This is a genomic window from Pasteurella oralis (assembly GCF_042681465.1).
Taxonomy (GTDB): Bacteria; Pseudomonadota; Gammaproteobacteria; order Enterobacterales; family Pasteurellaceae; genus Pasteurella; species Pasteurella oralis.
On record NZ_JBHUFP010000007.1, the window covers coordinates 31490 to 89160 of the forward strand.

General features: G+C 36.9%; 49 protein-coding genes, 1 tRNA gene and 1 riboswitch (1 of these 51 cut by a window edge). Of the genes, 24 read left to right on the forward strand and 26 right to left on the reverse strand.

Features of this window, described 5'->3' with window-relative positions:
• Window positions 1–1369 (forward strand): site-specific DNA-methyltransferase (locus ACFSAV_RS06230; protein ID WP_379097492.1); only part of this gene is annotated, 1369 nt, incomplete at its 5' end.
• The gene (locus ACFSAV_RS06235; protein WP_379097495.1) at window positions 1370–3613 is read left to right on the forward strand and encodes a DEAD/DEAH box helicase family protein; all 2244 of its coding nucleotides are present in this window, start codon (window positions 1370–1372) and stop codon (window positions 3611–3613) included. It abuts the gene before it with no gap.
• Window positions 3614–3755: 142 nt separating this feature from the next.
• Here ACFSAV_RS06235 and thiH read toward each other — a convergent pair whose 3' ends face one another.
• The 5 genes from thiH to thiC all read right to left on the reverse strand — a co-directional run bounded on the left by thiH (window position 3756) and on the right by thiC (window position 8727).
• On the reverse strand, window positions 3756–4886 hold the full coding sequence (gene thiH, locus ACFSAV_RS06240) for a 2-iminoacetate synthase ThiH (protein ID WP_379097497.1): 1131 nt from the start codon (window positions 4884–4886) through the stop codon (window positions 3756–3758).
• Between the two features lies 1 nt (window position 4887).
• Window positions 4888–5682: a thiazole synthase gene (locus tag ACFSAV_RS06245; protein ID WP_379097500.1), complete on the reverse strand. Its 795-nt coding sequence runs from the start codon at window positions 5680–5682 to the stop codon at window positions 4888–4890.
• A 16-nt stretch (window positions 5683–5698) separates the two neighbouring features.
• On the reverse strand, window positions 5699–5899 hold the full coding sequence (gene thiS / locus ACFSAV_RS06250; RefSeq protein WP_379097502.1) for a sulfur carrier protein ThiS: 201 nt from the start codon (window positions 5897–5899) through the stop codon (window positions 5699–5701).
• A gap of 24 nt (window positions 5900–5923) precedes the next feature.
• Window positions 5924–6676, reverse strand: coding sequence for a HesA/MoeB/ThiF family protein (locus ACFSAV_RS06255; protein WP_379097505.1), 753 nt, complete (start codon window positions 6674–6676; stop codon window positions 5924–5926).
• 122 nt (window positions 6677–6798) lie between these two features.
• Window positions 6799–8727 carry a phosphomethylpyrimidine synthase ThiC gene (gene thiC, locus ACFSAV_RS06260; protein ID WP_465263147.1) on the reverse strand — a complete coding sequence of 643 codons (1929 nt, stop codon included), beginning with the start codon at window positions 8725–8727 and terminating at the stop codon, window positions 6799–6801.
• 119 nt (window positions 8728–8846) lie between these two features.
• Window positions 8847–8941: riboswitch (TPP riboswitch) on the reverse strand.
• A gap of 211 nt (window positions 8942–9152) precedes the next feature.
• On the opposite strand from thiC, the gene pgi reads away from it, so the two are divergent.
• Window positions 9153–10802: a glucose-6-phosphate isomerase gene (gene pgi, locus ACFSAV_RS06265; RefSeq protein ID WP_379097508.1), complete on the forward strand. Its 1650-nt coding sequence runs from the start codon at window positions 9153–9155 to the stop codon at window positions 10800–10802.
• 309 nt (window positions 10803–11111) lie between these two features.
• Here the strand turns inward: pgi and ACFSAV_RS06270 are convergent, their stop codons facing one another.
• Window positions 11112–11780, reverse strand: coding sequence for a helix-turn-helix domain-containing protein (locus ACFSAV_RS06270; protein ID WP_379097511.1), 669 nt, complete (start codon window positions 11778–11780; stop codon window positions 11112–11114).
• A 235-nt stretch (window positions 11781–12015) separates the two neighbouring features.
• Between ACFSAV_RS06270 and ACFSAV_RS06275 the strand changes: the two genes are divergently transcribed.
• Complete coding sequence (locus tag ACFSAV_RS06275) at window positions 12016–12225, forward strand: helix-turn-helix domain-containing protein (RefSeq protein WP_101775847.1); 210 nt, start codon at window positions 12016–12018, stop codon at window positions 12223–12225.
• A gap of 181 nt (window positions 12226–12406) precedes the next feature.
• On the forward strand, window positions 12407–15439 hold the full coding sequence (locus tag ACFSAV_RS06280; RefSeq protein ID WP_379097515.1) for a YadA-like family protein: 3033 nt from the start codon (window positions 12407–12409) through the stop codon (window positions 15437–15439).
• 137 nt (window positions 15440–15576) lie between these two features.
• On the opposite strand, the gene ACFSAV_RS06285 is transcribed toward ACFSAV_RS06280, so the two are convergent.
• Together ACFSAV_RS06285 and metE are read right to left on the reverse strand one after the other, a co-directional pair.
• Entirely contained in the window at window positions 15577–16614 is a 1038-nt protein-coding gene (locus tag ACFSAV_RS06285; RefSeq protein WP_379097518.1) for a metal-dependent hydrolase, read from the reverse strand.
• Window positions 16615–16762: 148 nt separating this feature from the next.
• On the reverse strand, window positions 16763–19036 hold the full coding sequence (gene metE, locus ACFSAV_RS06290) for a 5-methyltetrahydropteroyltriglutamate--homocysteine S-methyltransferase (RefSeq protein ID WP_379097521.1): 2274 nt from the start codon (window positions 19034–19036) through the stop codon (window positions 16763–16765).
• A gap of 817 nt (window positions 19037–19853) precedes the next feature.
• On the opposite strand from metE, the gene ACFSAV_RS06295 reads away from it, so the two are divergent.
• From ACFSAV_RS06295 to ACFSAV_RS06310, 4 genes are all read left to right on the forward strand, one after another.
• Window positions 19854–20780: a LysR family transcriptional regulator gene (locus ACFSAV_RS06295; RefSeq protein WP_379097524.1), complete on the forward strand. Its 927-nt coding sequence runs from the start codon at window positions 19854–19856 to the stop codon at window positions 20778–20780.
• Between the two features lie 5 nt (window positions 20781–20785).
• Window positions 20786–21508, forward strand: a complete 723-nt coding sequence (azlC, locus tag ACFSAV_RS06300) for an azaleucine resistance protein AzlC (protein ID WP_379097527.1) — start codon at window positions 20786–20788, stop codon at window positions 21506–21508.
• A gap of 2 nt (window positions 21509–21510) precedes the next feature.
• On the forward strand, window positions 21511–21840 hold the full coding sequence (locus ACFSAV_RS06305; protein ID WP_379097529.1) for a branched-chain amino acid transporter permease: 330 nt from the start codon (window positions 21511–21513) through the stop codon (window positions 21838–21840).
• 159 nt (window positions 21841–21999) lie between these two features.
• On the forward strand, window positions 22000–22224 hold the full coding sequence (locus ACFSAV_RS06310; protein ID WP_101775854.1) for a YgjV family protein: 225 nt from the start codon (window positions 22000–22002) through the stop codon (window positions 22222–22224).
• 51 nt (window positions 22225–22275) lie between these two features.
• On the opposite strand, the gene ettA is transcribed toward ACFSAV_RS06310, so the two are convergent.
• Complete coding sequence (gene ettA / locus ACFSAV_RS06315) at window positions 22276–23946, reverse strand: energy-dependent translational throttle protein EttA (protein WP_379097533.1); 1671 nt, start codon at window positions 23944–23946, stop codon at window positions 22276–22278.
• Between the two features lie 380 nt (window positions 23947–24326).
• Between ettA and zevA the strand changes: the two genes are divergently transcribed.
• A complete protein-coding gene (gene zevA / locus ACFSAV_RS06320) occupies window positions 24327–24968 on the forward strand; it encodes a zinc transporter binding subunit ZevA (protein ID WP_101775856.1) in 642 nt (213 codons plus the stop codon).
• Entirely contained in the window at window positions 24959–25969 is a 1011-nt protein-coding gene (gene zevB, locus ACFSAV_RS06325; protein WP_379097537.1) for a zinc transporter permease subunit ZevB, read from the forward strand. Before zevA ends, zevB begins: the two co-directional genes overlap by 10 nt.
• Before the next feature lie 135 nt (window positions 25970–26104).
• Here the strand turns inward: zevB and ACFSAV_RS06330 are convergent, their stop codons facing one another.
• Both ACFSAV_RS06330 and ACFSAV_RS06335 read right to left on the reverse strand, forming a co-directional pair.
• Window positions 26105–27070, reverse strand: coding sequence for a calcium/sodium antiporter (locus ACFSAV_RS06330; RefSeq protein ID WP_379097540.1), 966 nt, complete (start codon window positions 27068–27070; stop codon window positions 26105–26107).
• 183 nt (window positions 27071–27253) lie between these two features.
• Window positions 27254–27329 (reverse strand) — tRNA-Asn (locus ACFSAV_RS06335).
• A gap of 397 nt (window positions 27330–27726) precedes the next feature.
• Between ACFSAV_RS06335 and uvrB the strand changes: the two genes are divergently transcribed.
• From uvrB to ACFSAV_RS06350, 3 genes are all read left to right on the forward strand, one after another.
• Window positions 27727–29760 (forward strand): excinuclease ABC subunit UvrB, encoded by a 2034-nt coding sequence (gene uvrB, locus ACFSAV_RS06340; protein ID WP_101775859.1) that lies wholly within the window; start codon window positions 27727–27729, stop codon window positions 29758–29760.
• A gap of 15 nt (window positions 29761–29775) precedes the next feature.
• Window positions 29776–30555, forward strand: a complete 780-nt coding sequence (locus ACFSAV_RS06345) for a hypothetical protein (protein ID WP_379097544.1) — start codon at window positions 29776–29778, stop codon at window positions 30553–30555.
• Between the two features lie 719 nt (window positions 30556–31274).
• Window positions 31275–33020, forward strand: coding sequence for a TadE/TadG family type IV pilus assembly protein (locus tag ACFSAV_RS06350; RefSeq protein WP_379097547.1), 1746 nt, complete (start codon window positions 31275–31277; stop codon window positions 33018–33020).
• Window positions 33021–33270: 250 nt separating this feature from the next.
• On the opposite strand, the gene ACFSAV_RS06355 is transcribed toward ACFSAV_RS06350, so the two are convergent.
• Together ACFSAV_RS06355 and ACFSAV_RS06360 are read right to left on the reverse strand one after the other, a co-directional pair.
• Complete coding sequence (locus ACFSAV_RS06355; RefSeq protein WP_379097550.1) at window positions 33271–34092, reverse strand: betaine/proline/choline family ABC transporter ATP-binding protein; 822 nt, start codon at window positions 34090–34092, stop codon at window positions 33271–33273.
• Between the two features lie 18 nt (window positions 34093–34110).
• Window positions 34111–35949 carry a glycine betaine ABC transporter substrate-binding protein gene (locus ACFSAV_RS06360; protein ID WP_379097552.1) on the reverse strand — a complete coding sequence of 613 codons (1839 nt, stop codon included), beginning with the start codon at window positions 35947–35949 and terminating at the stop codon, window positions 34111–34113.
• Window positions 35950–36364: 415 nt separating this feature from the next.
• On the opposite strand from ACFSAV_RS06360, the gene rlmE reads away from it, so the two are divergent.
• The 6 genes from rlmE (at window position 36365) to ACFSAV_RS06390 (ending at window position 42877) form a co-directional block, all read left to right on the forward strand.
• Window positions 36365–36994, forward strand: a complete 630-nt coding sequence (rlmE, locus tag ACFSAV_RS06365) for a 23S rRNA (uridine(2552)-2'-O)-methyltransferase RlmE (RefSeq protein WP_101775864.1) — start codon at window positions 36365–36367, stop codon at window positions 36992–36994.
• A 134-nt stretch (window positions 36995–37128) separates the two neighbouring features.
• Window positions 37129–39039, forward strand: a complete 1911-nt coding sequence (ftsH, locus tag ACFSAV_RS06370; RefSeq protein WP_101775865.1) for an ATP-dependent zinc metalloprotease FtsH — start codon at window positions 37129–37131, stop codon at window positions 39037–39039.
• A 139-nt stretch (window positions 39040–39178) separates the two neighbouring features.
• A complete protein-coding gene (gene folP / locus ACFSAV_RS06375) occupies window positions 39179–40006 on the forward strand; it encodes a dihydropteroate synthase (RefSeq protein ID WP_101775866.1) in 828 nt (275 codons plus the stop codon).
• Window positions 40007–40023: 17 nt separating this feature from the next.
• On the forward strand, window positions 40024–41358 hold the full coding sequence (gene glmM / locus ACFSAV_RS06380) for a phosphoglucosamine mutase (RefSeq protein WP_101775867.1): 1335 nt from the start codon (window positions 40024–40026) through the stop codon (window positions 41356–41358).
• Window positions 41359–41425: 67 nt separating this feature from the next.
• A complete protein-coding gene (gene sixA, locus ACFSAV_RS06385; protein WP_379097558.1) occupies window positions 41426–41884 on the forward strand; it encodes a phosphohistidine phosphatase SixA in 459 nt (152 codons plus the stop codon).
• Between the two features lie 306 nt (window positions 41885–42190).
• Entirely contained in the window at window positions 42191–42877 is a 687-nt protein-coding gene (locus ACFSAV_RS06390; protein ID WP_379097561.1) for a hypothetical protein, read from the forward strand.
• 54 nt (window positions 42878–42931) lie between these two features.
• Here ACFSAV_RS06390 and minC read toward each other — a convergent pair whose 3' ends face one another.
• Window positions 42932–43600, reverse strand: a complete 669-nt coding sequence (gene minC, locus ACFSAV_RS06395) for a septum site-determining protein MinC (RefSeq protein WP_379097564.1) — start codon at window positions 43598–43600, stop codon at window positions 42932–42934.
• A gap of 92 nt (window positions 43601–43692) precedes the next feature.
• On the opposite strand from minC, the gene ACFSAV_RS06400 reads away from it, so the two are divergent.
• The gene (locus ACFSAV_RS06400; RefSeq protein ID WP_379097567.1) at window positions 43693–43944 is read left to right on the forward strand and encodes a YcgL domain-containing protein; all 252 of its coding nucleotides are present in this window, start codon (window positions 43693–43695) and stop codon (window positions 43942–43944) included.
• On the opposite strand, the gene ACFSAV_RS06405 is transcribed toward ACFSAV_RS06400, so the two are convergent.
• From ACFSAV_RS06405 to ACFSAV_RS06445, 9 genes are all read right to left on the reverse strand, one after another.
• Complete coding sequence (locus ACFSAV_RS06405) at window positions 43934–44323, reverse strand: pyrimidine dimer DNA glycosylase/endonuclease V (protein ID WP_379097570.1); 390 nt, start codon at window positions 44321–44323, stop codon at window positions 43934–43936. The genes ACFSAV_RS06400 and ACFSAV_RS06405 overlap by 11 nt on opposite strands.
• A 60-nt stretch (window positions 44324–44383) precedes the next feature.
• Window positions 44384–44686, reverse strand: coding sequence for a c-type cytochrome (locus tag ACFSAV_RS06410; RefSeq protein ID WP_101775873.1), 303 nt, complete (start codon window positions 44684–44686; stop codon window positions 44384–44386).
• 3 nt (window positions 44687–44689) lie between these two features.
• Complete coding sequence (locus ACFSAV_RS06415) at window positions 44690–45190, reverse strand: TlpA family protein disulfide reductase (RefSeq protein WP_379097573.1); 501 nt, start codon at window positions 45188–45190, stop codon at window positions 44690–44692.
• Window positions 45180–45851 (reverse strand): ABC transporter ATP-binding protein, encoded by a 672-nt coding sequence (locus ACFSAV_RS06420; RefSeq protein ID WP_101775875.1) that lies wholly within the window; start codon window positions 45849–45851, stop codon window positions 45180–45182. Before ACFSAV_RS06420 ends, ACFSAV_RS06415 begins: the two co-directional genes overlap by 11 nt.
• A gap of 93 nt (window positions 45852–45944) precedes the next feature.
• Entirely contained in the window at window positions 45945–47084 is a 1140-nt protein-coding gene (locus ACFSAV_RS06425) for an ABC transporter permease (RefSeq protein ID WP_379097576.1), read from the reverse strand.
• Window positions 47071–48393, reverse strand: coding sequence for an ABC transporter permease (locus tag ACFSAV_RS06430; protein WP_379097579.1), 1323 nt, complete (start codon window positions 48391–48393; stop codon window positions 47071–47073). The genes ACFSAV_RS06425 and ACFSAV_RS06430 overlap by 14 nt, the downstream gene beginning before the upstream one ends.
• Window positions 48393–49790: a Fe-S-containing protein gene (locus ACFSAV_RS06435; RefSeq protein ID WP_379097582.1), complete on the reverse strand. Its 1398-nt coding sequence runs from the start codon at window positions 49788–49790 to the stop codon at window positions 48393–48395. Before ACFSAV_RS06435 ends, ACFSAV_RS06430 begins: the two co-directional genes overlap by 1 nt.
• A gap of 152 nt (window positions 49791–49942) precedes the next feature.
• Complete coding sequence (locus tag ACFSAV_RS06440) at window positions 49943–50464, reverse strand: iron transporter (protein WP_101775879.1); 522 nt, start codon at window positions 50462–50464, stop codon at window positions 49943–49945.
• A gap of 40 nt (window positions 50465–50504) precedes the next feature.
• Window positions 50505–52394 carry an FTR1 family iron permease gene (locus ACFSAV_RS06445; RefSeq protein ID WP_379097607.1) on the reverse strand — a complete coding sequence of 630 codons (1890 nt, stop codon included), beginning with the start codon at window positions 52392–52394 and terminating at the stop codon, window positions 50505–50507.
• Window positions 52395–52686: 292 nt separating this feature from the next.
• Between ACFSAV_RS06445 and pepE the strand changes: the two genes are divergently transcribed.
• Together pepE and ACFSAV_RS06455 are read left to right on the forward strand one after the other, a co-directional pair.
• Window positions 52687–53391 (forward strand): dipeptidase PepE, encoded by a 705-nt coding sequence (pepE, locus tag ACFSAV_RS06450; protein ID WP_379097586.1) that lies wholly within the window; start codon window positions 52687–52689, stop codon window positions 53389–53391.
• A gap of 98 nt (window positions 53392–53489) precedes the next feature.
• Window positions 53490–54380, forward strand: a complete 891-nt coding sequence (locus ACFSAV_RS06455) for a Dyp-type peroxidase (RefSeq protein ID WP_379097589.1) — start codon at window positions 53490–53492, stop codon at window positions 54378–54380.
• Between the two features lie 61 nt (window positions 54381–54441).
• Here ACFSAV_RS06455 and mrcB read toward each other — a convergent pair whose 3' ends face one another.
• The 3 genes from mrcB to erpA are packed head-to-tail and all read right to left on the reverse strand — an operon-like array spanning window position 54442 to window position 57499.
• Window positions 54442–56772, reverse strand: coding sequence for a penicillin-binding protein 1B (mrcB, locus tag ACFSAV_RS06460; protein ID WP_379097592.1), 2331 nt, complete (start codon window positions 56770–56772; stop codon window positions 54442–54444).
• Between the two features lie 27 nt (window positions 56773–56799).
• Window positions 56800–57156: a YacL family protein gene (locus ACFSAV_RS06465; RefSeq protein ID WP_379097610.1), complete on the reverse strand. Its 357-nt coding sequence runs from the start codon at window positions 57154–57156 to the stop codon at window positions 56800–56802.
• A gap of 1 nt (window position 57157) precedes the next feature.
• Window positions 57158–57499: an iron-sulfur cluster insertion protein ErpA gene (gene erpA / locus ACFSAV_RS06470; protein ID WP_101775885.1), complete on the reverse strand. Its 342-nt coding sequence runs from the start codon at window positions 57497–57499 to the stop codon at window positions 57158–57160.
• Between the two features lie 140 nt (window positions 57500–57639).
• Between erpA and map the strand changes: the two genes are divergently transcribed.
• Window positions 57640–57671, forward strand: the beginning of a protein-coding gene (gene map, locus ACFSAV_RS06475; RefSeq protein WP_379097613.1) for a type I methionyl aminopeptidase. It continues 772 nt past the right edge of the window; 32 of the gene's 804 nt are visible here — the first part of the coding sequence; its start codon is at window positions 57640–57642; its stop codon lies beyond the right edge, outside the window.

Below are 57671 nucleotides of genomic sequence, written 5' to 3' on the forward strand. Positions count from 1 at the left end.
TTTTTTAATCGAAGGCGATAATCTCCATTCTCTTAAACTTCTCGAAAAAACACACCGTAGCCAGATCGATCTGATCTATATTGATCCACCTTATAATACAGGTAATAAAGACTTTATTTACGATGATCATATTGTAGATAAAACCGACGGTTATTCCCACTCTAAATGGCTCTCTTTTATGAACAAGCGGTTAGCCGTAGCAAAAAATTTATTAAGCCCACAGGGCGTGATTTTTATTTCTATTGATGATAATGAGCAGGCTCAATTGAAGTTATTATGTGATGAGATTTTTGGTGAGCAAAATTTTCTTGCTCAAATTGTATGGGAAAGAGCATATTCACCAGTTAACTTAAAGAAACATTTTTCTGAAAGCCATGATTTCATTTTAGTTTATGCAAAAAATAAAGAATTAACGATAAGTAATAAATTAAAACGTTCAGAGGAAGCTAATAATCGTTATAAAAATCCAGATAATGATCCTAGAGGAGTTTGGAAAACAAGTGATTTATCTGTTGGACCAGCTGTTGAAAGTAATATTTACCCTATTACAACACCCACAGGAAAAATTGTGTATCCACCGCAAGGTAGAAGCTGGGTTTATTCTCAAGAAAGGTTTTATGAAATGTTAGAGGATAAAAGAATTTGGTTTGGTTCAAAAAATAACAGTATTCCTCAAACAAAGCGTTTTTTATCAGAAGTAAATCAATCGGTTGTGCCAATGACAATTTGGAAATACAGTGAAGTTGATCATTCTCAAACAGCAACAAAAGAATTAAAAGAGATTTTTGGTGGTCAGGCTTTATTTACTTATCCAAAACCAGTGAAATTAATTAAACAGTGTATTTCACTTTATTCACAATCTAATTCTATCATCCTCGACTTCTTCGCTGGTTCTGGTACTACTGGTCACGCTGTAGCTCAACTGAATAAAGAAGATGGTGGTAATCGTACTTATATTCTGTGTACCAATAATGAAAATAATATTTGCGAAGAAGTGACTTATCAGCGCCTTAAAAATATTCAAATGGATTTGCCACATAATTTGAAGTATTTAAAAACCGATTTTATTCAAAAATTTGCTGAAAACGACCGCACTTTACGTAATCAATTACTGCCTTATATTCGTCCCTTAATTGAATTAGATTTTGGTTGTGAAATTGATCATCAAACAGTGTTTTTACTTGAGAGTGAAGAACAATTAGCTGAAATCTTAACAGAAAACATCACGGAAAAATCCACACTATTTATTACGTCAGATATCTTATTTTCAAGGCGCCAAAATGCGTTGGTAGCTGCAAAAAAAATTCGTGTGATTGAAATTCCAGAATATTATTTTCGCCAAGAATTAGTTGAAATGGGGGAACTATAAATGATCGGTTTAAAATTAAAAGATTTTCAACAACAAGCAGTGGATTTTTTAATGAGTTCTTCCAATAAAAAAGCACAAATTGTGATGAAAAGTCCGACTGGCAGTGGTAAAACTATTATTTTAATTCGATTTATTGAAACCTTTTGGATGGATTATCCCAATGCAATTTTTTGCTGGTTTACGGTAGGCAAAGGTGATTTAGAACAGCAATCAAAAGAGAGAATGGAACGTTTTTCACCAACTTCAAGAACAGCAACTTTATCGGATATTCTCAATGGCGGTTTTGAGCAAGGCACGAGTTATTTTATCAACTGGGAAACTATCACTAAAAAAGGTAATATCGCATTGAAAGAGAGTGAGCGAAAAAATCTCAAGCAACATATTGCGGATGCTCATCGTGCTAATAAAAAGTTTATTGTGATTATTGATGAAGAACACCAAAACGATACAGCGAAAGCAAGAGATATTATTGATACACTCAATGCAGATATGGAAATTCGTGTGTCAGCTACGCCACAGCCTAATCCACAGGCGACTTTTTACGAAATCAAGGAAGTGGATGTGATCAACGAAGGTTTGATTACCAGAGCAATGTATATCAATAAGGATCTTAATACTGAGCAAATGGAAAACATTCAAAATGAAACCGCTCTTTTGCTGCAAAAAGCCGATAGCATCCGCCAACAAATTGCTGCGGCTTATTTGCAAGAGAATGAAGTAATTCGACCACTTGTGTTGGTACAATTCCCAAACATGAATGATGAGCTGATTGAGTTTGTGGAAACGAAATTAGCGGAAATGGGGTACTCTTATGAAAATAAAATGGTGGCGAAGTGGTTAAGTCCAGAAAACAGTCAAGATAAGAAATCACACAAGATTGGCAAAATTAATATTGGTGAAATCGACCAGCCTGACAGCATTACACATCATAATGCGGAGCCAGTTTTTTTACTGTTTAAGCAAGCATTGGCGACAGGTTGGGATTGCCCAAGAGCTAAGGTATTAGTGAAACTACGGGAAAATATGTCCGAAAGTTTTGAAATTCAAACACTTGGACGACTTCGCCGAATGCCAATGGCAAGACATTATGGTAAAGATATTTTGGACTGTTCCTATCTTTATACTTTTGATGAGAAATATAAAGAGGCAGCAAGAAAGAGTGGCGGTAATGAGTATTTACGCCTCTTTTTAAAAGATGAACCGAAGCGCGTCGAGTTGAAAAAGGAACTGCGCAATAAGGATGCAGATTTTGAAAATGATGTAGAAGTGCGGTCGAGATTGTACGAGTTTTTCAAGACAGAATTTAAACTCACTTCCAATGTAGTAGAAAATCAACGTTGTTTAGAAAATGCGGGTTTTGTGTTTGGCGAACATTTATATCGTCAATATTTGACAGGGCGTTATCGAACATTGCACCAAATTAAGGAAGAACCAAATCAATATCATGCTCTACATTATCTGGTGAATACACACGAACATGGCATTGATTTACGTCAGCATATTGATAGTCTGAAAAAACATTTGGGGTTGAGCTATGAACGTACGCGCCAGATGTTACAGTTTCTATTTTTGGCAGATTTTGGTTTGTCGAAATACAAATTGCTTAAATTAAATTTGAAGGGCTTTTATGCTTTTGTGATCAATAATATCGATAAATTTAACATATTGTTTATACAATTTGCTTCAGCGAAGCAACAGCATTCACTGGATTTTGGCACAAATCCACTAAGAGAAGATGTGTTTAAGATACCTTTACAGGCGCTTTATCCCTACGATCCAACCAGTGTAGCAACTATTTTTGAACGCAATGCATATAAAAATTACTCAAGTCAAATTACTGCTGGTACCTACCGTTCTATTTGTGAACGTTTGTTTGAGAAATATTGTGAATGTAACCCTAATGTGGCGTTTGTGTATAAAAATGGTGATACAGGGCAGGATTATCTTTCTATCGTGTATTACACAGGCGTGGATAAGCAGCGGTTATTCTATCCTGACTACATTGTGAAGACTACCAGTGGTGAGATTTGGTTAATCGAAACCAAAGGAGGCGAAGATGCAACAGGGCGAGATAAAAACATTGATCCTTTTGCAGCATTAAAATTTAATGCATTAAAAGCTTTCGCAAAAAAACATGGTTATCAATTTGGTTTTGTGCGAGATAAAGATTTAGATCTTTACCTAAATAATCAGGAGTATGTGGATGACATGGCTCATCCAAACTGGGTACAACTCACATTGTAGATTTTTTAGCTGTGAGATAGGCACTGACTTCTTGCTTCTGGAAGGCTCTATGATATTTAGTCATAAAAAATCTGCTCTTTAATCTGGGGGATTGTGCCCCTCCTTTTTACTGACTAGATTGTTTTTGTTATATTTTTTGTTATTAACGCCCTAAATAGTCATCCCAATCTTTCCAAACTGGTTGTAATCCACGTTGGATTAGGGCTTGCGCTACTTCAGATACTGAACGCTCATCATAAGGTGAAAATTGATCTAATTCAGTATTGCGATTAGCATAACCACCAGGCTGTGTTTTAGAGCCAGCACTTATCGTATTAATTGCAATGGGAACAACATTATCACGGAAATAAGGTGACTCTCTGGTTGATAGGGAAAGTTCTATCTCTGGCGCAAACAAGCGGAATGCACAGATAGCTTGGAGTAATTGCTTGTCACTTATTTCTACAGTAGGTTGCATGCCGCCTGCACAAGGGCGTAATCGTGGAAATGAAATGGAATAACGGCTTTTCCAATAACGTTGTTGTAGATAATTTAAATGCTCAGCAACAAAATATAAATCAGTACGCCAATCATCTGATAAGCCAATTAATGCTCCTAAGCCAATTTTATCAATACCAGCCTGAGCAAGACGATCTTGTGTATCTAAACGGTACAAAAAATCTTGTTTTTTACCCCATAAATGATGTTTAGCATACTGTAGGGCATGGTATGTTTCTTGGTAGACTAATACACCATCTAAGCCAAGCTGTTTTAATTGGGCATATTCTTGTTGTTCTAAAGGCTGTACTTCCATCAGCAAAGCACTAAAGTGCGGTCGGATTTTAGGTAAAACTTGTTTGAAATAATGCATTCCTACTTTGTTTTGATGTTCTCCTGTAACCAACAAAATATGCTCATAACCGAGTTGTTTAATAGCGTGGCATTCTGCTTCAATCTCTGCTAGGTCAAGGATTTTTCGTTTAATTTTATTACTCATAGAGAAACCACAATAAGTGCAATCATTTGAGCATAAATTAGATAAATAAAGTGGTAGATAAAAAGAAACGACATTGCCAAAACGCTGTCTGGTTAGACGTTGTGCTTTTTGTGCTATTTGCTCTAAATAAGGCTCAGCAGCAGGCGAAAGTAATGCCATCAATTGTGATAAATTTAAATGCGGGGAAGCTAATGCGATTTCTACATCTTGTGCTGTTTGGCTACGCAAAGAAAGCGCAAGATTATCCCAATCTAAAGTTGCCCAATAATCGGTAAAGCGAGAGAGCTGTAGCATCATTTTATTTATCCAAAAATTGAGTAAGAGGGCTGCTGGCTTGTGCAGTATGGCAGATTTTACCTAAACCAGCTAAATAACCTAAGCGCCCTGCTTCAACAGCAAATTTAAATGCGTTTGCCATCATAACCGGATCACCAGCTACTGCCATTGCAGTATTCACTAACACCGCATCAGCGCCTAACTCCATGGCTTCTGCTGCATGGCTTGGTGCACCAATACCTGCATCAATTACTACAGGTACTTGACTTTGTTCAATAATGATTTGTAAAAATTCCCGAGTTTTTAAGCCGTTATTTGAACCAATTGGTGAGCCAAGAGGCATTACTGCGGCGCAGCCAACTTCCTCTAAATGTTTACATAAAACGGGATCTGCTCCGCAATAAGGCAGGACAACAAAACCTTGTTTGACTAATATTGTTGCCGCCTTTAGTGTTTCGATTGGATCAGGTAACAAATAACGAACATCAGGATGAATTTCTAATTTTATCCAGTGAGTTTGTAGTGCTTCTCGTGCTAGATTCGCGGCAAATACAGCTTCTTCTGCATTTTTAGCCCCCGACGTGTTGGGCAATAATTTCACTCCAATGTCTAATAATGGCGATAAAATATCATCATTTTGTTGTTGCAAATTTATGCGTTTCATCGCCATCGTAGCCAGCTGTGAACCTGATGCTATAATACTTTGCTGCATTAATTGGGGATGTGAGAATTTACCCGTACCAGTAAATAAACGAGATTTAAATTGGTGACCAGCGATGACTAAAGCATCTTGTGTAATAGAATTTATGGTTTGCATATAATATCCTTGATGATTAACCGCCAGCAATTGCACGAAAAACTGTTAAACGATCATTGGCTTGTAATTGATAGGTGCTCCACTCTGAGCGAGGTAAAACCTGTTGATTCACTGCAATAGCTAAACCTTGTTGATTTAGTTTTTGCAGTTCAATCAGTTGTTGTATTGATAAGTTTTGCTCTAGATTGAGCTTTGCGTCATTTAAATAAATTTCCATAATTATCCTGCTGAAAAAAGAGATTTAACTATGGCAATGACAAATTTGACATTGCTTGTTGGGCTGTAAGTAGAGGGTTTGCCATGTGAGTTTTTTGGCATCAAATAATGTTAATTTGCCTGCACTAGAAACGTTTAAGCCCAATAGATATTTCAGAGCTTCAAGCGCTTGTAAACAGCCAATTGTACCGACTACAGGAGCGAGAATACCTGCTGTTTTACAGTTTAAGTGTGCTAGTTCTTGATCAGGATATAAACAAGCGTAACAACCTTGCGTATGATAATCTGTTAGGCTAATCAGTTGCCCTGATAAACCGATAGCTGCACCCGAAATGAGGGGTTTATTCAGCCCAACACAAGCTTGATTAATATGATGGCGTGTAGGCATGTTGTCTGTACAATCTAAGACTAAATTGACTTTTTTTGCCCAATAATTTAGCTGAGTCAAACCCAGTTGACCAGTAATGGTGACTAATTCGACTTGTGGATTAATCGCTGTTAAACGGGTTTTAGCTGCTTGTACTTTCGCAAGATTAATGTCTTTTGTACTGTATAAAATTTGGCGAGGAAGATTACTAATATCAACTGTATCAAAATCGGCAAGATAGACTTTTCCTACACCAGAACCGACTAAATACTGTGCTACAACAGAACCTAATCCACCTAAGCCAACAATCAGTATGCTACTTTTTTCTAAACGTATTTGCCCTTCAAGCCCACATTCTTCAAGTAATAGCTGGCGGCTATAGCGTAAAAATGTTTGATCGGATAATGGCATTTTGTATTCTCTGATTTAGTGATATAAAACTTGGCGAAAAGTGACCGCACTTTTGCATAAGAGAGGACGCATCATTTAGCGTCTTCTTTTTATTAAGCTCAATATTTAAATAATTTACAAAGTTATTGTGTTAAATGTTGGCTTTGATGATAAATTTCACTGCCTTTTTCACGGAATTTTTCTGCCATTTCACGCAAACCTTTAGTTTGGGATTCGTCTATATTAGTAACATCTATTTGTTGTAACTCTTTTGCGTAATCACGCACTTCTTGTGAAATTTTCATCGAGCAGAATTTCGGACCACACATAGAACAGAAATGAGCTATTTTGCCCGATTCTTGTGGTAAGGTTTCATCGTGATAGGTTCGTGCAGTTTCTGGATCAAGGGAAAGATTAAATTGATCTTCCCAACGGAATTCAAAGCGGGCTTTTGACATCGCATTATCGCGAATTTGAGCAGCAGGATGGCCTTTAGCTAAATCTGCTGCATGAGCGGCTATTTTATAAGTAATTAACCCTTGTTTAACATCGTGTTTGTCAGGCAATCCTAAATGCTCTTTTGGTGTCACATAACACAACATCGCACAACCAAACCAGCCAATCATGGCAGCTCCGATGCCAGAAGTGAAATGATCATAACCTGGGGCAATATCAGTGGTAAGAGGGCCTAACGTATAGAATGGCGCTTCGTGACAATGAGAGAGTTCTTCAGTAACATTACGTTGAATCATGTGCATTGGAATGTGTCCAGGACCTTCTATCATCACTTGGACATCATATTCCCAAGCAATTTTAGTGAGCTCACCTAGTGTATACAGCTCTGAAAACTGGGCTTCATCATTGGCATCTTGAATTGATCCTGGACGTAAACCATCACCTAAAGATAACGATACATCATAGCGCGCACAAATCTCACAAATTTCACGGAAATGAGTATATAAGAAATTTTCGCAATGGTGAGCTAGGCACCATTTTGCCATAATTGAACCACCGCGAGAAACAATGCCAGTTAAGCGTTTTGCTGTCATTGGGATGTAACGTAATAAGGTGCCAGCATGAATTGTAAAATAATCTACTCCTTGTTCGGCTTGTTCGATAATCGTGTCTTTAAAGATTGCCCAAGTAAGATTTTCAGCGACACCGCTGACTTTTTCTAATGCTTGATAGAGTGGGACAGTACCAATTGGCACAGGGCTATTACGAATAATCCATTCGCGTGTTTCGTGAATATGACGTCCAGTAGACAGATCCATTACTGTATCTGCTCCCCAACGAATAGCCCATACTAATTTTTCTACTTCTTCCTCTATTGATGAGGTCACAGCAGAGTTACCAATATTAGCATTGACTTTGACTAAAAAATTACGTCCAATAATCATTGGTTCTAATTCAGGGTGATTGATGTTACAAGGAATAATGGCACGACCAGCGGCGACTTCTTGGCGTACGAATTCAGGTGTAATATGGGGAGGAATTTGAGCACCAAAATTCTGTCCTTGATGTTGTTGTAATAGTATTCCGCTTTTAATTCTGTCTCGTCCCATATTTTCACGAAGCGCGATAAATTCCATTTCTGGCGTAATAATGCCTTGACGTGCATAGTGTAATTGCGTTACTCGTTTTCCTATTTTGCCTTGTTTGACTTGACGTTTAAGCTGAAAACGCAATTCATCTAATGTGTTATCTTGCAAGCGTTGATTAGCATATTCTGAGCTTAATCCTGTGAGGTATTCAGTGTCACTACGTTCTAAGATCCAAGCATCACGATAAGCAGGGATACCTTTAGTAACATCAATGTGTTGATTTTCATCGCCATAAATGCCTGACGTGTCATAAATAGGAATGGACTCATTAGCTTCATATTGCGGGTTATCTTTATCACCACCAACTAATGTCGGACTTAAATGAATTTCACGCATAGGTACTTGGATATCAGCTCGTGAGCCTTGCAGGTAAATGCGCGAAGAGCTGGGATGCTGATAACCTTTTAATGTTTGAATGAAACTTTGGGCTGAAGCACGTTTTTCACGGCGAGTTGTAAGTTTTGACATAAGCAAATATACCTTTTTAATGTGTAATAAAGTAAATTGCTTGTTGAAGTGAGGGAGGGGTGAACTCATCGCTTTAGTTAAATAAGGTTTCCCTTATCACTAAAGAGCGGTCTAATTTTGATGAATTTTAACTTGTTCCCTACGCAAGTATTAACCTAACAGGTTCGACGGATCCCAATATGGTCTCAGCTCGAAAGCACTCCGACAAGTGGGCAAGAGTATAAAAGTAAAGAAACAAAAAAAACAAGAAAGAAACTGAGAAATGTGAGCTATATCACAAAATAGTTGTGACTTTGGAGAGAAATAAGACAATTAATTGATTTATAAAACTTAACTTTGCTTTTACTCAACCTTTGCCTCTTAACCAAAAAACTAATTTAGTATATTATTTCATTCATTTGATATGACATAAAAAAGGAAAAGCTATGAAAAACATTAACCCAACATCTACTGCTGCATGGAAAGCCTTAGAACAGCATAACCAACAACAAAGTGCGGTGACAATTCAGCAACTTTTTGCTCAAGAAAAAGATCGTTTTGCAGATTATTCATTGATGTTTAATAACGAGATTTTGGTGGATTTTTCGAAAAATAATGTGACTAAAGAAACATTAGCGTTGTTACGTCAATTAGCAAATGAATGTGCATTATCTGATGCTATTGAAGCAATGTTTACAGGTGAAAAAATCAATAGAACCGAAGATCGTGCTGTCTTACATACGGCATTACGTAATCGAGCAAATACAGCAGTGTTAGTTGATGGGCAGGATGTGATGCCAGAGGTAAATGCGGTATTAGCAAAAATGAAAGCGTTTTGTCAACGTGTCATTTCAGGTGAATGGAAAGGTTATACAGGTAAAGCAATTACTGATGTGATTAATATTGGTATTGGTGGTTCAGACTTAGGGCCTTATATGGTTACTGAAGCACTACGTCCTTATAAAAATCATTTGAATTTACATTTTGTATCGAATGTTGATGGAACACATGTCGCGGAAGTGTTGAAGAAAGTGAATCCAGAAACGACCCTGTTTTTGGTGGCTTCGAAAACTTTTACCACTCAAGAAACTATGACAAATGCGATTTCTGCGCGTGATTGGTTCTTAGCAAGTGCTAAAGAACAGCAGCATGTAGCGAAACACTTTGCTGCCCTTTCAACCAATGCTAAAGCTGTAGCTGAATTTGGTATTGATACTCATAATATGTTTGAATTCTGGGATTGGGTTGGTGGTCGTTATTCATTATGGTCAGCGATTGGATTATCTATTGCATTATCAATTGGTTTTGAGCATTTTGAAGCTCTTTTAGCAGGGGCGCACGCGATGGATCAACATTTCCGTACCGCGCCAATCGAACAAAATATTCCAACTACTTTAGCGCTCGTTGGCTTATGGAATACGAATTTTTTAGGGGCGCAAACAGAAGCTATCTTACCTTATGATCAATACTTACATCGTTTTGCGGCGTATTTCCAACAAGGTAATATGGAATCAAATGGAAAATACATTGATCGTGATGGGAAGGAGATTAATAATTATCAAACGGGACCAATCATTTGGGGGGAACCTGGTACTAATGGTCAGCATGCTTTCTATCAACTTATCCATCAAGGCACGACTCTAATCCCTTGTGACTTTATTGCGCCAGCGCAAACACACAATCCACTTGCTGATCATCATGAGAAATTATTATCAAATTTCTTTGCGCAAACTGAAGCTCTGGCTTTTGGTAAAAGTAAGCAAGAGGTTGAAGCTGAATTTATCAATGCAGGTAAGTCACTAGATGAAGTGAAAGACATTGTGCCATTCAAAGTCTTTACGGGTAATAAACCAACTAACTCTATTTTAGTACAAAAAATGACACCATTTAGCTTAGGCGCATTAATTGCAATGTATGAGCATAAAATTTTTGTACAAGGTGTGATTTTTAATATTTATAGCTTCGATCAATGGGGAGTTGAATTAGGCAAACAATTGGCAAATCGCATTTTGCCAGAATTAGCTAGTGATGGCAAAATTGAAAGCCATGATAGTTCGACTAATGGGTTGATCAATCAATATAAATCTTGGCGTTAAGTTAAATAACGATAAGATTTAATAGCAGATCTGCACTTTAAGATGGGATTGATTATCCAATTGAAGTGCAGATTTTTTTATTACTGAAGGGTTTTATAGATTAAAATAAATACAAATTGGTATTTATTATAATACTATCATTAAAAATAAATTAAGGGAGTGATCATTTTTAATTAACCCGATTTTATTCGTAGATAAATAATAAAAAACATTTTAATAATAGCTTATTTTTATATGGCTGAATAAAATTTAAACTAAGTAATAAATGAAATATAAAAATTAAACTAATATCAATTATTTTTTGAGCGATTAAATTAAATGATGACCTATAAACACAACTCGACCAATAATTTCAACATTTTTATCTTCTCCCATATCTAATTCAATCGGTGGATAAATAAGCTGATTATCACTAATTAATCGAATACCATTTGGTAGCCCTTGAATTCGTTTTATCCATAGCTGTTTGCCGAAACGCATAAGATAAATTTCACCATCTTTAGGTGTTATTACCGCGCGATTAATTAGCAGAAGATCACCGCTGTGAATCGTCGGCTGCATACTATCTCCAGAAGCAACAATAAAAGCAAGTTTATTAGGAACTATTCCTCTTAAACTTAACCATTGGGTACTTAATCCAATGTAATCATCAGGTGGTATGTTAAAATGATTGAGGGTAATATCTTGATAAACGGGAATTTGTACCTGATCTTCGCTATTTCCTGCTTTACTGACTTGTAGTTGCGTTGAATAATGATGGGTTCGTTCATCGATATCTTTACTAAAAGAAGAGTTACTCACAGGATTATTTTCGTCATATAATCCAAGTTGTTTTTGTACAGCAACTGGAAATGAAGAGTAATGATATTCAAATGTTCTTCCTTTAACCCCTTCTCTTTGGCGCTTTATCCATCCCTCACGAGCTGCTTTTTTCACAATACCTTTATCTGATGAAGGTAAATACAATCCCTTTCCCATAAGCTCTTTAATTGAAAACCACTCTTGATAGTTCTGCATAAAAACCTTGTTAGGAACTCTACTGATGTTGACTTTGTGAGAATTTAACCTATTGATCTGTTTGAAATTAAATCAAGAAGATAAATTTTTTGAAAAAGAACTATTGAGTTCCTTTGAAAATGGTTGTATAGTTCTTATCAGTTACTCACATGTGTGCTGAAGCATGTATTAATTTAAGTCATAAGGATATCACATAATGAAAAAGAGTAAAAAGAATATGCATCGCGCATATATTATTGCTGCAATTAAGGAAAAAGGCAGTTCGCTTGCTCAACTTTCTGTTCAAGCTGGTTTACATCCCAGAACGCTTAATAATGCATTAGATCGAAAATACCCTAAAGGTGAAAAAATAATCGCTGATTTTATTGGTATTCCAGTACAAGAAATATGGCCAGAACGTTATTAGATTATAATTATAACAAGTTTTGTATGTAAATTCGTCTTTTGAATATTTTTTAAATTAAATGCTATATTTAATTTTGGACATTATATTGATCGGTAAGTAGAATAGCCGCCCCGTATTTGGGGAAAGTACGGAGTTAATTAAATTTTTAAGCCGTAATTTATTTTTATATAAAAGGAATTTTATGAATCGCATCTATAAAGTCATTTGGAATATAATGACTCAATCTTTAGTGGTTGTTTCTGAATTAGCAAAAGGCCGTAGTAAATTATCTTCTACTTTACATAAACATCTCCATTCAACTGAAACACAGTTTAATTTTAAATTAACAATATTGTCTTCATTATTCTTTATCACGTTACCCTCCCAAGCTTATATTGATATTCAACAAACTGTAAATGGTACTATCGTTAATGGCAGGGCTGACAATAATGTAGTTGATCAAAATTACAATGATAAAGATGGTTCTCGACCTTACAATTATTGGAATCCTGGTAATAAATCTTATACAAATAAAGAGCAAAAAAATATAGATCCACAAGGACTAAGTGAAAATCAATCTGCGGAGAATTATTTTGATCCTAAAACAGCACAAGGGATCAAGTTAGGTCGTGAAACTGATATTAAATCTACAGCAGATAAAGCTAATCCACAGTATGATGGTATTGCAATTGGTGATTATTCCAAAGCAACAGGTGGTGTTGCAGTAGCACTTGGTGCATTTGCTCAAGCTGAAAAAATAGGTTCTGTCGCAGTAGGGACTGCGGCTCGTGCTCATGGTTTTAATTCATTATCTATGATGCGTCAGTCTGCTGCAATTGGTGATTATTCTACTGCTATTGGTTCTGTCGCTTGGGCAAAAGGAGAGGCAAGTTTTGCGTTAGGTGCTTCTGCGACGGCATTAGGTGATCAATCTATCGCAATTGGGAGTGTTTCACCAAAAACACTGAATGGGGAAAATCAGCATAATGCGAAAAAAACCAAATATGATGGCATGAATCGTACGCAAACCAATGGCGATTATGCTATTGCGATAGGTTCTGGTGCTAGAGCTAATGGACATAATTCTTTTGCTTTTGGAGCTAATGCTGAAACGGGTCAATTTAAAATGGAAGATGATTCTTACTTAAATGAAAAAGTGTTGAGTGCCGATAAAGATAACAGAGCAATAGCTGCAATTGCATTTGGTGTAAATTCAAAAGCAAAAAAAGAGAAAACAATTGCGTTTGGGTATCAAGCAGAAGCACATGGTAAAAAAGCAGTTGCGATTGGTACTGGAGCAAAAGCAACTCAAGATCGAGCTACTGTGTTAGGGACAAGTGCACAAAGTAAAGCCAAAAATGCTACCGCATTGGGCTTTGCTGCGCAAGCGAAGCATAAAAATAGTGTGGCGTTAGGGGCAAGTTCAGTAACAACAGAGAAAGTAGCTACAGAAAAAACAACGATTAATGGTAATGAGCATAAATTTGCAGGTGAAAAACCGATTGGCACAGTGAGTATTGGTTCAACAAATCAAGAGCGGACATTGACTAATCTAGCTGCTGGACGTATTTCAGATAAATCAACTGATGCGATAAATGGAAGTCAACTATATGCTTTACAGCAAGAAGTTGAGAAAGGTTGGATGCTTAAAGTTGAGGAAGCTGGTGGCAAAGTCGTTAATGCAAATGGAGCGAGTAAAGTTAAACTAGGTGATACCGTAACTATTAAAGCAGGAAAAAATATTAAGATTAAGCAAGATGGTGCCAATGTGACTATCGCAACGCGAGATAATTTAACTGTGAATAAATTGATCGCAGGCGGAAAAAACGGTCAAAAAAGCGTAGATGGTGTGGTTAGTGCTAAAGGAAAAGACGGTAAATCGGGTGTCACTTTAAAGGGAAAAGAAGGGGCAATTGAAATTGCTAGTCCAAATAATACAAATGGTTCAATAACTAAAGTCACAGTCAGTGTGGCAAAAGGCAGCAAGGGATTGAAAGGACAAGAAGGCGCACACAAAGCGCGTCTTGTTTATACACGACCTAATGATCAACAAGAAGAAGTTGCGACATTAAATGATGGTTTAATGTTTGTAGGTAATGATGGCAATGACAATAATAAAGTGGTAAAGCGTAAGCTTAATCAAAAGTTAGGTATTCTAGGTGGCATTGCGGATTCATCCAAGTTGTCTGATTCAACATTTGTCACATCGGCTAATTTAGGTGTGCGTTATAAAGATGATCACTCATTAGAAATTGTCATGAAAAGACGTCCTAAATTTGCTGGTATTGTTTTGAACGGCAAAGATGGAAAAGACGCTGAAATTAAATTTAAGAATAAGGATGGTCAAGAAGGTATGTCTATTGTAGGCAAACCGGGAAGTAATGGAGAGCAAAATTTAGTATTGCGTGGACCTGATGATAAGGACGGTGTGACATTTAATCAAGATGGCAGAATTACAAATCTCATGGATGGTAAGGACAGTAAGGACGCTGTCAATTTAGGGCAGTTAGAAAAAGCGAAAGAAGAATTGACTGAAAAAGGATTTGCGATTCAAGCTGAGGATGGTAATGCTGTCAAAAAACGACTTGGTGAAAAAGTCGATATTGTCGGCGCAGATAGTAATATCAAGACGAAAGTAGAAGATGGTAAAGTGAAAATTGCGCTTGCTAAACAAATTGATTTAAGTGAAGAAGGTAGCCTCAAGATAGGCTCTACAAAAGTGAGTAATGATGGTGTGAAAGTTGGAGATACTGTTGAATTAAACCAACAAGGCTTGCGAGCGGGGGATATTCATGTGACATCACAAGGAATTAATGCAGGTCATAAGCAAATTAGTCATGTTGCGAGTGGTTTAGTGGATAATCATGGGCAACCTGTTGATGTCAGACAAGCTTCTGGCAATACTTTGTATAATGCAGTTAATGTAGGCGACTTAAAACATGTGACTAATGCGCTTCATCATAAAATTGACAAGGTAAATAGTCGTGTCAACCGCTTAGATAAACAAGTTCGAGGTGTTGGTGCGAACTCTGCGGCGGCAGCTTCATTACCTCAAGTGTATCGTGCTGGTAAGTCGATGTTGTCTGCAGCAGCTGGTGGTTATAGCGGCGCCTCAGCGCTTGCAGTAGGCTATTCTCGGGCGAGTGATAATGGCAAGTTGATCTTGAAACTAACGGGAACAGCAAATAGCGTAGGTCAGTATTCTGGCGGTGTTGGTTTGGGTTATCAGTGGTAACTGATTTAAAGCCTCATCAAGTAATATAAAAAAGTAGAAAGACACCTTTCTACTTTTTTACTTTAGAAAAGTGCGGTCAAAATTTTAAAAATTTTGACCGCACTTGATTGTTTTGTCGGAGTTGCTTTTGTTGAAAGTTATAACCTTGCCCATTCCTCTAAAGGGAGAGGTTTATCATCTGACCAAATCCGTTGCCAGAATTTCGCCAGTATTGCTTTGTTTAGATTATGAGTGGCAGTTGGATATTCTGTTGGTAGAATAGCTTTCCATTCTTGATTATGTTTTTCCGCGACAACAAAACGGAAGTTAAATTGACCTGCTAAACCCATTCGAGTATCACTTGCCACAAGCTGATTACTAATTTGTTCGTAATGAATCCAATGATCAGTAAACCATTCGAAGCGTTGTAATTGGGGTGAATCAGCAATAATTTTTGCTTTTAATTCAAGATTAAGTGGAATTTTAATAAATTCGGGCGAGCCATTATCTAACCAGCCACTCATCGCATCATATAGATTACCTTGCTTATCAATCGCAAGTACACGCCAAAGTATAGTATTAAATGGGGTCGGTGTTGCTAACACTTTGTCTACTTCAATTCCTTTTTGAGTCAGCATATTTTCAATGCGTTGTTCATGGTAACTGCGTCCAACGAAACCGATGACGAAATACATACAACCAAATATGAGTGCAATAGACATAGCACGTACAGAACGGCTATCCATTTTTTTCCAATATGCCCAAATACAAGTAAAGACTAGTGGCAACGTATAAATCGGATCGATTACAAAAACTGTTGAAAAAGTGATGGGTTCAAATGGCAGGGGCCAAAAAAGTTGGGTACCATAAACCGTCATTGCATCAATAATTGGGTGCGTCACAAGGGCTAGTGTCAGAGTCAAAAACAGCCTTCGAAATGTAAAAGGTAAATGGCTTTTTCGTTTAAATGTTACCCATGTTATCAAGAAAGCAAGTGCGGTTAGTAAAAAAATAGAATGGCTAAAACCGCGATGATAAGTCATTGATGAAATTGGATCAGCATAACGAATAAAAACATCTAGATCAGGCAGCGTACCTAGCAATCCACCGTAAAGGAGTGCTTTGCGACCTTGATATTTGCCCATTCCAACGCCTTGTATGGCCGAACCTAAAACAAATTGTGTAAGCGAATCCATTATTACACCTTACTCCGTGGACGATAAATAATGTGATATTTTGAGTAGGAATATCCACTTCGTCAATCTTTTTGACTCAATCAAGGTATAAAAAAGCTCCCAATACTTGAAACTATTAGGAGCAATTAATTAGAAAAAATTGTTAAATTTAGGCAAGTTCAGCACGTAATTTCTTAGTGACTTCAACCATGACTTTTAATGCCGCAATAGTTTCTGGCCAAGCACGTGTTTTTAAGCCACAATCTGGATTGACCCATAAACGTTCTGCTGGAATCACATTGAGCGCTTTACGTAATAGGTGTTCAATTTCGTTTGCTTCGGGTACTCGTGGACTATGAATATCGTACACGCCTGGACCGATATCATTTGGATATTTGAAATCGCCAAATGCAGTTAATAGTTCCATGTCCGAACGTGACGTTTCGATCGTAATCACATCAGCATCTAAACTGGCGATCGCAGGTAAAATATCATTAAATTCGGAGTAACACATATGTGTATGAATTTGGGTATCATCTTGACATCCCATTGCACTTAAACGGAATGCTTCACTTGCCCATTGTAAGTAAGCCTCCCAATCTGCGCGTTTTAACGGTAAACCTTCTCGGATAGCGGGTTCATCAATTTGAATCACTTTAATACCTGCTGCTTCTAAATCTAATACTTCATCAGAAAGCGCGACAGCAATTTGTTTACACACTGTAGAACGTGGAATATCGTTACGTACAAATGACCATTGTAGAATCGTCACTGGTCCAGTTAACATGCCTTTCATGACGCGGTTTGTCAGACTTTGTGCATATTTAGACCAGCGTACTGTCATAGGTTGTGGGCGTACAACATCGCCATAAATGACAGGTGGTTTGACACAACGTGAGCCATAACTTTGTACCCAGCCAAATTTTGTAAATGCAAACCCATCCAATAATTCACCAAAATATTCCACCATGTCGTTACGCTCTGCTTCACCATGCACTAATACATCAAGATCAAGTTCTTCTTGGCGACGTACAACAAACTCAATTTCTTTTTTCATTGCCATTTCATAATCTGCTAGACTGAGCTCACCTTTTTTGAATTTGGCACGCGCTTGACGAATTTCAACAGTTTGTGGGAATGAGCCAATGTTAGTTGTTGGGAGTTTGGGTAAATTTAACCACGCATTTTGCTTTACAATACGTTGTGCAAATGGTGATTGACGTTGATCCGCATTGGCAGGTAAGTTGGCTAAACGTTCAGCTACTTCGGTACAGTGAATTTCGGTACTATGTGCACGAGCATTTGCTGCTGCTTGGCTTGCATCAAGTTCAGTTTGAACGACATGACGACCCTGTTCAAGTGCGATCTTAATAATACGTAATTCTTGCACTTTTTGTAACGTAAAAGCTAGCCAATTGTAAAGTTCGGGTTTATTTGCTTTTAGTTGTGTTTCGACTTCAAGATCATAAGGCGTATGAAGTAATGAGCAACTTGGTGCAATCCAAAGGTTTTCACCTAATTTTGTTTTTAATGGTTCAAGGATATCTAAGACTTGATTTAAGTTGGCTCGCCAAATATTACGTCCATCAATCACACCGACAGAAAGCACTTTATTGTAGTTTTGAAATGCGACGAGTTGTTCTGGCGCTCGTACTAAATCAATATGCAGTCCAGCGACAGGCAATGTTTTGAGCAATTCTGCATGTTCGGCAACTGAATCGAAGTAAGTCGCGAGGAGTAGCTTCGCCTTGACTTGTTCACTTAGTGTTGTGTATACCGCTTTGTAGGCATCAAGCCATTCTACGGGTAAATCCACTGCTAAGGCAGGTTCATCAATTTGAATCCACTCAGCACCTTCAGCGACTAGCGCATTCAGAATATCTACATAAACAGGAACAAGTTTTGCTAATAGTTCAAAACGATTGAATGTTTCGCCTTTTTCTTTACCGAGCCATAGAAATGTAAGTGGTCCAACAATAGTTGGTTTGGATTTCAAACCTAACGCTTTTGCTTCACGGATTTGTTGCACATAATGTGTTGGGTTTGCTTTAAATTCAGTGTATTTATTAAATTCAGGCACTAAATAATGATAGTTGGTATCAAACCATTTTGTCATTTCAATCGCAAATTGGGTTTTATTACCACGTGCAAGTTGAAAATATTCATTTAAACTTAAATTTTGGTTGTCAAAACCAAAACGTGCAGGAATTGCACCAGTGGCAACTTGTAAGTCTAAAATATGATCATAGAATGTGAAATCAGCAACAGCAACATAATCGGCATTGGCATCGGCTTGATGTTGCCAGTTAATTGCACGTAATTTTTGTGCAATTTCTAATAAATCTTGTTCTGCGATTTCACCACGCCAATAACGTTCTTGGGCAAATTTTAGTTCACGTTTGGCACCGACACGTGGAAAGCCTGCTAGATGGAATATAGTCATAGTATTACCTCACTCAAAATTAGTATTGTTTCGGACGTCTAAACGTCTTGATGGATGTAGAATGAAGTATTTTTTTGTATTATGCAATATAATAATTTTCACAAAGTTTATGAAAAATTTTAATAATAAAGTTAGGGGAAGGCTGGAGAAGTACGGTTAGTTTTGACAGAATTAGGTTATGTAAAAAGGCGCTATTGAGCCTTTTCGTTATTACTCTTAATGAGTTTAAAACGTAACAATGGTTATTGTTTCATTGGCGATTCTTTTGTTTTTGTTCTTTTTCTTACTCTTGTAATAGATTTTTAGCAAAGAGGAAAAAAACGAATGAAAATATAGCAAGGATTAATAAGCCGATTGTGATATTAGGCATTTGTTTTTTTCCATAAATGTCATTTTTCATTGTTGCTTTATAACGTCGAAGGAAACGACTTCCTCCAAGTGCGGTATAACTAACGAAGAATAACAGAGTAATATTAACTATTTTAAAAATAAGGGGATATTCGCCATAAAGTATAACTGGACAAGCCAGAATAGCAACTTTAGCAATATCTAGTGCGATTTTTGCCTAGTCATCTAAAGTTTCAGTTTCAATAGGTTGTTTAAAGATATTCCACACAACTAGTAAGTTGATTTGTTCTATGTAAGTAAGGCATGAAGATAAAAGATGAGCTTTGCCTGTAAAGATAAGTCATAGGATTTTTCGATCTAGATCGTAAAAGGTAAAATTTGTTAAAAACTGACCGCTCTTGATCCCATTTTGTTAATTTTGATATATGATAGAAATCGTTCTGTGTCTTCTTTTTTATGAATTATTTTAATGAAACCGATATTTTTAGAATTACGCCATCTTAAAACGTTACTTGCACTTAAAGAAACTGGTAGTGTATCTTTAGCCGCTAAACGTGTGTATTTAACCCAATCTGCACTTTCACATCAATTAAAATTACTTGAAGAACAATATGGTTTACCACTGTTTGAACGCAAAACACAACCTTTACGTTTTACTCCAGCAGGTGAGCGTTTAATTCAGCTTGCTAATGAAATTTTACCTAAAGTGATAGAAGCAGAACGTGATCTTTCTCGTGTTAAACAAGGCGAAGCTGGAGAGTTGCGTATTGCTGTGGAATGTCATACTTGTTTTGATTGGTTGATGCCTGCAATGGACTCGTTTCGTCAAAATTGGCCGTTAGTTGAATTAGATATTGTGTCAGGTTTTCATACTGACGCAATTGGCTTGTTATTAACTCATCGTGCAGACTGGGCAGTGGTTTCTGAAATTGAAGAAACAGCAGGCGTTGTACATAAGCCGTTATTTTCTTACGAAATGGTTGGACTGTGCGCAAAGGATCACCCTTTAGCTCATAAAGCAGTATGGCAAGCAGAAGATTTTATAGATCAAACTTTGATCACTTACCCTGTACCAGATGATATGTTAGATTTATTACGTAAAGTATTACATCCTAAGGGGATTAATCCTATTCGTCGTACAAGTGAACTCACTATTGCAATTATCCAATTAGTTGCGAGTAAACGAGGGATTGCTGCATTACCATTTTGGGTAGCAAAACCTTATTTAGATCGAGGTTATTTAGTCGCACGTAAAATTACAGAAGCGGGCTTGTATAGTAACTTGTATGCAGCTATTCGCGAGCTTGATGCAAAAATTGCATTTGTTGATGATTTTTATGAAACCGTAAAAGCACAAAGTTTTTCTACTTTACTTGGTCTGTCTGTGTTGGAATAAGTTGTATGTTAGATGTAAATAAACGCCCAATTTTAGCGGCTGCTAAGGCGGCATTTCCTTATAGTTTACCTATTTTATCTGGTTTTCTATTTTTAGGCATTGCTTATGGTGTCTATATGAAGGCTCTGGGTTTTGAAGCCATCTACCCAATTTTAATGGCATTACTTATTTATGCAGGCTCTGTTGAATTTATTGTTGCAGGTTTACTCGTTGCGCCATTTGCACCACTTAATGTGTTATTGATCACTTTAATGGTCAGTGGACGTCAAATTTTCTATGGCATTTCCATGTTAGAAAAATATGGAGCTTATTTAGGAAAGAAACGTTGGTATTTGATTAGCACATTAGTTGATGAAGCTTTTTCATTGAATTATATGGCAAAAGTGCCAACAAATATTGATCGTGGTTGGTATTTTTTCTTCATTAGCTTATATCTGCAACTATATTGGGTGGTAGGGACCGCGATAGGCGCATTATTTGGTTCAATCTTACCTTTTGATTTAACTGGCATTGAATTTGCTATGACTGCGCTTTTTTTAGTTATTTTTGCAGAGCAATGGAGTAAAGAAAGTTCACATGAAAGTTCTCTATTGGGATTAGGTATTGCATTTACTGCATTATTAATCGTTGGGGAAGCGCATTTTTTACTACCAACACTGATTGGGATTTGGCTTGCATTAACTTTCCGTCGTGTGAAATTAACAGCGAAATTAAATAGTGTGGAGTAGGTATGACGTTAATTGAACAAATTATTACTATTGTAATGGGGATATTCGGTGTGCAGTTTTTTCGCTGGCTACCTTTTTGGATATTTCCTGCTAATCGACCTATTCCAGCTTATATTCAATATTTAGGCAAAGTATTACCTGCAGCGATGTTTGGTATGCTGGTCGTTTATTGTTATAAAAATGTGGATGTATTCAGTGGTAATCATGGTATCCCTGATTTTATTGCTGGGGCTGTAGTATTAGGGCTACATTTTTGGCAGAAAAACATGTTTCTTTCTATTGCCGCAGGAACAGGATTATATATGTTTTTAGTTCAATTTGTGTTTGTTTAAATAGCAAAAAGGCATTTAGATTTATTTTGAGAAAAAAATAAATACATTTCTTTTCTAGCAACCGTTTGCTTAATTATTGCACTCTTTAAGTGAATAAAAAAATAATTTATTATTGCGCTATCAATGAGATAGGTAATTTATTTATTTTAAAGAGGCAATATGGAATTTAATGTAAATGAGCTATTAGGCTATGCTGCTGGATTGTTGGTAGCGATTTCTTTTTTATTTAAAAATATCGTTTTTATACGTGTGATAAATGGGATTGGTGCAATTTTATTTGTAATTTACGCGCTGCGTATTCAAGCTTATCCCGTCGCTGGATTAAACGCATTCTTAGTCCTTATTCATATTTATCAATTGTGGCGTTTAAAACGAGCAAAATAATGTCGCAAAATTTTACAAAAACAAACCGCACTTCAAGTGCGGTTTTTTAGTTTATTTAGCGATACGTTTATATTTAATACGATGTGGTTGGATCGCATCAGCCCCAAAGGTTTTCTTCTTCCATTCTTCATAGTCAGAGAAGTTACCTTCATAGAACGTGACTTTACCTTCATCACCATAATCTAAGATATGTGTTGCTATACGGTCTAAGAACCAACGGTCATGGGAGATTACCATCGCACAACCTGGGAATTCTAAGATTGCATTTTCCAATGCACGTAAGGTTTCAACATCAAGATCGTTGGTTGGTTCATCTAATAGAAGAACGTTACCACCCGCTTGTAATAGTTTAGCAAGATGTAAACGACCACGTTCACCGCCTGATAACTCGCCAACACGTTTTTGCTGATCTACGCCTTTAAAATTAAAGCGACCCACATAAGCTCGACTTGGAATTTCAAAGTTACCGATACGTAAAATATCTTGTCCATTAGACACTTCTTCCCACACTGTTTTTTTATCATCCATTGCATCACGGAATTGATCAACAGAAGCCAGTACCACCGTTTCACCTAAAGTGACAGTGCCGGCATCAGGTTGCTCTTGTCCTGAAAGTATGCGGAATAAAGTAGATTTACCTGCACCATTAGGACCGATAATACCGACAATTGCACCTTTTGGAATACTGAATGAAAGATTATCAATTAAGGTACGATCACCATAAGATTTTGTTAATCCCTGTACTTCGATAACTTTATCACCTAAACGGGGACCAGGTGGAATAAAGAGCTCGTTAGTTTCATTACGTTTCTGATATTCACCACTATTCAGCTCTTCAAAGCGTGCCATACGTGCTTTACTTTTAGCTTGGCGACCTTTTGGATTTTGGCGAACCCATTCTAATTCTTTTTCGATTGATTTTTGGCGTGCAGATTCGGCGGCTTGCTCTTGAGCTAAACGTTTTTCTTTTTGTTCTAACCAAGAAGAATAGTTACCTTCCCAAGGAATACCTTCACCGCGGTCAAGCTCTAAGATCCAACCTGCAACATTATCTAAGAAGTAACGGTCGTGGGTAATTGCGACAACTGTACCTTCATAATCATGTAAGAAACGCTCTAACCAAGCGACAGATTCTGCATCTAAATGGTTGGTTGGTTCATCGAGTAATAGCATGTCTGGTTTTTCAAGTAAAAGACGGCAAAGCGCTACGCGACGACGCTCACCACCTGATAAATGTTCGATTTTAGCATCCCAGTCTGGTAGACGTAATGCATCAGCAGCACGTTCTAATTGATTATCAAGATTGTGCCCATCATGCGCTTGAATAATGGCTTCTAACTCAGCTTGTTCTGCGGCAAGCTTATCGAAATCGGCATCGGGATCAGCATAAAGTGCATAGACCTCATCCAAACGAGTTAATGCTTGTTTTACTTCACCAACCGCTTCCTCAATAGCGTCACGTACAGTTTGTTGAGGGTCAAGTTTAGGTTCTTGTGGTAGATAGCCGATTTTAATGCCTGGTTGTGGGCGCGCTTCCCCTTCTATTTCGGTATCAATACCTGCCATAATACGTAGTAATGTTGATTTACCCGCACCATTTAAGCCCAATACTCCGATTTTAGCGCTAGGGAAGAAACTGAGTGAGATATCTTTTAAAATGTGGCGCTTCGGTGGCACTATCTTGCCGACGCGATGCATTGTATAAACAAATTGTGATGACATAATTTCTCTCGTTATGCATGTTAATAAAATAGAAAAAAGTGCGGCTATTTTACTTGAAATTTGCTAGATTAGCCAATTGCAGATAAAAAAAACCCTCCGAGTAGGAGGGTAGGAAAGTAGTTTAGCTATTTATGATTATTTTATTTAGGAACTTTATGAATATCAAGCAATCACTTGACGAGTTTTATTTTACATAAATTTACAGTCTTGTGAAACAATTTTTACATTATTTTTGAAGTTTGTCACAAAAATACCTATAAATTGGTATTTTTTTCTCATTTTCTTAATTCGTAATATTGCTTTTTTATAACCAAAAGGAATTATTTTGTTAATATTTATAGCTATTTGTTAAATAAATTTACATTTCGGGGTGAAATAAAATGAAAGCGTTTTCTATTAGTATTTTGTTATTTTTTATGAGTTTATTTTCATTCAATCTTTATGCACATCCACATGCATTTATTGAAATGAAAACTAAAGTATTAGCTAGTGAGCAGAAATTGATCGGATTTTCGATGGAATGGATATTGGATGAAGCCAGTTCTGCGACAATGTTATATGACATCCGGCAAACGCGCGGTGATAAAAAAGCATTACAGAAATTAATTGATGAAGTCATGGGAAATATTATAAATGAACACTATTTCAGCTATTTATTTGATAAGCAAGGAAATAAAGTGAAATATAGTGCGAAGCCACAAAATTACGGCATGAGATCAAATAATAATCAAGTGATGTATTATTTTGATTTTTTGTTATCTAAACCTCGGGAATTAGCTAATAATCAATTCACTTTACTGACATATGATCCTACTTATTATGTGTCGATGTATTATGATCAAACCAAGCAAAGTGCGGTTGATTTTTCGCAAATTTCAATGCATTGCCATGGGGAAGTTGTTGAACCACAAGTCGATGCGAAAATTAAGCAATATGCGAATTCATTAGATCAAACTCAGCGTGATGAAGATGATTCTTTAGGTGTACTGTTTGCGCAAAAAGTGATGTTAATATGCGAATAAATTTTCCAATTAAGTATAGTATTATTTTGCTATTGTTAGGCTTAGCTGCTTATTTTTTATTTCCTTATCTATTTTTTAAAGTGGCTATTTGGCAGCGTGATTTTAATCAGTTAATGTCAGGTTATTTACATCAAATTAATGAAGATAAAACCTATGCTGGTGGCTGGTTAATTGTTATTAGTTTTCTTTATGGTGTGTTTCATGCTTTGGGACCTGGTCATGGTAAATTTATTATTGCGACTTATTTGTCTACTCATCAAACTCAACTGAAGACTAGTATGAAATTAACCTTACTGTCTTCTTTAATGCAGGGAGCTGTTGCTGTTGCAGCCACTTCTATTGTCGTCGTGTTACTCAATCTTTCTTCTCGCTATTTTAAATTAACTCAACTTTGGTTAGAGCGTACGGCTTTTCTATTGCTACTTCTGCTGGGATTAAGTTGGTGTTATCAATATGGGAAAAAGTATTATTTAGCTTATGCAAAGGCGAAGACAAAACCATTACCTCAAATTTTATCACTTAAAGCACAGTCACAAAGTGCAATGAAAGTTGGACAGCAGCTGGCATCATCACATAGTCATCACCTATGTTGTGGTTGTGGTCATCAACATGTCCCTAATCAAACGCAATTAGCTATGGTAATGGATTGGAAATCACAGCTTTTAGTGATTTGTAGCATTGGTATGCGACCATGTTCAGGTGCAATTTTTATTTTGTTTTTAGCTTATATGCTTGATCTTTATTGGTGGGGAATTGTTGCGACATTTGCTATGGCAATTGGTACTGGATTAACTTTATCTTGTTTTGCTTTAATAGTGCTATATGCAAGACATACTGCATTAAAAATTGGCAAATGGTACCTATTTTCGCCAATCTTGCAACGCAATAGTGAGAGTTTGCTTAAATTGTTTGCGGGGATTTTACTGATTTTTTTCGCAACCAGTTTGTTGTATGGCACAACATTGTCTACTACTGGTGGAGCGGCTTTATTCACTCGTTAACGTTAAAACAGATAAACTAGGCGCAAAATAAGGATTAGAGGAGGCAGTAGAGTGGTAAATTTCATTTTGTTGCATATCCAGAAGGAGAAAAAAAGCAGATCACAAGATCTGCTTTTTTGTATGCTGTAAAATAGGTTAAAGTGCGGTTCGAACTAAGAAAATTGTATAACCAACATAGCTAGCGAAAAAGAACAAACCGTTGAAACGACCTAGAGTATGCTGTTTTTTGTAGGCAATCAAACCAAAAATAAATAATGTCATTGTCAATGCAGACATCATTAACATATCGCGAGAGAGCACTTTGCTTTCTGCTTCAATTGGCATAATCGCCCCTGCTAAACCGACAACAGCTAAAGTATTATATAAATTTGAACCAATAATATTGCCTACCGCAAGATCGACTTCGCCTTTACGTGCAGCCACAATAGATGCAGCGACTTCAGGTAATGAAGTGCCAATTGCAACAACAGTGAGCCCAATGACAAGATCACTTACACCTAAATAATTAGCGACTTTTATTGCCCCCCAAACAAGTAATTGAGAGCTAAGCATCAGTAATATAAGACCTGCTATCAGCCAAAAGGCAGAGGCGTTGAATGAAATTTGCTGTTTTGTGTCTTCTTCATAAGCAGCTTGAACAGAGGGACGTTGCTTTTTACTTGACCAAATCGTCCAGAAGACATAGGCAATAAAAATAACAAGTAGGCTATAAGCTTCAAGAGTTGAGATTTTCATATCCAATAAAAAATAAGCAGAGAGAAAAGTGACGCTAAGTAAGATTGGAAGCTCTTTTTTAATCACACTGCCATGTACTACTAATGGTTTGATTAATGCAGTTAAACCGAGAATTAAGGCAATATTGGTGATATTTGAACCATAGGCGTTACCTAGCGCAATGCCTGGACTACTATTAAATGCAGAGAGTGCTGATACGACCATTTCTGGCATGGAGGTACCAAAACCAATAATTAAAATACCAATTAATAATGGTGACATGCCTAAATAGCGTGCTAATGCAGCAGCAGCATCAACAAAACGATCTGCACTCCAAACTAAAATAATTAACCCGACAATAATGGCAAAAGAAGCTTCTAATAACATCTGAAATCCTATTGGAAAAATAGCGAAATTTGGACGCGTATAATATATGCAAAAATGGGGAAAGAGAAGAAAATAAGCTAAAGAAAAAATAAAAGCCCATAAGGAGGATATGGGCTTAAACTCTTTTGGTGAAAAATAAACTTTTATAAAAGGAGACAAATAAAAGCTTACCAAAAGAAAAATTGGCTCCTCCTGCTGGACTCGAACCAGCGACATACGGATTAACAGTCCGCCGTTCTACCGACTGAACTAAGGAGGAAAAATTCTGTATCACAAAGAATTTAGGTGGCGTATGATAATGTGCTTATTATCCCTTGTCAACCTTAGAAAAAGAAAAAAATAACTCTTTTTTTAGAGGATTTTTATATCCACAGAGGTTGTGGATAACTCTGTGAGTTGTTGTTAAAAAAAATCGCTAAAGCTAAGCCATTACTGGTATTATTCACTTTCATCACATAATTGGTTGTAAAATAACATTTTGTTATTTATCAATTGGTTATAAAAACTCTACAAATATTTTTAAATTTTTTTTGAAATTTGAGAGGTTTGAATCTTGACAATTATAAGTCTGTGTAAAACCTAGCTTTTTTAGATCAAAATTTAGTGTAAAACTATGCTAAAATTGACCGCACTTTCAACTGACGCGTTTAGGCGATATGGCACAAAAAATTAACACAAAGTCTTTTATTTTGCATTCTGATTTTCAACCTTCTGGCGATCAACCACAGGCGATTCAACAACTTATTGATGGGTTAGAAAATGGATTAGCCCATCAAACCTTGTTAGGTGTAACAGGGTCGGGTAAAACTTTTACAATTGCCAATGTGATTGCTACTTTAAACCGTCCTGCGATGTTGCTCGCACCAAATAAAACATTAGCAGCGCAGCTTTATGCGGAAATGAAAGCATTTTTTCCTGAGAATGCCGTGGAATATTTTGTTTCCTATTATGATTATTATCAGCCAGAAGCTTATGTACCAAGTAGTGATACATTTATTGAAAAAGATGCATCAATTAATGATCAAATTGAACAAATGCGTTTGTCAGCGACAAAATCTTTTTTAGAACGTCGGGATACTATCGTAGTGGCTTCTGTGTCTGCAATTTATGGTTTGGGTGATCCCGATTCTTATCTCAAAATGATGTTGCATTTGCAAACAGGGGCGATTGTTAACCAACGACAAATATTGGCAAAGTTAGCGGAACTGCAATACACACGTAATGATCAAGCATTTCAACGTGGTACATTTCGTGTACGCGGCGAAATTATTGATATTTTTCCTGCTGAATCAGATGATAGAGCGGTGCGGGTTGAATTATTTGATGATGAAATTGAGCGTTTAAGTCTATTTGATCCGTTAACAGGTACCAGTTTTGGTATTGTACCGCGCTATACCATTTACCCGAAAACCCATTATGTGACACCGCGTGAACGTATTTTAGATGCAATTGAAAAAATTAAAACTGAATTGGCTGAGCGTAAAAAATTTTTGTTAGAAAATAATAAGCTTTTAGAAGAACAACGTATTACACAGCGTACACAATTTGATATCGAGATGATGAATGAATTAGGTTATTGTTCTGGAATTGAAAATTACTCACGTTATCTCTCTGGGCGCAATGAGGGAGAGCCGCCACCGACATTATTCGATTACATGCCATCCGATGCACTGTTGATTATTGATGAATCTCATGTGACTGTACCACAAATTGGAGGGATGTATCGTGGTGACCGTTCACGTAAAGAAACATTAGTGGAGTATGGTTTCCGCTTGCCTTCAGCATTGGATAATCGCCCATTACGTTTTGAGGAATTTGAACGTTTAGCTCCACAAACAATTTATGTTTCAGCGACACCAGGACCTTACGAATTAGAAAAGTCAGGTGGTGAAATTATTGATCAAGTAGTACGTCCAACAGGTTTACTTGATCCCGAAATTGAAATTCGTCCAGTAGCAATTCAAGTTGATGATTTGCTTTCAGAAGCTCGACAAAGAGCAGATCAAAATGAGCGAGTATTAGTGACAACACTGACTAAAAAAATGGCAGAGGATCTTACGGATTATCTTGATGAACATGGTATCCGAGTGCGTTATTTACATTCAGATATTGATACAGTTGAGCGTGTTGAAATCATTCGTGATTTACGTTTGGGTGAATTTGATGTGTTAGTTGGAATTAACTTATTAAGAGAGGGGTTAGATATTCCAGAAGTTTCATTAGTTGCAATTTTAGATGCAGATAAAGAAGGTTTTCTGCGTTCTGAACGTTCATTGATACAAACGATCGGACGAGCAGCACGAAACCTTAAAGGTAAAGCGATTTTATATGCAGATCGCATAACTAATTCTATGGAAAAAGCGATTGGTGAAACTCACCGCCGTCGTGAAAAACAAATGAAATATAATCAGGAGCGAGGTATTGTTCCACAAGCATTGAATAAAAAGGTGGGTGAGTTGCTTGATATTGGTCAAGGCGCAAATAATAAAGCAAAAGCGAGTCGAGCAAGCAAAAAAGTGGCAGAGTCGACCGCACTTTATCAACTACCACAAACACCAAAAGAATATCAGCAACAGATTAAGAAGTTAGAACAACAAATGTATAAATATGCACAAGATCTTGAATTTGAAAAAGCAGCAGCTATACGAGATCAATTGCAACAATTACGACAACATTTTTTTGAGGTTTAATACAGCGAGTTAACTATGTTAGATGACAAAATAACCCAACGTTTTTTAAGTGTCGCAGGACCAGCTATTGAGCTAGCAAAACAAAAAAAGACCAAAGCTGCGCTCTTAGCATTGGACAAAATGGATATTGATAAGCAGGTAGAACCTGAGTTATACCATTTACTGCAAATTCAAAAGGCTGCTTTATTAGAGATGTTAGAAAGAGAAAAGCCAGTTAAAGTGTTGCGTAATTTTGAGCATGTATTTGATATTTATCGCAGTATCCCTAATGAAAATAGGGCTGTTTATCGTTCTGCCCAAATGCAATTAGCAAACCTGCTTATTCATTTGAAAAAAGTTGATGAGTTAGAGCAATTGTACAATGATTTTGCTCAACAACCTGCCCTTAACAGTGACGATAAACTTTTTCTTAGTTCCTTATTGCTCAGCCTAAATAAAGTTGATGAGTTTTTACAAATATTGGCTTCTATTAAGCGTAGTGATAATGCATCGACTTATGCTATTGCGAAAACAAATGCCGCTTTAATGTTGAAGAATTTGAAGCGTTATTCAGAATGCATTACGGCTTGTGCAATGGTATCCGCTGAAGATGATATAAATATGTATGCGAAAGCGCAGTTAATTTGGGCAGAAGCATTATATCGCTTGGGACGTCGGGATGAAGCATTTGAGGTCTATGGACGTTTGAAACCGTTTCATAATGTATTCTATTCAGAAGCAAAGTGGCAGTTATTGATTAAATTCCCAGTTAAAGCGATTCGGCAGAATATATTGGAATTTTTTGGTAAGGCATAGTTTTATTTTTACTTTGTATAAAAAGAAATCATGAAATTTTTTCAAACAGAAAAATAATCAATAAAAAAGTGATTTTTTCTCTTTTAAATGATTTATATTTATTTGGTTAAAGGAAGTCTGAATATTAAATTAGACTTCCTTTTTTATGAGATGTCATAATTGATTTTTTAGTTGTGTTTTTATTTTAATCTATTTTTGTTGTTTTTTAATATTTATTTTGTTTAATTTTTGTTTTCTGGTATGACCACATAATTGTAACTTAATTTTATTCTTTATTTTTATTTTTTATCGCATAGAATAAATGGACTTGGAAATTTATATTTTTTATTTGCTTTTTATTATTTTTTAGGTTTATGCTATTTATGTTTTAATTCATTTCTCCTATTTTTCTTCTTGTTAGATTGAAATATTAAAACTTATAATATTTTTTAATTTGTTATTTCGTATTAGTTTATTGCATATCATATATGCTAATCTATGTTAGGTTATGAGGTACTAATTTTGATGATTAAGCAATTTTCTCTAAATATTTATCTTAAAAATAATTATTTTTTCTTTTCTAAGTTTTTTATTTATTTTAAAACTTATATCGTTTCCTTTCCTATATTTTAAAAGCTTTATATAAACTATAGCTTTTTTAAAATATGTAACTTATTGCCTATTTTTCTTTTGCTGTATTTCTCATTGGATGAGAAATAAATAATTTTAATGGAACTATTATGAAAAATTATCATGCAATATCTTGCTGCTATCAGCGGGTTAAATCTTTTTATCAAAATCAGTCAGGTGTTTATGCCGTCATGACGGCATTACTCACCTTTCCCTTATTGGTAGTTATCGCATTCACGGTGGATGGTACAGGGATTTTGTTAGATAAAGCGCGGCTAGCACAGGCAACAGAGCAAGCGGCGTTGATGTTAGTCGCGGAAAATAATCAATTTAGAAAAAATCCGCATGATGGCGTTAAGAAACAACAAGTTACGGCTGAAGAAGAAAGAAAGCATGGTTCTAAATTAAGTGCTCAGCAAGATAAGCGCAATCGAGAGATGATCCATGGTATGGTGAAAGCTTATTTACGTTCTCACAATAAAGACAACTCAAATAAAGATCTGCCCGTTACGATTCCCGAGCATTTTGAGTATGAATGTAAGCAAACTATTTCTGCTAAAGATGGGCAGATGGCACCGAAAAAATCAGTAAGCTGTGTTGTTCAAGGTAATGTTCATCGTCAATTTTGGTTACCACTGAGTGAAGAATTAGTTAAGTCACAAACAAAAAATGGACGTTTGCCTATACATTCAGGTTTATCTGCTGCGGTTAAAGAAAATAGTTTAACTACACCAATCGATTTGATGCTAGTCTCGGACTTTTCAAAATCTATGCTGTGGGAGGTTGGACAAAAGGAGAGAGATGAAAGAGGAAATGAGCTGCCTCAGGGGCGTTATCCACATCGAAAAATAGATATTTTACGCGATGTAGTTAAAGATATTTCTGAAATTTTGTTACCAGTTAAATCTGTAGAAGGAATTAGTCCATATAATAGAATAGGGTTTACTACTTTTGCCGCGGGAGCTCGCCAGAAGGATAATACTGAAAAATGTGTATTGCCTTATTATTTATTTGAGGGGAGAAAGAGTTTATCAGTTAAAAAGATCATTTTAGATAGAACAGATAGATCTCATTATTTTCGAAATATCTATCAAAGCATTATGCAAAATCCTGATGAGTGTCCTGTTGATAATTATTATTTTAACTCAAATTCTGTTTGCCGAGTGCAAATTGAACCTAAGAAGTTATTGAAAAAAGCATTGGAAGTTGGTGACTGGGATACAATTAATCGTCTTTTTGCATCTTATTTAGATATTCCAAAAACATTGAGTGATATTAATACGTTTAATGGACAAAATCGTCATTATGAATTTGAATTTAAAGATGAACGTTTTTGTCTAGGTGGAAACGAAGGAAAAGCAACGACCCAAGCGTGGTTCGATAAAAATAACCCAAATATCTATTCTGCATTACAACAGATAACTCCTAGAGGTGGAACAGCAGCGACATCAGGGTTCATTATCGGAGCTAATGTGATGATGAATAAAAACACTGACTCTGGAGCAAAACCTGAAAAACTACAGACTAATACTCAACGGGTGATTTTAGTTTTATCAGATGGTACAGATAATCAACCTTCAAAAGACACACTTGTAAGATTACTCAATGCAGGCTTATGTAGTAAAGTTAAAGAAAAAATAGATTCTTTACAGGATAAAAAATTTCATATATTACCAACAAGAGTTGCATTTGTTGCTTTTGGTTATAATCCACCAAAAGATCAAGTTTCTGCTTGGAAGAAATGTGTTGGTTCTCATTATTATGAGGCAAGAAATAAGCAGGAGTTATTAGATAGCTTTAAGCAAATTATTAGCCTAGATGAAGAAGTTGGACATTCAGTGCCATTGAAAAGATAGTGTGAAATAACATATTCTTAGTATAGATTACATTCATAAATACCTTATCTACTGATTCATTTTGTCAGTAAGCAAGAAGTCCCAGTTTATCAAAATAAATTTGGGACTTTTTTATCGCTCTTTTATGATTAATAGTGTCTAGGGCTATCATACAGCGAGTACCGCTTTTTGCTTAATGGGACTAAATTTATCTTTAAATAGGTCATGAGAAACCTATCTTAAGCAAAGTGCGGTCTATTTTAGAAAAATTTTAGCAATGATTATGACATTTTGCGGTTTGCATAAATTGTGCCACATAGTTATTGGCGGGTTTTTGTAGTAATTCTTGTGGTGTTCCTACTTGAATTAATTCACCCGCATTTAAAATCGCAATTTGATTTCCCATTTTGATAGCTTCATCAATATCATGAGTAATAAATACAATACATTTATTTAAACGTTGTTGTAAATTTAATACTAGATCTTGCAATTTTATACGGATAAGCGGATCTAACGCAGAAAATGCTTCATCCATTAAAATAATATCGGTATCAGCAGTTAAAGCGCGTGCCAATCCTACACGTTGCCGCATTCCACCAGAAAGTTGAGCTGGATAGGCTTGTTCATAGCCTGCTAAACCAACTTCATTTAGCCAATATTCTGCTTGTTCTTTTCGTTCTTTGTTAGACACACCTCGTACTTTTAGCGCATAAGCGACATTTTGTCGTACTGTTAAGTGTGGTAATAGTCCAAAGTGCTGAAAGACCATACTGACACGTGTTTGGCGGAATTTGCGTAAATCTTTTGCATTTAGCGCTGTCACATTCGTGTCACACACCCACACTTCACCACAACTTGGTTCAATTAAACGATTGATATGGCGAACTAGCGTTGATTTCCCAGAACCTGATAAACCAATAATGCAAAAAATACTATTGCCATTAATTTGTAAATTGATATTACGTAAACCAATTTGACAACCTGTGGCTTGAAAAATATCTGAATTTGATGCATTTTCATTTAATAAAGTGAGTGCTTGATGATATGCTTCGCCATAGATTTTACTGATATTTTTAAAAGTAATTTGTGTCATGTTTATTTCTTTGCTCTATTATTTTTGACCACGACCATACGCTTGTGTAATGCGATCGATAATGATTGCTAAAATAACAATGGCAGTCCCTGCTTCTACACCTTGCCCAATGTTTAACGTTTGAATTGCTTGTAATACATGCTCACCTAATCCTTTTGCGCCAATCATAGATGCTAGGACTACCATACCTAAGGACATCATGACGGCTTGGTTAATCCCTGCCATAATACTGGCTTTTGCTTGAGGTAATAACACCCAAAGTAGGAGTTGCCATCTTGTGCTGCCAAAAGATTGGGCTGCTTCAATAATTTGTGGACTCACTTGACGGATACCTAATGCAGTTAGGCGAATTAATGGTGCAATGGCATAAACCACAGTAGCGAATAAAGCAGGTACTTTACCAATACCAAACAACATAAGTACGGGTATTAAATATACAAAACTTGGCATAGTTTGGATGACATCAAGGACAGGTTGTAAAATCTGATGTAACTTTTTGTTAGAGGCCATTAAGATCCCAATTGGAATGCCAAATAACGTAATAAATAGTGCAGATACAATGAGTAAGGCGAGGGTTTGCATTAAAGGTAGCCATAATCCAAATGTACCAATGAGGTAAAAGCCTGTGACACAAAGTAAAGCAAACCAATATTTTCTTGTCGCATGCCAACCAATACAGCCAATAATGATTAACATTAACCACGCTGGTGTGGCTTGTAGCCCTTTTTCAACAGGAATCAATAAATAATCAAGAGAAAATTGGCTTATTTGGCGAAATTGACTGCCATAGTCTTGCACTGTATTGACTAAGTAGCGATTAAGTTTGTCTGCAATGGACCATGAGGCGAAAACAGAAGAATGAGCCATATCTCCTTGTTGTAAATATTGTTGTAGTTTTATTGCTGCCGCAGGCGAAAGCCATTGTTGCCAAAGTTCTGGATATTGTTGTAAGAAAAACAATGCCTGTATACTGCCATTACGTTTGTTTTCTGTCATTTCTAGAATGGCTTGATTTAAAATTTGCGGCTCGAATTGAATACTATTGATAAGTGCAACTAAAGTTGGATATTGTTGGGCAAATGCCATTGATACTGACATAGCGAGTCGTGAACTTGGGAATCCACTAATACAAGTGGTTATACTATCTTGGTGAAGTAAACTTTCCCAACAACTTGATTGGTATGTTGGAAAAATAATAGGTTCAAATTGATACTTCGCCATTAATCCTGTCGGCTGCCAATAATAGAAAAGAATAGGTTGCTTTTGTTCATACGCCGCAGCAATTTCGGCATCTAATGCTGCGCCTGTGCCAGGGTGAACATTATTAAATTGTTGGCTTAAACCTGTATTTTTTAATAGGTGCGTATTGAAAATTTCACAAGCCCAGCCTGTTGGACAATTTAAAAAACGCGCTTTATTGGGATGCTCAGGATCAGGAAAGAGATAGGCGAATTGAGATAAATCACTGACTTTTTGTAGTTTAGGATGCTTCTTTTTGACGTAAGCAGGCACGTACCAACCTTGTGTTGCACCACCTCGTAAAGTATTACCAATAATGTGCACGCGTTTTTCTGCTACAGCTTGTTCAATAATAGGTGAGCGCCCCACCCATTGTTCAGCAATAATTTGAATATCATCTTGTGTTAATGCCGTTTCTAGTGCTGTTGTTGCACCGGGCACAATTTCAGTTTGGCATCCATAGCCTTCACGCAAAATGAGTTCTAAAAGGGCAGTAGAAAATTGCCCACTTTCCCAATCTAATGCACCTAATTTGATCGGCTTATTGCTATCACAAGCATAAGTGTAACCACTAAATAAGAGTAAAAATACGATACCTAAGCTTCTTAAGCTTTTCATATTGAGTTCCTTTCTCTGAATTAGGTATACAAATTGTAATGAAATACATCTCAGATGCAATGAATTCTTCTTTTGAATTAATCCATGTCGGTATCAGAGTATTTTGCGCTGATCATCTACTCATGTTCTTTATTAAGTATGAATAATGCTTTCTAAATATATCAAAGATTAATTTATGCTCGATATCAGTCTTTTGAACTAAATTATTTGTGCTATAACATTTAAGCAGAGTGATAGCAAATTATCTTGTAAAAGAAAAAGTGCGGTCTGTTTTGGGAAAGTTTTATCAGACTAGAGTCGCAAAGAACAGATTACTAATTAAATATGAAGCAATCTATTTTTTCTGCCAATTTAGCCTTGAAACTTGTGTATAATGCCCCATATTGAGAAAACGTTTGAAAAATAGAAGCAGTTTATGGGAAAGAAAAAACGTTCAGCAAGTTCTTCACGCTGGTTAAATGAACATTTTAAAGATCCGTTTGTGCAAAAAGCACATAAACAAAAGTTGCGTTCACGTGCTTATTTTAAATTGGATGAGATTCAACAAACAGATCGTTTATTTAAAGCAGGAATGACTGTCGTTGATCTCGGGGCAGCACCTGGTGGTTGGTCACAATATGCAGTAGGTCAAATCGGTGATAAAGGTCGGGTGATTGCTTGTGATATTTTAGAAATGGATCCAATTGTCGGTGTTGATTTTTTGCAAGGCGATTTTCGTGATGAGAATATATTAAACGCATTATTGGATCGTGTTGGAGAAAGCAAAGTGGATGTAGTCATGTCTGATATGGCACCAAATTTTAGTGGTATGCCATCAGTGGATATTCCACGAGCAATGTATTTAGTTGAACTTGCTTTAGATATGTGTAAGCAAGTGTTAGCGACAAAAGGCAGTTTTGTCGTAAAAGTTTTTCAGGGTGAAGGTTTTGATGAATACTTGAGAGAAATTCGTTCTCTATTTAGTGTTGTAAAAGTACGGAAACCTGAGGCTTCTCGAGGCCGTTCTCGTGAGGTGTATATTGTTGCGACAGGTTATAAACATTAAAATAGCCAAATTTTTGAAAGTTATTTCAGTAAATAAACGCTATGACTAGGATAATTTCCAATTTCATAACAAATATAGTAATCTTTGCAACAAATTATTAACGTTAAACAAAAAGAGGTCAAACCTTGAACGATATGGTAAAAAATTTAGTCCTTTGGATTGTGGTCGCGGTAGTAATGATGACCGCATACCAAGGCTTTAATTCAACTTCGTCAGGAAATGCCACTGACTATACCACTTTCATTACGGACTTAGGTAATGATCAGGTACGTCAGGCTCGTTTTGATTACAATGAAATTTATGTGACCAAAGCGGATGGTTCAAAGTATACCACTGTGATGCCATTAAATGATGATAAGTTATTAAATGATTTATTAAATAAAAAAGTAAAAGTTGAGGGTACGCCGCCAGAAAAACGTGGTTTCTTCTCACAAATTTTAATCTCTTGGTTCCCAATGTTACTACTGATTGGGGTTTGGTTGTTCTTTATGCGTCAAATGCAAGGTGGTGGTGGTAAAGCGATGAGCTTTGGTAAAAGCCGCGCCCGTATGATGACCCAAGAGCAAATCAAAACTACGTTTGCAGATGTCGCAGGTTGTGATGAAGCAAAAGAAGAAGTGGGCGAAATTGTAGATTTTTTACGTGATCCAAGCAAATTCCAAAAATTAGGCGGTAAAATCCCTAAAGGTATTTTAATGGTTGGTCCACCGGGAACGGGGAAAACTTTATTAGCAAAAGCGATTGCGGGTGAAGCAAAAGTGCCATTCTTTACCATTTCAGGCTCTGATTTCGTCGAAATGTTTGTTGGTGTAGGGGCTTCTCGTGTACGTGATATGTTTGAGCAAGCAAAGAAGAATGCACCTTGTTTGATCTTTATTGATGAAATTGATGCTGTTGGTCGTCAACGCGGTGCGGGTTTAGGCGGTGGACATGATGAACGTGAACAAACGCTAAACCAAATGTTAGTGGAAATGGATGGCTTTGAAGGTAATGAAGGAGTAATTGTAATTGCGGCGACAAACCGTCCTGATGTACTTGATCCTGCGTTGACTCGTCCAGGTCGTTTTGACCGTCAAGTTGTGGTAGGTTTACCAGATGTACGTGGTCGTGAGCAAATTTTAAAAGTGCATATGCGTAAAGTGCCTATTGCGCCAGATGTCGATGCGATGACATTAGCACGTGGCACACCGGGTTATTCAGGGGCTGATCTTGCTAACTTAGTCAATGAAGCAGCTTTGTTTGCTGCGCGCACTAATAAACGTTTAGTCACAATGCTTGAATTTGAAAAAGCAAAAGACAAAATTAATATGGGACCTGAACGTCGTACTATGATCATGACAGAGAAGCAAAAAGAATCTACTGCTTATCATGAAGCCGGTCATGCTATCGTAGGTTATTTAGTACCTGAACATGATCCTGTGCATAAAGTGACGATTATTCCGCGTGGACGCGCATTAGGGGTAACTTTCTTCCTACCGGAAGGCGATCAAGTCAGTATTAGCCAAAAACAATTAGAAAGTAAGTTGTCTACACTTTATGCTGGACGTTTAGCTGAAGATCTTATTTATGGTGAAGAGAATATCTCAACGGGTGCTTCCAATGATATTAAAGTGGCAACTAATATTGCGCGTAATATGGTGACGCAATGGGGATTTTCTGACAAGCTAGGTCCAATTCTGTATTCAGAAGACGATGGTGAAGTGTTTTTAGGACGTTCAATGGCGAAAGCAAAGCATATGTCTGATGAAACCGCCCATCTGATTGATGAAGAAGTAAGAGCGATCGTGACGCGTAATTATGAGCGAGCAAGACAAATATTAGTTGATAATATGGATATTTTACATGCGATGAAAGATGCGTTAGTAAAATATGAAACCATCGAAGAAGCACAAATCGAGCAGCTCATGCAGCGTCAACCAGTCACTCCACCATCAGGCTGGGAAGAGACTGAACGTTCACAAACAAAATCAAAGACTAATACTGAACAAGAGAGTCCAGTTGAAAAATCAGAAGATGTAGAAAATAATGAATCTCTGGATAGATAAACGTTGATAAAGAAAACCTCTTTAACTGACATTAAAGAGGTTTTTTGTTAGCTTTATTTACTCGTTTTGATAAGAAGTTATTTTTTCCCCTCTCATATTTCGCTATAATTAACCGCACTTTTTCTCATGACAACAATTAATGAAACTATACGCAAATAATAAAGTCCTAGATTTATCAACGCCTCAAATTATGGGGATTCTTAATTTTACGCCTGATTCTTTTTCTGATAGTGGTCAATTCTTTGCTCTGGACAAAGCACTTTTTCATGTAGAAAAAATGCTCAAAGCTGGAGCGACAATTATTGATATCGGCGGTGAATCAACACGACCAATGGCTGATGAAGTGAGTCTGGAACAAGAGTTAGAACGTGTTTTACCTATTGTTGAAGCGGTAAATCATAATTTTGATTGTTGGATTTCAGTAGATACTTCAAAAGCTGAAGTCATGAAAGCTACAGCGCAAGTGGGAATGGATTTGATTAATGATATTCGGGCATTACGTGAAACAAATGCATTGGAAACAGCAGTAAAGCTTGATTTACCTGTATGTCTTATGCATATGCAAGGGCAACCTCGCACAATGCAGAACAATCCACAATATGATGATGTTGTGGCAGATGTATTTTCTTTTTTACAACAACGGACTGCACAATGTATTCAAGCGGGTGTTCGTAAAGAGAATATCATTTGGGACATGGGATTTGGTTTTGGTAAAACAGTTGAACATAACTATAAATTACTGCAAAACTTACCGCACTTTTGTGCAGCAGGCGTTCCTGTATTGGCTGGGCTATCAAGAAAGTCAATGATCGGTGCTGTATTAGATAGAACAGTGGAACAACGTATTGTTGGTAGTGTAGCTGGTGCATTAATTGCTGCGATGAATGGCGCAAAAATTTTGCGAGTACATGATGTAGAAGAAACCGCCGATGCACTAAAAATTTGGCAAGCGACGCTGCAAGTTTAAATAAAGGGACAATTCAAATGGCAGAACGTAAATATTTTGGTACAGACGGAGTACGTGGAAAAGTTGGCTCAGCACCAATTACCCCCGATTTTGCTCTTAAACTAGGTTGGGCTGCGGGTAAAGTATTAGCGACACAAGGTTCACGTACAGTATTAATTGGTAAAGATACGCGTATTTCTGGTTATATGCTAGAGTCAGCATTAGAAGCAGGACTTGCCGCCGCAGGGCTTTCGGCTGCGTTTACAGGTCCAATGCCAACTCCTGCAATTGCTTATTTAACACGAACTTTTCGTGCTGAAGCGGGGATCGTGATTTCGGCATCACATAACCCTTATTACGATAATGGAATTAAGTTTTTCTCTGCACAGGGGACAAAATTGCCTGACGATGTGGAGGAGGCGATTGAAGCAATGCTTGATGAACCTATGGATTGTGTGGAATCGGCTGATCTAGGTCGAGCGAGCCGTATCACTGATGCTGCTGGGCGTTATATTGAGTTTTGTAAAAGCACATTCCCAGCACATTTAAGCCTTGAAAATTATAAAATTGTTGTTGATTGCGCAAATGGGGCAACTTACCACATTGCACCTAATGTCATGCGTGAATTAGGCGCTGAAGTGATCGAAATTGGGACTAAACCCAATGGTATGAATATTAATGAAAAATGTGGTGCCACCGATATTAAAGCGTTACAGGATAAAGTATTAGAAGCGAAAGCAGATGTTGGCTTAGCCTATGATGGTGATGGTGACCGCTTAATTATGGTTGATCATTTAGGTAATAAAGTAGATGGTGATCAAATCTTATTTATTATTGCGCGTGAGGCATTGCGTGCTGGCAATTTGAAAGGTGGTGTTGTTGGTACATTAATGAGTAATATGAGTCTTGAGTTAGCTCTTAAGCAACTTGCTATTCCATTTGCGCGCGCTAATGTAGGTGATCGCTATGTGTTAGAAAAAATGCAAGAAAAAGGTTGGTTATATGGCGGTGAAAATTCAGGTCATATTATTATTGCAGATAAAAATACCACAGGTGATGGAATTATTGCTTCACTCGCTGTACTCACAGCTATGGTTCAACATAAATTATCATTGAATGAATTAGCGAGTGCTGTGCCGCTTTTCCCACAAGTATTAATTAATGTTCGCTTCACTGGTGGTGCTAATCCACTTGAGAGTAAAGCAGTGAAAGCGATTGCCGCTGATGTTGAAAAAAGACTTGTTGGTAAAGGACGTATTTTACTACGCAAATCAGGTACTGAACCATTAATTCGAGTGATGGTTGAGTGTGAAGATGGGGAACTTGCTCAGCAATGTGCAGAACAAATTGCTGATGCTGTTCGAGCAAATTAGCTATTTTCCTGTTTATAAACTGAGCCTTATTGTGCTCAGTTTGTTTTTGTCTTATTGAGAATAAATTATGGATATTTTTGTAATGCGCCATGGTGAAGCTGAATTGATGGCGAAATCGGATAAAGAACGTCATTTGAATAGCCGTGGGAGGCAGCAAGCAACAGCACAAGGAATTTGGTTAAAATCGACCGCACTTTTAGCGCATGTACTCGTTAGTCCTTATATTCGCGCACAACAAACTTTTGAGCAAATCAATCAAGTTTATGATAATCAGTTGTTAAGTAAAGTTGAAATCTGGGATGCAATTACGCCTTATGGTAATGCACATACCGTAGTGAGTTATCTTGATGTTTTAGCAGAACAAGGGATCGAATCGGTTTTGATCGTTTCACATTTACCTTTAGTTGGAGAAATTGTTGCTGCACTGTGTGGACGTAATTCAGTAAGTTTTTATCCTTCTACCATTGCGAAAGTTGAATGGAGTCGACATATTGGCACGGTAGTACAAGCAAAATATCCAGAGTAATTGGATTAATTTTATAAGATAAATAAACCTTGATTGAAGTTTTTTGAGTTGAAATTAAACGATCTTAAAAGTTCAATTATTTACATTAATTCACAGAAAACCGATAAATTTATTTCTTTTTATTAATAAATTCAATTAGCTATTTCTTTAAGTAAATATTTTATTGCTGTAAAAGTGATTTTTTATTTCGTAAAAAAGTGTAAATAATGATTTCTTTTTTGTGTAATTTAATACACACTATACTGAGCAAAGTGATATTCTTTGTGAGTTTTTTATTTTAAAACCTCGTAAATTTTAGGAGAAATGATGAAAAAATCAGTATTAGCTGCATTAGTATTAGGCGCGAGTTTAACTGTAACAGGTTGTTTTGATAAAGATAGCAAAGCTGGTCAAGAAGTTGAGAAAGCTAAGGCTAGCGTTGTTGAAGCAAAAGATGCCGTAGTCAGCGCAGCAGATGAAGTGAAAAACTCGGCGGTTGAAGCAGCAAAAGAAGTCAAAGATGCAGCAGTAGAAAAAGCAGCTGAAATGAAAGATGCCGCAGCGGCAAAAATGGAAGAAGCGAAAGCAGCAATGGCGGAAGCAAAGGATGCAGCTGCTGAAAAAGCAACAGAAATGAAAGATGCCGCGGCAGCAAAAATGGAAGACGCTAAAGCGGCGATGACAGAAGCAAAAGATTCAGCTGTAGAAAAGGCAGCTGAAATGAAAGATGTAGCAAAAGAAAAAATGGCAGAAGTAAAAGATGCTGCAACGGATAAAATGGCTGAAATGAAAGATGCTGTAGCAACTAAAACAGAAGATGTTAAAGCAGCGATGGCAGAGGCGAAAGATTCAGCAGCTGAAAAAGCAACTGAAATGAAAGATATGGCAGCAACTAAAGTGGAAGATGCGAAAGCAGCAATGACAGAAGCAAAAGATTCTGCTGTTGAAAAAGCAACTGAAATGAAAGATGCCGCAAAAGAAAAAGTGGAAGAAGTTGTTTTACCTAAACAATAATTCTGAGTAATAATATAAAAATAGTGGATTTAATATCCGCTATTTTTATCCCTACTAATTAAGCAAATACTGAAAGCTCAATTTATCTTTTTCAGCAAAAATACGTACAGCTTTATGTAGATATTCTGTGGGTATTTTTTCTTGATACAAGAAGCGACTACTAACTGCAATAAATTCTGCATGCAAATATTGTGTATAAACTGAACCTGAATTGGTATTAACTCCCGCCATTGCTCTGCCTAATAATTTTCCATAAATATGGATATTACCATCTGCTGCGACCTCAGCGCCTTGTTCAACATTGCCATGAATAATTAAATCACTATTTTTGGCATAAATCACTTGTTTGTTTTCAACATGTTGATTAATGATTTTGACGGGTAAATAACGTGGTTCTGGTAAAATATCAGAGAGTTCTCCACTTTTTCCTAATAAGGGGAGATTGGCTGTGAGAATTAATTCTTTTTGTAGATGATTTTTCCAGTCAGAAACACCAATAATTTGGATATTAAATTCTTCAAAAAGGGCTTTTAAGGCAGTTAGATTAATTTTCTCCAATGCAGGCGTGAATTGGAGAATAACCGCAATATTTTGGAAAATAGATGGCGATGATTTGACTTTTTTAGTTAAAGAACGCTTGATGACAGTCAGACTAGAGCTATTTAATGTAATAAAAATTGATGAAAATTGCCCGGTTCGAAACTCTACAATATCCTGTGCCATAATTAAGTCCAAATAAACAAATTGCTTGTTTCAATCATAAAGAATTGTGTTAGGATCGGCAAATCTTTTTTGCAGAAATTGGAAGTAAATCAATGTTATGTGCAATTTATAAAAGTCAGCGGAAAGTCGGCACATATTTATATGTGGCTAAACGAGATCAATTTGAATATGTACCAGAAGCATTAAGAGAGGCGTTTGGTGTGCCTATTTTTGTGATGATGTTTAATTTGGCAGGCAATAAACCTTTGGTTAATGCAGATAAAGCACAAGTATTACAGCGAATTCAACAACAAGGTTTTTATTTACAAATGCCAAAGGAAGATGATTGGTTATTTAAGTTGTAATTTTTGCTGGTGTAAATCGAGCTTTTTGTGGCATTCTTTCTAAAATGCGAGCTTGATTTATTTTTAATGCCTGCTCGCTAGGTTGATAATCTAGCCATAATTTCTTATCTATTGGTAAATTTTGTGGCCAAATGTATTGCACGTCAAAACCTCGCGCTTTACATTCTTGGTGCAATAAATCATAACGTTTTTTCAGAAAAGTGAGCCTATTGAAGAAAAAACGAACATGTCCAGTGCCTAATTTATAATCGTCAGGTTGTCCCGTTAAATCATATTTGCCTTTTGCTACCGCATTAGGAATACGTGTTAATTCACGGTGCTCAGCAAGTAAATGTTGGTCACAAAGATCAGAAGGTGGCACTAGATTAATTCGAGTCATACTGTACAGCTTAAATTGAAGAAAGGAATATGGCGTAATATTACGCCATGAGAGTGATTTTTATTTTAGTGTTTCAATAAATTTAGCGATACTTTGCATATCTTCATCAGACAAACGTGATTTTGCTGCGTTTCCTGCGCCAACCACTTGCCCTTCTTTGCGTGCTTTTAACGCATTAACAATTTCATCTGCTGCTAAGTTTTTTAATGGACGTGATTGGTTTAGGGCTGATTTTTCGGCATTATTACCATGGCAAAATGAGCAAGGCTTGAATAATTGCTTTCCGCGTTCAGCGCTCACTTCTGCCTGTGCTGTTGAAATTGCACAAGCCATAATCAATAGAATAGAATAAATTTTTTTCATTATTTAACCTTTAAAGAGTAAATGTAAATCTTGATCAGGAATCAAGCCTTCGAATTTATAAAGGATTTTACCTTCGGGGTCAATAACGAAAGAGGTGGGGGTGCCAACTAATTGATAGCGTTCTGCGCTGATTTTGAGTTGATCTTTAACAACAGAAAGCTGAATTTCTCTTTTGGTTACAATAGTTTGAGTATCTGCTTTTTCACCATCAATATTCATTGCAATAATATGTAAATTATTGTGAGGGTAATTTTGCATAAAGTGTTCAAGAGTTTTCAATTCAGTAATACAAATACCACAAGTTTCTGACCAAAAATTGAGAATAATCGTTTTGCCTTTCCAATCAGCCAGACTGACTTTATTGCCTTGTAAGTCAAATGCAGCAATGTCTGGTGCCGATTGACCAATAACAGCATGTTCATCTTTGCATGAAATAAGTGAAAAACCGACTGCACTTAATAGCATTAGCTTTGCTAGTACAGTCAGAAGATAATTAATTTTCATTGATTTCTTCTCGTAGAAATTTGCCATGTTGTAAGAAAATTGTACGGTTTGTTAGCTTGCCTAATTCGGGATTATGCGTGACCATGACGATAGTTCTGCCTTGTTTATTTAGCTGAATAAGTAAATCTAGCACCAACTGTTCATTTTTTTCATCCAAATTTCCTGTTGGTTCGTCTGCAAAAATAACTGGGGGTTGATTAACTAATGCACGTGCGATACATACTCGTTGTTGTTCTCCGCCAGAAAGTTGACTTGGACGGTGATCAAAGCGATGTTCTAAGCCAACTTGCTTTAATACGGCTTTTGCGGCTTCTTCGTCAATAACACTGTGATAATGCTGGGCTAACATGACATTTTCAAGGGCGGTGAGATAGGGAATTAAATGGAATTGCTGGAAGACTAAACCGATTTTTTCGGCGCGGAAACGCTGTCTACCAACTTCATCTAATTGTGCCGCATCAATGCCATCTAATATGACTTTACCTTCAGAAGCCGTATCTAAACCAGTGAGGATGTTCATTAATGTCGTTTTGCCTGAGCCAGAAGCGCCCATAATGGCAACAAATTCACCTTGTTGAATCTGAATATTGATATCTTCAAGTGCAGTCACTTGGTCAAATCGTTTATATAAATGTTGTGTTTCAATGACATAGTTTGACATAGTCTACCTTTTGTTAATTTAATTCCATAGAAAAGTTCTCTGTAGTGTTCGTTATGGTGTTTGTACAATGATGTTTATTGTATATATAACGCATTATTCGCCTTTTAATACATTGGCAGTCTGGATTTCTAAGGCTCGTCGTGTTGGCACAATGACTGCAATGAACGCCACTAATAAAGATAAAATAATAGTAATGGGGATGACTGGTAAGCGCATATCAATGTAGGCTTTAAAAACAGTAAGTCCTAGAATTTGTGCCAGTAGATAGCCGATGATTAAACCTGCAATAATAGCACAGCAGGCAATAATTAAAGTTTCTGTACCAATTTGTTTGATAATATCTTGCTGTCTAGCACCAAGCGCTTTTTGTAATGCAAATTCTTTAGCGCGTTCACCAACAATCGCAATTAAAGTGGTATTCACACATAATGTGGCGAGAATTAAGATCACCCCTGAGATTAAACTCATTAAGCCTTTAATTTTATCTAAAATTTGTCCTTCAGAAGCGGAAACTTTACGAATAGGGCGAATTTCTAAGTCAGGGTAACTTTGTTGTAATTGTGCCGCAAAGGAATCGACTTGTCCTTGATCATTTTTGACATTCAATAAAGCATTTGTTGCTTGCCCTTCTTTTTCTAACCAATTCTGTGCAAATTCTAAATTGACAATCAACATATTGTCGGTAGCATCACCAGATTCAATGATAGCCTTAATATTAAAACTGTGTTTTTCTACGGCATTTTTACTGAGTGTGATTTTATCTCCAACTTTTAAATTTAAGCGCTCAGCTAGAGTTTTACCAATCATAGCGTTACGCTTATCGAAATTGACACCGATTTGTGATCCCGTGATTTGCCAGTAGGGTGCTAAGGTTTTCATCTCTTCAAACCACACACCCATCATCACAATTTTTTCTAATTCGCTACGTGTAACACCATATAAATAAGGACTGGCTGCACTGATTAAGCCTTGTGGCGCTTGAGTGAGAATTTGTTGTAATTGCTGTTCTTGAATTAAACCACTGGTATTTGAACCAATATAGAAATTAGCACCAAAAGTGCGTAACTCTTGGCTCATTTTGGTATTGATATCGAAATAGACGGCAGCCATTGCCGTCACAATACTTGCACCGACCGTTAAAGCCGCAAAAATAATCAATACACGCTGTAAGCGAAGACGTAAAGCACGTAGAATCAAGCGCCAAAACATGGATTGTGGTTTATTGGCGACCATATAGCACCTCCACTGGATATAGACGTGCGATGCGGTGAGCAGGGAACCAAGTACCGATTAAGGCAATAAGCACGGAAAGCACTAATACACAAGGTATGACGATCCAAGCAAAATCCAGAGGTGACCCGAATAAGGTCGTGCCAATGAATTTAGCTAATCCCCAACCTGCTATACAACCTGCTATACCGCCAAATAAGCCACTAATAATGGCTTCACAATAAAATAGTAGTACAATTTGCCATTGATAAGCACCAAGTGCTTTCATCAAACCGATTTCTTTACTTCGTTCAATAATGGTTGTGGTCATTAATGAAGCAATTCCCATCGCAGCGGCAATGAGTGCTGCAATCGTCACTACCACGAGCAGGAGTTGGATTTTTTCAATGACAACGCCTTCAGAAGCGGCAACTTGCCAAATTGGGCGAACAATTGCGCCTGAAATGGCTTCTTCAAGTTGATGAGAAATAGACGAAACGTAAGCAGTACAATACCAACGATCATATTCTTCAGCATCTAATCCATCTACATTTGCACGTGCTTTACGTGAAAGTGCATTTTCAGGCACAGTAAGAGCGGACACCTTGATTGCTTGCACTTTACCTTGTAACCCCAGTAGATTTTGTACCGCACTTAATGGCAGAATCAATTGCTGTTCTTCTTGTCCACCTGTGGCAAGAATACCTTTAATTTCAATACGTAGTTGATTGGTAAATTCAGTATCTTGGTAACTGAGCTGGATTTGATTACCAATTTGCCATTGTGATGTTTTTGCCAATTGCTCACCAATTAAAGCAGGAATGACATCAGCGAAATTGTCTTGTCGATCGTTAACCCATTCACCTTGCACTTTCCAATATGGACTAATGATTTTTTGTCCTGTGTGGTAATCTTCTTCATCGGGAATGGCAATCTGATGGTCGAAGAAAGTACCTAAAATTTGAACTGTTTGGACCGCACTTTGATCGATTTTTTGTGCTTGGACATCCGCACTTAAGAGTGGTGCGAAACCAACGATATTATTACGCCAGAAAATATCTTTGACATTCGCTAATTCTTTTTCGTCGAGAAAGTCTTGGCTCGCTAGTGAGCTTGCGCCATTCACATCTTGTGGCAATATGGCACTACTAGCGGGCTCAACTAAAATGTTTGCTCCATAAGATTTCAATTCACGAGCCATCTTATCGCCAATATCAATAGACACAGCGAGCAAGGCAGACACTAAACCTGCTGCAAGGAAGATAGTGACAATGGCTAATAATTTACGTTTCAAACCGAAGCGCCAAGATTGAATCAGCATACGAGTAAGCATTATTGACCTCCTTCAATCTTGATGTATTGTTCTGGCATCTCGCGGAATATATTAAGATTTTTTTCACTAGCAAAGAAGTAAGTTTTGCCTTCATAGCTATATTTGTGTTCAGTTTTAGTGTTTTTTAGCTGAGTATGATCGACAGGATCAATGACATCAATTTCAACTATTGTAGAAAAATAGTTTAGCCCTTCTTCTAAGCTTTTTTTCGTAATAATGATGTGGGTGTCATTTTGTTGCCAATTTTCAATTGGCACTGGATTACAGCCCCCCGGTTTACCAATAGAAGGAATAAACATTCTTACTCCACAGCCAACACAGACAACTTGATCGCCTTCCATGACATAACCTTGATCACCACACAAAATACAGGCATCAAATACGGCAGCTAAACTGAGACGATCTGGCAAGCGATTAATTAAGAAGAAGCGTACCGCTTTACCATCATCAGCAATCCAAACAAAGCGATGTAGCTTGCCATCTTTGACTTGTTCAATTGGAATATAAACTTGATTACTGTCATCCATTTGAACTGGTGTAGCTTCTGATAAACGCGGTGGTTGAGAAGCTATCTTATCCCAATACAGTTGTGTACCTAATGTTAAGATAATGATTGCGATTCCCCAAACAATTAAACGCTGTGATACTAAAAGTGCGGCTTGTTTCTTACGTTTTTCGATAGGATGGGATTCTTGCTGTATTGCAAATTTACGTACTAAGTGAATTTTGATTGTGAAGACAACAAGTACAATAAATAGCATTACACTGTGAATATAGTTAAAGAAATTAGCGATGTTACCTGATTTGGCGACGAAACTAAGACGTGGTTTTGTCAGTGCTATTATCTGTAATTTCATTAACGTCAGCAGCAACTCGCCAAGTAGCGGTGTAATTAGGAACAATATCACCAATGTCGTAATCAGATAAGAAAGTGCGGTCAGTTTTTGTTGAGTTTTGCACTGTCTTAATAAAATGTTGAGCCATATTGCAACGAACAAGCATAGCAGTAAGCCGAGTATGATCGCACTACTATGCAAAATAAAATCGGTATTGATAACATCTGTACTTGTAATTGCTGCAAGATTAGGATCTTTGCCCCAAAAAATGCCTGCGATAAATGTCAGTAGTATATGGCATAAATAAGCCATTTTGCTGGAATGAAAAAACTGGCAGAAGTAAAACAAGAGTAAGCTGGCTAGAATAAAGCTGGTTAGGATCAAATTGACTGTTTGGCTTTTCGGCAAATGAAGAATTGTCGTCACACCTACAGCAAAACTGATGAGCGTTAGGCAGATTAGCGGTTTACTTTTAACTTGTGGATAATATGACCAAGCACAGCCTAAAAGTAGAGCAAAGGGGAAGAGACTTTGTAGTAAAAAAGTAAAAAAATAATTCATAAGATATCCGTGTAAAATTTAGACCGAGCAGACACTTCACTTAAAATATTAATATTTCCAATCACTATTTTGATGCTTAAATAGTGATTGGAAATATCAAATCGCACTAAACAAATAGCGAAGGTGCGTTCATTACGCACCTTGTATTTTTATCAATTTAAACCGGTATATTTAAATTCATAGCTTACGTCAAATGGCTTCCACCAACGACCGACACCTGTTTCTTCATCAGTATGACGGTGCATACCTGCTTTTGGTGGTGGCTCAATGTGATAAGTTAATTTGTAATTACCCACACCCATCATTTTAATGTTTAAGCCATAATGAGGACCGTCACCAGCAACCATTGGCATAAAGGTACCTTCTTGCTTTTCACCTGTATCAGTATTAACTAAAGTATAGTTGATAGTTAAATATGGCATCCATTCGCCTTCGCCAAAACCGTTTACATTTCCTTTAATAGCATGAATATCTGCTTCTAAGTGAATATCGGATTTAGCTGCTGGCAGTCCCATACCACGTGGTTCCATATCGACTGGCTGTAGATATACTGCAGCAATTTCCATACCATTCATTTCGACCGGCTCACCGATTGGATATTCTTTGAATGCCAATGCAGATGGCGCAGCCAAAATACTGGCTAATAAGGTTGTTGTTAAAAGTGTTTTTTTCATACTTAATCTCCTCTCAATATTTAAGTATTGATTTATAACATTAAATCGCTTTATTACTTTGATACTTCATATAGAACAAAGCAAAAATTGCTGCAAAAATTAAAACAACTTGTGGTAGTAATGTTTCGACATAAGGGTAAATACCTAACCAGCTGATTTCAGGTACACTTGTAATCAAAGTTGGTTCAAATAATTTACCTTCAATTAATTCTAGAACACTTTTTCCGGCAAATACAAATGCCATAAGGTACATAAATATACCAGTGAACATAAAGAATGGCTTTAATGGTAATCTCACTACAGTGTAGCGCATGATGAGGTAGCAAATTGCCAGAATAACAACGCCAACGACGAAACCTGCTAAAAGATAGAAATAACTGACCGCACTTGTTGCATCGCCTACTAAAGCATAATAAAACAGCACAGTTTCAGCACCTTCACGGTAAACCGCTAAAAAGCTGGTTAGCCATAGCCCAACTAATGAACCTGTCGTTAGGGCAGCAGAGAGTTTCCCTTCTAAATAACGTTTCCAGTTTTGTGCTTCAACTTTAGAGAGTAACCAGTAGCTCATCATAAATAACATCACTACGGCGATCATCATGGTGAAACCTTCTAACAGCTCACGACTCGCACCAGCATTTGAAAAGACTAATTGGAATACGATCGCAGTGATTACGCTGCCAATTAATGCCACATAAACAGATTGACGAATCACTGGTAATTTGTCTTGATGATGATTTTTGATCAAATAAGTCACAATCGCGGCAACAATTAGTAAAGCCTCTAAACCTTCGCGTAAAATAATCAGTAAGCTATAGAGGAACATTGACCAATGGCTTTGATTTGCACCTTGTAGCATTTCAACTGCATTATTTAAACCTTGTGCTAATCCTGATGCTTGCTGTTGTAATTGTTCGGGGCTTGCATTAGCTTTAATTAAGCTGACTAAGCGAGTGAAGTAACCTTCAAGTTCTACTTTAAAATTGCTATCGCGCGAACCAACTTTATTTTCCATACCACTACTTTCAAACACATCAAAGTAAGTATCTTGTACTGCAAGCATGGCTTTTTTGTTGTCACCTTGTTGGTATAACGTAATGGCTTGTTGGATACGTTGGTTGATTTCTGTGGTGACCTTGTTCCAATCTTGATCTGGCGTATTATCCGCCAATTGTGCTTCAGTTGACTGAGTCACTTGATGTTCACGTGTAGTAGGTAAATCAGGTAATTGTTCTTCAATATCCTGTAATAATACAGTAATTTGATAGCCTAGATGGTTGATTTGATCGGGTTTGTCACTTAAGCGGATCAAATCGTAAAATTGTTGATTTATCCCTGCGGAAATTGCGGCGGAACGATTTTGGCGAATTGACATCTCCATTTCAGAGTTTTTAAAACCGTCGTATTGCGCTTGTTGTACTCGTTGTTTCGCTTGAGCAAAATCACCATTTTCATAAGCCGTGATTGCTTGGGCTAACAGATCATCAATGATTTTAAAACTCTGTTGCCAATGTTGGGCGATTTGCTGATTAGTATAAACATCATGTTGCCCTGAGGCATTGAGTTGGTGCCCTTCGGTAAGCGCAGGTAAAACTTCTTGGAGTGCTGTTTTTAGTCCATCAATTTTATTTTGTACTTCGACGAGTGGTTTCCCCTCACCAATCATTTTGCGAATTTCACCGAATGTCGCTTCCATTTGATAGCTTTTTTGTGCTGAGAAATTAATTCGAATCGGACCTTCTAAATTTTCAAATACTTCAAAATATGCCATTTGCACTTCAGTACGAGCATCCTCAATATTATTTTGCTGATACAACACTGCTGTTTTATCAAGGCGGCTTTCAATATCTTGTACCCATTGTGCATAGTTATCTTTGGCTTGTGTAGTAGAAAAGAAAAATACTGCGATAATGAAAAAAATATATCGCATCCAATGAAAGCGATTCATATGACTAACCTAAATGATAGTGATTATTATCTTCGTTAGTGCAATTATGCGCTTATGAATTTTTTTCGCAACAAAAATAAACAAATCGTGTTGAAAATGTGACTAAAACCACAAGTTTTAGCAACGTTATTTGATTTGATTTAACGAAAATTTAACATCGAGAAATGCATTCTGTGATTTTGTTCACGAAATACATAACTTTGTTTTTATCTTTCTTTTGAGGCATTGCATAATTAATATGTTAATGTGAATTAAAAGCATAGTGAGGCAAATGATGAAAAAAATGTTATTGATGAGTGGTTCTAAATATCAACAAACTGATTATTTAGTCCATACAATTCCTTGGTTAACACGGTTTTTAGCTGATTATCAAGGTAAAATGGTGGCTTTTATTCCTTATGCTGGTGTGCGCCAATCTTATGACGAATACGAGGCAAAAGTACAAAAAGCGTTGGCAGAACTGAATATTAAAATTCTTTCTGTTCATCGTGCGGCAAGACATGTGGATATCATTGAGCAAGCAGATGTGATTGCAATTGGAGGTGGGAATACATTTTGTTTGTTAAACGGCATGTATGAACATCAATTAATTGATCTTATTCGCGCTAAAGTTGAATCAGGCACACCTTATTTTGGTTGGAGTGCAGGTGCTAATGTGGCTGGTTATTCTATTATGACGACTAATGATATGCCGATTACTTATCCTCCATCATTCCATGCTTTAAACTTATTTCCACATCAATTAAATCCACATTTTATTTCTGGTAAGCCACAAGGGCATAACGGAGAGAGTCGTGAAGAAAGACTCGCAGAATTTTTGCTTGTTAATCCAAACGCAAAAGTGTATGCCTTACCAGAAGGAACCGCGTTATCTATACAGGGGGATACGGCGACTACTTTAGGCATGCATGATATTTTATTATTTAGTGAAAATATGCAGTTAGAAACGATTCCTAGTGGTGAGACTATCCGTTATTAGTCGATATTTTGTGATCTTTTGTTTAACTTTGTTTGGTGAAAAGATCATAACCGCTTATAATCTAAGTCGCTTTTTAGATTTTATAGAGAGAGAACAACATGACAGCTCAAAGTGGCGTATTATTAGAACATTGTAAAGCAGCAATTTATTTAGAAGCGAATATCACTGATTTATCTGTGATTCCTGAGGCAAGTCGCCAGTTCTGCGACAGACTTGTGCAATTACAGCAACAATTTCCTGATGCCAGATTAGGTGCAGTGGTTGCTTTTGGCGATAAAGTTTGGAAACAATTAGCGGGTGAAAAGAGTGCAAAAGAATTAAAGCCTTTTGTTACTTTAGGTAAGGGGGATGCTTCTGCGCCAGCGACACAATATGATCTATTAGTCCATATTCAGTCATTACGTCCTGATGTTAACTTTTCTGTTGCACAAGCGGCGATAGCAGCTTTTGGTGGTGCTATTCATGTTGAACAGGAAATTCATGGTTTTCGTTGGATTGAAGAACGTGATTTTACCGGTTTTGTTGATGGTACTGAAAATCCGCAAGATGCTAAACGTGCTGAAGTAGCGTTAATTGCGCAGGGGGATGATATAGGTGGAAGCTATGTATTTACCCAGCGTTATGAACATAATTTAACTAAATGGGAAAAGTTAACGACAGCAAAACAAGAAACGGTAATTGGTCGTACTAAACCAGATAGTGTTGAATTAGAAGATAAATTAGATACTTCCCATGTAGGTCGTACCGATTTAAAAGAAAATGGCGTGGGACTGAAAATTTTACGTCAAAGTTTACCTTATGGTACAGCGAGTGGTAAACATGGTTTGTTCTTTATTGCCTATTGCGCCACTTTATATAATATTGAACAGCAATTATTGAATATGTTTGGTGAGAAAGACGGTAAAACCGATCGCTTGTTAGGTTTTACGAAAGCAGTGACTGGCAGTTACTATTTTGCGCCTTCTTTAGATAAGTTGAAAAATTTATAATTCACCTATTATAACCATAAGTGCGGTCGAAATTTTAAAAATTTTGACCGCACTTTTTGTATTAGTTTGCAGTGGCTTCTTCTACTGGCGCTAACTGATCCGATGAATTATGTTCAGGGCTGAGAACATCCCAAACACTAGGTTGACGTGGTGCGGACTCAGTAGATTGACAGAAAGATTGCTCCTTATTTATCCACACTGGAATTTTACGTGGGCTTGTACAATCCCACCCCCCATGTTCATTAATGCCGACCCATTTGATTGTTGTTAATGGCGCTAAGCTAAGAGGGAGAGTGACGTTACGTTGTACATAGTCACGATAGATTTGTAACGCACCAGAAGCACCTGTCAGTTTGGTTTCTGCATTATCATCACGCCCTAACCAAACCGTAGTGACGTGTGTACCATCAATACCTACAAACCAAGTATCTCTTGCATCATTTGTTGTGCCGGTTTTTCCCGCTAAATGTAAATGAGCAAATTGATTTTGTAAGCTACGTGCTGTGCCACGTTCAACGGTTTGCTGCATGGCATATAATGTTTGGTAGGCGGCTTCTGCAGGGACCACTTGTTCTGGTTCTAAACGACGTTGATATAATAAGTTACCTTGTTGATCAGTAATACTATCAATAGTCGCTAATGGGATTTTTTGCCCTTGGTTCGCAATGACTTGGTATAAATGTGTGACTTCATAAGGTGAGATAGCATAAGCACCTAATAAAGTTGATGGTACTTTAGGAATTTTTATTTTATCCCAGCCCATTTTTTGTTGTGTTTCAATAACATTAGTTAAACCAACTTGCATACCAATATTCACAGTTGGAATATTTAATGAACGAGCAAGAGCATCCATCAACATGACTGAGCCACTATATTTGCGATCATAATTACGCGGCTGCCAAGGTGGGCTCCCTTTAATATTAATCGTGATTGGTTGATTTTGAATTGGTGTATTTAGTCGAAAACGATCTGGTTGTGCAAGTGCGGTTAAATAAATAGAAGGTTTAACTAATGAACCAATTTGACGTTTAGCACTTAATGCGCGGTTAAAACCTGCATATTGTGTTTGTAAGCCACCAACTAATGCACGGACTTCACCTAAACGATAATCTGCAATAACCATTGCTGCCTGTAAATGTGGATTTTTATGCTTCGCTTGCAAAGTAGAAGTCGCACTGACAACGGCATTTTCAGCATGAGTCTGTTGTTTGCTATCTAAAGTCGAAAAAATACGTGCCCCTAATAAATTACTGGCTTTACTTTCACCTAATTGCTCGCGTAGTTCTGCTTGCAGTGTTTGCATAAAGGCAGGGTATTTACGTGTTATTTGCCCGCGTTCTTGCACTCCTAATGGGCGCTGAACTAGCATTTGGTAAAGTTCGTCGCCGATTACTTTATGCTCTAATAACAAACGCAAAACCACATTACGACGCTCTAAAGCATTTTTAGGATTACGCCATGGATTATATAAAGAAGGTCCTTTTACCATACCGACTAATAAAGCAATTTGGTCAAGACTAATTTCGCGTGTTGAGCGTCCAAAATAAAAATGACAGGCTAACTCAAAACCATGGATTTGTGTATCACCACTTTGCCCTAAATAAATTTCATTCAGATAAGTTTCTAAAATCCGATTTTTGTCATAACGCCAATCAAGAATAACCGCCATTAAGGCTTCATTGATTTTACGTGTTAAGGTGCGTTCATTACTCAGAAAAAGATTTTTGACGAGCTGTTGTGTTAAGGTACTACCACCTTGTACCGTATGCCCTGCTTGGATATTGGTAATTGTCGCACGTGCGATGCCAAGCAAACTAATGCCTTCATGCTGGTAAAAGCGGCGATCTTCAGTTAATAATAATGCGTCAATGAGTAAGCGTGGATAATTTTGTAGCGCAATGGCAAGACGCTCTTCTTTATCTGATTGCAACATCGCAATCAATTTAGGGGCTAGACGAAATTCTGAAATAGTACGCTGGTTAATTAAATCTTCAATGACATTTAATTGTCCATTTTGAAAGCGTAAACGGAAAACACGTTGTGCCTCTGGTTGTACTGGGAAGGGAAAAGCTCTGCGTAATAAAACAATAGTATTGTCTTCAATTTTAAAATCGCCAGGTGCGGCAATGAGCTTAGTTTGGCGGTATTCATTATCTAATAATAGTTGTTTTACTTGCTCAAATGCCAGGTTATCTTCAAGACGAATACTTTCAATTCGACTATATACTTCTGCTGGAAGTCGCCAAATTTGTCCATTCATTTTCGTCCTAATCTGCCAGTCCAAATACACCGCATAGAAGGTCAGCAGGCAAGTCAAAGTGAAGGCGACTTTAATGAAAAAAATACACCAAGGTTTTCTTTGTGTTAGTTTCGTTTTTTTCGCTTTTGACATAGGACATTCTCGAGTTGAGGCGATGAATTATTGCTGAATAAAATCTAAATAAGATTGTAAGAAATGAATAAAATCATCAGTGCCACAAAAAGCAATGCTTTCTTCATCATAATAATGGAAGTCATCTTCAAGAGGCTGATCGCTATCAACAGCTAAATTATTGGCACGTACCATGATTTCTTGTTGATTAATAAACAGCGTATATTCGTGACCGATTAAAGTGAGTTCTTGTTGCGGCTTGAGCGTTTGGATTTGATGAAGTGCGCACTGAATTTTATCCGAATTTGACCGCACTTCACTATTAAACCAGTTAGCAACGGCTTCGTGTCCCATAGAACACTGAACCACAATGGTGCCTAATTGAGAAATAAATTGAAAGTCCATATTAAATACTGAATGATGAACCGCAGCCACAGGTTGTGGACGCATTGGGATTATTGACGATAAAGCGCGATCCTTCTAAACCTTCGGTATAATCGACAGTACCACCAATAAGATATTGTAGACTCATTGGATCAATAACTAACTGTACACCCGATTTCTCAATAGTAAGATCTCCTTCGTTGACTTTTTCGTCAAAAGTAAAGCCATATTGGAAACCACTACAACCGCCACCTGTAATATATACGCGTAATTTTAGGTTTGGATTTTCTTCTTCGCTAATAAGTGCTTTTACTTTATTCGCAGCCGCGTCAGTGAAGATCAGTGGCACGGAAATATCTGTCATAATTTATCTCACTATAATTTCAATTGAATTTGTGTATTATCTAATAACCAACTAATCCGTTCAAGAATTTATCAAGGATTTTTGCGGGAGATGGTGTTATAATTCTTGTACAACTGAGTTTTATGGAGAAAAATTTTAATATGGCAATTCCATTAAGAACAGAAGAAGAAAT

Bases quoted from the DNA above. Each gene is read 5' to 3' on its own strand.
- glmM (WP_101775867.1), top strand. From the start codon at position 40,024: ATGGCAGAACGTAAATATTTTGGTACAGACGGAGTACGTGGAAAAGTT.
- azlC (WP_379097527.1), top strand. From the start codon at position 20,786: ATGTTAGATGTAAATAAACGCCCAATTTTAGCGGCTGCTAAGGCGGCA.
- ACFSAV_RS06330 (WP_379097540.1), bottom strand. From the start codon at position 27,070: ATGTTATTAGAAGCTTCTTTTGCCATTATTGTCGGGTTAATTATTTTA.
- uvrB (WP_101775859.1), top strand. From the start codon at position 27,727: ATGGCACAAAAAATTAACACAAAGTCTTTTATTTTGCATTCTGATTTT.
- rlmE (WP_101775864.1), top strand. From the start codon at position 36,365: ATGGGAAAGAAAAAACGTTCAGCAAGTTCTTCACGCTGGTTAAATGAA.
- ACFSAV_RS06445 (WP_379097607.1), bottom strand. From the start codon at position 52,394: ATGCGATATATTTTTTTCATTATCGCAGTATTTTTCTTTTCTACTACA.
- ettA (WP_379097533.1), bottom strand. From the start codon at position 23,946: ATGTCATCACAATTTGTTTATACAATGCATCGCGTCGGCAAGATAGTG.
- ACFSAV_RS06400 (WP_379097567.1), top strand. From the start codon at position 43,693: ATGTTATGTGCAATTTATAAAAGTCAGCGGAAAGTCGGCACATATTTA.
- mrcB (WP_379097592.1), bottom strand. From the start codon at position 56,772: ATGTCAAAAGCGAAAAAAACGAAACTAACACAAAGAAAACCTTGGTGT.
- ftsH (WP_101775865.1), top strand. From the start codon at position 37,129: ATGGTAAAAAATTTAGTCCTTTGGATTGTGGTCGCGGTAGTAATGATG.
- ACFSAV_RS06410 (WP_101775873.1), bottom strand. From the start codon at position 44,686: ATGAAAAAAATTTATTCTATTCTATTGATTATGGCTTGTGCAATTTCA.
- ACFSAV_RS06275 (WP_101775847.1), top strand. From the start codon at position 12,016: ATGAAAAAGAGTAAAAAGAATATGCATCGCGCATATATTATTGCTGCA.
- ACFSAV_RS06425 (WP_379097576.1), bottom strand. From the start codon at position 47,084: ATGGTCGCCAATAAACCACAATCCATGTTTTGGCGCTTGATTCTACGT.
- minC (WP_379097564.1), bottom strand. From the start codon at position 43,600: ATGGCACAGGATATTGTAGAGTTTCGAACCGGGCAATTTTCATCAATT.
- folP (WP_101775866.1), top strand. From the start codon at position 39,179: ATGAAACTATACGCAAATAATAAAGTCCTAGATTTATCAACGCCTCAA.
- ACFSAV_RS06420 (WP_101775875.1), bottom strand. From the start codon at position 45,851: ATGTCAAACTATGTCATTGAAACACAACATTTATATAAACGATTTGAC.
- ACFSAV_RS06235 (WP_379097495.1), top strand. From the start codon at position 1,370: ATGATCGGTTTAAAATTAAAAGATTTTCAACAACAAGCAGTGGATTTT.
- ACFSAV_RS06435 (WP_379097582.1), bottom strand. From the start codon at position 49,790: ATGAATTATTTTTTTACTTTTTTACTACAAAGTCTCTTCCCCTTTGCT.
- ACFSAV_RS06440 (WP_101775879.1), bottom strand. From the start codon at position 50,464: ATGAAAAAAACACTTTTAACAACAACCTTATTAGCCAGTATTTTGGCT.
- ACFSAV_RS06270 (WP_379097511.1), bottom strand. From the start codon at position 11,780: ATGGGAAAGGGATTGTATTTACCTTCATCAGATAAAGGTATTGTGAAA.
- ACFSAV_RS06345 (WP_379097544.1), top strand. From the start codon at position 29,776: ATGTTAGATGACAAAATAACCCAACGTTTTTTAAGTGTCGCAGGACCA.
- ACFSAV_RS06465 (WP_379097610.1), bottom strand. From the start codon at position 57,156: ATGGACTTTCAATTTATTTCTCAATTAGGCACCATTGTGGTTCAGTGT.
- ACFSAV_RS06310 (WP_101775854.1), top strand. From the start codon at position 22,000: ATGGAATTTAATGTAAATGAGCTATTAGGCTATGCTGCTGGATTGTTG.
- ACFSAV_RS06295 (WP_379097524.1), top strand. From the start codon at position 19,854: ATGAAACCGATATTTTTAGAATTACGCCATCTTAAAACGTTACTTGCA.
- pgi (WP_379097508.1), top strand. From the start codon at position 9,153: ATGAAAAACATTAACCCAACATCTACTGCTGCATGGAAAGCCTTAGAA.
- sixA (WP_379097558.1), top strand. From the start codon at position 41,426: ATGGATATTTTTGTAATGCGCCATGGTGAAGCTGAATTGATGGCGAAA.
- ACFSAV_RS06350 (WP_379097547.1), top strand. From the start codon at position 31,275: ATGAAAAATTATCATGCAATATCTTGCTGCTATCAGCGGGTTAAATCT.
- thiS (WP_379097502.1), bottom strand. From the start codon at position 5,899: ATGGAAATTTATTTAAATGACGCAAAGCTCAATCTAGAGCAAAACTTA.
- ACFSAV_RS06415 (WP_379097573.1), bottom strand. From the start codon at position 45,190: ATGAAAATTAATTATCTTCTGACTGTACTAGCAAAGCTAATGCTATTA.
- ACFSAV_RS06280 (WP_379097515.1), top strand. From the start codon at position 12,407: ATGAATCGCATCTATAAAGTCATTTGGAATATAATGACTCAATCTTTA.
- metE (WP_379097521.1), bottom strand. From the start codon at position 19,036: ATGACTATATTCCATCTAGCAGGCTTTCCACGTGTCGGTGCCAAACGT.
- ACFSAV_RS06305 (WP_379097529.1), top strand. From the start codon at position 21,511: ATGACGTTAATTGAACAAATTATTACTATTGTAATGGGGATATTCGGT.
- ACFSAV_RS06430 (WP_379097579.1), bottom strand. From the start codon at position 48,393: ATGCTTACTCGTATGCTGATTCAATCTTGGCGCTTCGGTTTGAAACGT.
- pepE (WP_379097586.1), top strand. From the start codon at position 52,687: ATGAAAAAAATGTTATTGATGAGTGGTTCTAAATATCAACAAACTGAT.
- thiH (WP_379097497.1), bottom strand. From the start codon at position 4,886: ATGATGCTACAGCTCTCTCGCTTTACCGATTATTGGGCAACTTTAGAT.
- zevB (WP_379097537.1), top strand. From the start codon at position 24,959: ATGCGAATAAATTTTCCAATTAAGTATAGTATTATTTTGCTATTGTTA.
- zevA (WP_101775856.1), top strand. From the start codon at position 24,327: ATGAAAGCGTTTTCTATTAGTATTTTGTTATTTTTTATGAGTTTATTT.
- ACFSAV_RS06245 (WP_379097500.1), bottom strand. From the start codon at position 5,682: ATGCAAACCATAAATTCTATTACACAAGATGCTTTAGTCATCGCTGGT.
- ACFSAV_RS06455 (WP_379097589.1), top strand. From the start codon at position 53,490: ATGACAGCTCAAAGTGGCGTATTATTAGAACATTGTAAAGCAGCAATT.
- ACFSAV_RS06355 (WP_379097550.1), bottom strand. From the start codon at position 34,092: ATGACACAAATTACTTTTAAAAATATCAGTAAAATCTATGGCGAAGCA.
- ACFSAV_RS06360 (WP_379097552.1), bottom strand. From the start codon at position 35,949: ATGAAAAGCTTAAGAAGCTTAGGTATCGTATTTTTACTCTTATTTAGT.
- ACFSAV_RS06390 (WP_379097561.1), top strand. From the start codon at position 42,191: ATGAAAAAATCAGTATTAGCTGCATTAGTATTAGGCGCGAGTTTAACT.
- ACFSAV_RS06255 (WP_379097505.1), bottom strand. From the start codon at position 6,676: ATGCCATTATCCGATCAAACATTTTTACGCTATAGCCGCCAGCTATTA.
- erpA (WP_101775885.1), bottom strand. From the start codon at position 57,499: ATGACAGATATTTCCGTGCCACTGATCTTCACTGACGCGGCTGCGAAT.
- ACFSAV_RS06405 (WP_379097570.1), bottom strand. From the start codon at position 44,323: ATGACTCGAATTAATCTAGTGCCACCTTCTGATCTTTGTGACCAACAT.
- thiC (WP_465263147.1), bottom strand. From the start codon at position 8,727: ATGTCAAAACTTACAACTCGCCGTGAAAAACGTGCTTCAGCCCAAAGT.
- ACFSAV_RS06285 (WP_379097518.1), bottom strand. From the start codon at position 16,614: ATGGATTCGCTTACACAATTTGTTTTAGGTTCGGCCATACAAGGCGTT.